The following is a 57,007-nucleotide window of genomic DNA, read 5'->3' on the forward strand; positions in this document are numbered from 1 at the left end:
GCCTGCGTATCATGGTCGAGGCCGGCGGCTGTGCGGGCCTGAAATATTCAATGGGTCTCGTGAATGAAGCGGACCCCAACGACCATATCTTCGAGAACGACGGCGTGAAGGTCTATGTCGAGGAAGGCTCGCTCGCCTATCTCGACGGCACTAAGATCGACTTCGTCATCGGCCTCGAGGGTTCCGGTTTCACTTTCGACAATCCGCAAGCCAAATCGAGCTGCTCCTGCGGCAAGTCTTTCGGCTGAACCCGCCAGATTTCTAGGGTTCAGACTCGGCGCGGGAAGCGGCCAGGAGGCGGCGATGTGGGATTACACTGACAAGGTCAAGGACTACTTCTTCAATCCCAAGAACGCCGGCGTTCTGGGCGAGGCCAACGCCGTCGGCGAAGTCGGCGCCATCTCCTGTGGCGACGCGCTGAAGCTGATGATGAAGGTCGATCCGGAAACCGAGGTCATTCAGGACGCGAAGTTCCAGACCTTCGGATGCGGTTCCGCCATCGCCTCTTCCTCTGCGCTTACCGAGCTCATTATCGGCAAGACTCTGGAAGAGGCTGTGTCCATCACCAACCAGGACATTGCCGATTTTCTGGGCGGCCTGCCGCCGGAGAAGATGCATTGCTCGGTGATGGGCTATGAGGCGCTGCAGGCGGCGATCGCCAATTTCCGCGGCGAGGAATGGCATGACGACCATGACGAAGGCGCGCTCGTCTGCAAATGCTTCGGCGTCGACGAAGGCGTCATCGAGCGCGCCATCCGCATGAACAAGCTGACCTCGATTGAACAGGTCACCGATTACACCAAGGCCGGCGGCGGCTGCCTCACCTGCTTCGACAAGCTCGAAGACCTTCTCGCCAAGGTGAATGGCGAACTCGTCGCAGAAGGCCTCATCGCCGAACATGCGGCCTATCGCATCGGGGGCTCCGACGCCGCGGAACTCAAGGCCAAAGCGAAGGCCAAGAAGGAAACGGAAAAGGCCCCCGTCCGGGAAGTTGCCGCTGCGGCGACGTCTCCGATTGCGCCCTCTTCTCCCTTGCCGCCGCCTTCCGCCGGCATGACCAATCTCAAGAAGATCCGTCTGATCGAAGAGGCGATCGAAGAGCTTCGTCCGTATCTCAAAAAAGATGGCGGCGACTGCGAGCTGATCGACGTCGACGGCAATAATGTGATGGTCAATCTCAAGGGCGCCTGCATGGCTTGCCAGATGGCGAGCGTCACCATCTCCGGCATTCAGGAACGCCTGATCGCCAAGCTCGGCATACCGATCCGCATCATTCCCGTGAAGAACCACGCTCATTGAGGGGAAAGACCATGCGTCCAGTCTATCTCGACAATAATGCGACGACACGGGTCGATCCGGCGGTGGTCGACGCCATGCTCCCCTTCTTCACGGAGCAGTTCGGCAATCCTTCGTCGATCCACTCTTTCGGCGCGAGCGTCGGCGTGTCTGTGAAGAAGGCGCGTCAGCAATTGCAACAATTGCTCGGCGCGGAGCACGACCACGAGATCATCTATACGGCGAGCGGCACCGAGGCGGACAACACCGCTATTCTATCAGCGCTGGAGGCCATGCCCGGACGCGACGAGATCGTCACCAGCGCGGTGGAGCATCCCGCCGTTCTCGCGCTCTGCCAGCATCTGGAGAAGACCGGCCGCGCCAAGGTTCATTATATCGGCGTCGACTCGCTGGGTCGGCTCGACATCGAAGCCTATCGCAACGCGCTCTCCGACAAGGTCGCTCTCGTCACGCTTATGTGGGCGAACAATGAGACCGGCACGCTTTTCCCGGTCGAAGGGCTCGCGGAGCTCGCCAAGGAGCATGGCGCGGTGTTCCATACTGATGCGGTGCAAGCCGTTGGCAAAGTGCCGATCGTCCTGAAAGGCAGTGCGATCGACATGCTGTCGCTTTCCGGCCACAAGCTGCATGCGCCCAAGGGCATTGGCGCGCTGTACGTCAAGCGGGGCACGCGCTTCAAACCGTTGCTGCGCGGCGGCCATCAGGAGCGCGGACGCCGCGCCGGCACCGAGAATGCGCCGGGCATCATCGGCCTCGGCAAGGCGGCGGAGCTGGCCATCGAGCATATGGTCGATGAGCAGACCCGCGTGAAGGAGCTGCGAGACCGGCTCGAAAAGGCGATCCTGCAGCGCATTCCCAATTGCTTCGTCAATGGCGATCCGCGCGAGCGGCTGCCGAACACGAGCAACATCGCCTTCGAATATGTGGAAGGCGAAGCGATCCTGCTGCATCTGACGCGCCAGGGCATCGCCGCTTCGTCTGGTTCGGCCTGCACCTCGGGGTCGCTCGAGCCGTCGCATGTGATGAAGGCGATGAATGTGCCCTTCACGGCGGCGCATGGCTCCATCCGCTTCTCGCTCTCGCGCGACAATGTGCCGGAGGATGTCGACCAGGTGATCGACGCGCTGCCCAAGATCCTCGAGAAACTGCGCGAGCTCTCGCCCTTCTGGGCTGGCGCGAACAAGGATCCGAACGATTTCAAACCCGTTTATGCGTGAGTTGAAGCCGTGAACGTCGACCACCCCCGCGTCTTTATCAATGACACGACGCTCCGCGACGGCGAGCAGGCGCCGCGCGTCGCCTTCACGGCGCGCGACAAGGTTGCGATCGCGACAGCGCTCGCAGCCGCGGGGGTGGATGAAATCGAAGCCGGCACGCCGGCCATGGGACGCGACGAAATCGACGCCATTAGCCGCGTCGTGGCCGAAGGTCTTCCCTGCCGCGTGATGGCCTGGTGCCGGCTCAATACGCAAGACGTCGATGCGGCGCTCGCCGCCGGCGTCTCCCATGTGAATATCTCCGCGCCCATGTCGCGGCTGCAGATCGGCGTGAAGCTCGGCGTCGACGTCCCGGCTGTGGCCGAACGCGTGCGCTCGGTCGTTTCCTACGCACGCGAACGCGGTCTGACAGTGGCGCTCGGCGGCGAGGATTCGTCCCGCGCCGATCCGCGTGACATCGGCGTCATTCTCCGCGCCGCACAGCAAGCCGGCGCCTGGCGCTATCGCTTCGCCGATACGCTCGGCCTGCTCGACCCGTTCTCCGCCTTCGAAGCGATTTCCAATGTGCGCGCCGAGACGGATCTGCCGATCGAATTCCACGGCCATGACGACGTCGGTCTCGCAACCGCCAATACGCTCGCGGCGATACGCGCGGGCGCCACGCATGCCTCCGTCACCGTTCTCGGCCTCGGCGAACGCGCCGGCAACGCCGCTCTGGAAGAAATCGCCGTCGCGCTCGGCCATGTTGCGCGGGGCCGCACCAATATCAGCGCCGATCAGCTCCCCGGACTGGCGAAGCTCGTCGCCCGCGCTGCGCGCAGGCGCATCGGCCGCTCGAAGGCGATCGTCGGCGCCGACGTCTTTACCCATGAGTCCGGCATTCATGTCGCTGCGCTCTTGAAAGACGCGCGCACCTATCAGGGGATCGACCCTGCGCTGCTCGGCCGGCGCAACACTGTCGTGCTGGCCAAGCACTCGGGCGTCGCGGCGCTGAAAAGCAAGGGCGCGGAGCTGGGTTTCGACATCGACCGCGATCTGGCGAATGCGCTCCTTGCGCAAATCCGCCAACGCGCGAACGAGAAGGCGGCGCCAATGACGAAGCGTGAGTTGAAGAACCTCTTCAAGAGCGCATGCGGAGGCGCGCCATGAGCCTCGCCGCCTCAGCTCCGCTGACGAAGCCCGCCATTCCCCCGAGCCTTTTCGTCAAATTGCGCGGCGACGTCTCCTGCGTTCTGAGGCGCGATCCTGCGGCGCGCAATTCGCTTGAAGTCGCGCTCCTCTATCCGGGCGTTCATGCGATCCTGTTTTATCGCATCGCCAACAGCCTTTGGCGGCGCGGCGTCAAATTCCCGGCGCGCTTCCTCTCCTGGTTTGCGCGGCTGATCACCAATATCGACATCCATCCTGGCGCGACGATCGGCGAGCGTCTCTTCATCGATCACGGCGCCGGCGTGGTGATCGGCGAGACGGCGGTCATCGGCGACGACGTGACGCTCTATCACGGCGTCACCCTCGGCGGCACGTCATGGGCGCCGGGCAAGCGTCATCCCACGATCGAAAACGGCGTGCTCGTCGGCGCCGGCGCGAAAATCCTTGGGCCGATCACCGTCGGCGCCCGCTCCCGCATCGGCGCCAATTCGGTCGTCATTGAAGACATTCCGCCGGAGATGACGGTCGTCGGCATTCCCGGCCGCATCGTGAAAGTGGAACGCCGCCGCTCCGGCCCGGACGGTCGCATCGATCTCGAACATCATCTCATTCCCGATCCGGTCGGCGACGCCATTTCGGTGCTGATCGACCGGCTCGACTTCCTTGAAACGCGCCTGGCGCATCTGCAGGCGCGCAAGAACGACACCCTTTCGAAGGCCAGTGAAAAGGAGACGACGCCATGAGCGTGTTCGACGAATTGCGGAAACTTCATTCCGCGGAGGATTTCTTCGAAGCGCTCGGCGTCGAATACGATCCGGCCGTGGTGCGCGTCGCGCGCCTCCATATTCTGCGCCGCATGGCGGAATATCTCTCCAAGAACGACTTCGACGGCGTCCCCGACGAAGAAACGCGCGCCGCCTGCAAAGAGACGCTCACGAAAGCCTATGAGGATTTCGCGGCCTCTTCGCCCATCGCCGAGCGCGTCTTCAAGGTCCACAAGGACGCCGTGAAGCCGAAGGAGGAGCCGGCGAAGCCGTTCGTTCCCTTGACCACGCTGACCGTCGCGCGCAGCTGAGCCAGGAAAAGACAAAATGAAAATCCTCGTCTGCATCAAGCAGGTTCCGGATAGCGCGCAGATCCGCGTTCATCCCGTGACCAATACGATCATGCGGCAGGGCGTGCCGACGATCATCAATCCTTACGATCTCTTCTCGCTGGAAGAGGCGCTGCGCCTACGCGACAAATTCGGCGGCGAAGTCACCGTGCTGACCATGGGCCCGCCCATGGCCTCCGAGTCGCTGCGCAAGGCTTTGGCGATCGGCGCGGATCGCGCCGTGCTGCTCACCGACCGCTTTTTCGCGGGCTCCGACACGCTGGCGACGACCTATGCGCTGGCGCAGGCGATCCGCAAGATCGAGCAGACCTTCGGCAAGCAGGACATTGTCTTCACCGGCAAGCAGACGATCGACGGCGATACGGCACAGGTTGGCCCCGGCATTGCGAAACGCCTGAACCTTCTGCAGCTCACTTATATCTCCAAGATCGTCGAGTGCGATCCGGAGAAGGGCGAAGTTGTCGTCGAGCGGCGCGCCGAGGGCGGCGTGCAGGTTCTCAAGACCGCCATGCCCTGCCTCGTCACCATGATCGAGGGCTCCAATGAAGTGCGCCGCGGCGCCTTCAACGATGCGCTGCGCGCGGCGCGCGCCGAGATCGTCACCTGGAGCGCCAAGGACGCGGAGATCGAGGATCTCACGAAATGCGGCCTCAAGGGTTCGCCCACGATCGTGAAGAAGGTCTTCGCGCCCGCGCCGCGCTCCGAAAAGGCCGCCTTTGTCGAGCCCGGCAAGACGGCCGGCGATTCCGCCGAGGCGCTGATCGCCTCCATCTTCGGGCGTCATCCGGCGCTCGAAGCCGACATGACCAAACTCGCTTCCGGACTCTAGAGCGCGTGGCGAAAAAGTGGAAACCGGTTTTTTGCGCAACGCGCGCTCGGAAATTCGAAACAGGAGCTGACGATGTCCCCCACGCCGCCGCCCGCCACTCGCGCTAGCGCAAAAAAAGAGCTGCCGGAGCATTTCCGCGGTTACAAGCATGTTTGGGTCTGCGTTGAACAGGAGCGCGGTGACGTTCATCCGGTCTCCTGGGAGCTTCTCGGCGAGGGCCGCAAGCTCGCCGACAAGCTCGGCGTCGAGCTCGGCGCCGTCGTGCTCGGCGGCCCCGGAGAGGGAACCAAGGAAGCGGCGGCCGAGGCCTTCCGCTTCGGCGCAGACGTCGCCTATCTCGTCGAGCATCCGGTGCTGACGGACTATCGCAACGAGTCTTACGCCAAGGCGGTGACTCAGCTCGTCAACGCCTATAAGCCGGAAATTCTCCTGCTGGGCGCGACGAATCTGGGCCGCGACCTTGCGGGTTCGGTGGCGACGACGCTACTCACGGGCCTCACCGCCGACTGCACCGAGCTTGCGGTGGACGCCGACGGCTCGCTCGCCGCGACGCGCCCGACCTTCGGCGGCTCGCTACTCTGCACGATCTACACGCTGAATTATCGCCCGCAGATGGCGACCGTGCGTCCGCGCGTGATGCCCATGCCCGAGCGCGTCGCCGATCGCGTCGGCCGCGTCGTGCCCTTCACGCCCGATCTCGACGAAGACTCGATCATCACCAAGCTGCTGCGCTTCATTCCGGATCGCGACTCCAACAAGAGCAATCTCGCCTTTGCGGATGTGGTTGTCGCCGGCGGCATGGGGCTGCAGAGCGCCGAGAACTTCCAGCTCGTGAAGAACCTCGCTTCCGTGCTCGGCGCCGAATATGGCTGCTCGCGTCCGGTCGTTCAGAAAGGCTGGCTCCCCGCCGAGCGCCAGATTGGCCAGACCGGCAAGACGATCCGGCCGAAGCTCTATATCGCCGCCGGCATCTCTGGCGCGATTCAACATCGCGTCGGCGTCGAAGGTGCGGATTGCATCGTTGCGATCAATACCGATAAGAACGCGCCGATCTTCGACTTCGCGCATATCGGCATCGCCACGGACGCCATCCGCCTGCTGCCGGCGCTCACCGAAGCTTTCCGCGCAAGACTGTCGCCCCATCAGCGTGATCGGCTCGCCGGCTAATGAACACTTCGAAATTATCCGGCGTGGCGCCGGTTGCATGTGAATGGAGACTGCCATGATCGAAGAAAGATTCGACGCGATCGTGATCGGAGCCGGAATGGCCGGCAACGCCGCGGCGCACACCATGGCGTCCCGCGGCCTCAAAGTGCTGCAACTGGAGCGCGGCGAATATCCCGGCTCGAAGAACGTCCAAGGCGCGATCCTTTACGCCGATATGGTCGAGAAGATCGTCCCGAACTTCCGCGAGGAGGCGCCGCTCGAGCGCCATCTTGTCGAGCAGCGTTTCTGGATGATGGGCGATCGCTCCCACACTGCCCTGCAATATCGCAACGACGACTTCAACGAGGACAAGCCGAACCGCTACACGATCGTTCGTTCGCAATTCGACCGCTGGTTCTCGAAGGAAGTGCAGGCGCAAGGCGCGATCGTCATCTGTGAAACGACGGTGATGGAGCTCGTGAGCGACGCTTACGGCAAGGTCATCGGCGTGCGCACCGACCGTCGCGGTGGCACCATTTTCGCCGATGTCGTCGTGCTGTGCGAAGGCGTCAACGGCCTGCTTGGCACGCGCGCCGGCCTGCGCGCATCGCCGAAGCCCGAACATGTCGCGCTGGCTGTGAAGGAAATGCACTTCCTGCCGCGTGAAACGATCGAAGCGCGCTTCAATCTGCGTGGCGACGAAGGCGTCGTCGTCGAGGCGGCGGGCGTCATCTCAAAGGGCATGACGGGCATGGGCTTCGTCTACACCAACAAGGAGAGCATTTCGGTCGGCATGGGTTGTCTGGTTTCTGACTTTGCTGAAAATAAAGATACGCCATACGGCCTGTTGGAAGCCTTCAAGAACCATCCCTCGATCAAACCACTGCTCGAAGGCTCGGAAGTGAAGGAATATGCCGCCCATCTCATCCCCGAGGGCGGGTACAACACAATTCCGGAGCTTTTCGGCGATGGTTGGGTGGTTTGTGGCGACGCCGCGCAGCTCAACAACGCCATTCACCGCGAAGGCTCCAACCTCGCGCTGACCTCGGGCCGCCTCGCGGGCGAAGCGATCTTCCAGATCAAGTCGCGCAAGGAGGCTATGACGAAGCAAAATCTGGCGCTTTACAAAAAGCTCCTCGACGACAGCTTCGTCATGAAGGACCTAAAGAAATACAAGGACATGCCGGCGCTTCTGCACGCCAATTCGCAAAATTACTTCCTGGCCTATCCGCAGCTCGTCTCGAAGGCCATGGAGAATTTCCTGCGCGTCGACGGCACGCCGAAGTTAGACAAGGAGAAGGCCACCATTGGCGCCTTTATAAAGGAACGCAAATGGTCGGGCCTCTTTGGCGACGCATGGAAGCTTGCGCGCGCCTGGCGCTGACGCATCGAGTTGGCGTTGTTCTTGCGTAGCAGAGGAAAGAACATTCCGAGAGGAGAAATCCCATGTCCCTCGCCGCCCGAGTTGAGGAAAAACTCTACCAAAATCGTTACCTCGTGGACGCCGGCAAGCCGCATATCGCCATTCGTCCGCACGAAAAACCCTCTGAAAATCTCCTGGCGATGACTCACATCTGCCCGGCGGGCTGCTATTCTGAAACCAGTTCGGGGCAGGTCGAAATCACGCCGGACGGCTGTCTCGAATGCGGCACCTGTCGGGTGTTGTGCGAAGCGTCCGGCGACATCACCTGGAACTACCCGCGCGGCGGTTTCGGCGTGCTGTTCAAATTCGGATAGGAAGCGCCATGCCCAATGTTACTTTCCAGTCGCCCTTGTTGCATAAGAACGTCACTGTTTATGCGATCGCGGGCGACACCTCGACGATCCTCGCCGTCGCCGATGCGAACAAGATTGCGATCCCGCATGATTGTCGCGACGGCGAATGCGGCTCCTGTCTCATCGAGGTGGTCACGCTTTCGGGAAAGACCATGGGCTCGCTTCTGACCGAGAAGGAAAAGACCCAGCTCAAATCGCTCGGCAAAATCACCGCCGAGGAAATCCGCTTGGCCGAAGTGGAAGATGTGGCGCCAAAATATCGCCTTGCCTGTCAGTATATTGTCCGCGACCAAGATATTCTGGTGAAGTTCAGCGGCGAACCGGGCGGCGCCTGACGCCCGAAGCGCCGCGACGCTTTCACGAACCGGCGGTCACACGACCGTCGGTTTTCACCGGCTGAGAGAACGTTATGCCAAACGTCACTTTCTCATCGCCCTTGTTGCAGCGGTCCGTCACTGTCTTCACGGCGGGAGGCGACGCCTCGAGCATTCTTAGTGTCGCGGAAGAGAACAAGATCCCCTTGCCGCGAACATGCCGTGACGGCGAATGCGGCGTCTGTGTCGTGGACGTCTTGGCGCTCTCCGGCAAAACCATGGGCTCCCGGCTGACCGACAAGGAAAAAGCGCGCCTCGCGGCGGTGGGGAAAATCACGCCGGAAGAAATCCGTCGCGCCGAGATCAACGAGATCGCGCCGCGGTATCGGCTCGCCTGTCAATATGTCATCGGCCACGAGGATATATTGGTGAAGTTCACCGGCAGGCCGGGTAGCACGTAAGAAGAGGCATTTATAAAGCCAGCCCCGTCATTGCGAGGAGCGCAGCGACGAAGCAATCCAGGGCCGCTGCAACACCGTTTACATTCAAACGAGTCGCATTTCCAGGCGGCCGAAGGCCCGACCGGGAAACCACAGTCGCAAAAGCGCTGGTTTGCTCTGGAGTCCCGATCGCTCGCTGCGCAAGCATCGGGATACGCCGAGCTAACCAACTGGATCTCCTTTAACTGCTCTTGTTTGCTTCGCTTCGCTCGCTGTGACATCCCGAACTGGATCAAAACGAGGCACGCCCAGCCGATTGTCGATAATATCCGCGTAGTAAGCGATAAGTAACGCAACATGCTCGTCGAATGCCTCGAGCAAGCGAGCGTTCAGCGTGATTTTATATTTTGGCTTATTGTCGACACACAGCAATCCTGCGCGCGCTGCGTCGTTTAAGATCTTTCGCATATGGCTGCGCGATAGCCCCAATCGAAGACTCAAGTTGAATAGTGACACGTCGATCTGCGGACAAAACGCGTGTGGCTCGTCGAAAAAATTGGCCTCTCGCAACAGTTCGAGCAGGAACTGATAGCCGCCGTCGCGATCTGCGAACATCAATATGTCTTGATGCCACTCGAGCAATAGAATTCCATTGAAGTAGTCGTCAGCCGCAATCCTCATGACTTGGAGATCGACTGCGGGATCGGAACCCAATCGCACATAGCCTCCTCTCGGCATGATTTGATCTAGCGCGGCATAAATGGCTCCCATCAGCTCAGCGCGATAGCCTCGCAGCTTTTGCGTTGGCCTGAGGAAACGGTAGCGCTTGTCTGCGGCGGAGCAGCTTTCAAGATAACCGGAAAGCTCGAGCATCTTGACGAAGGCGAACACACGCCCCCTGCTCGCCACGCGCCGTTCAGCACAGATATTCTGCATCTTGCGTATTGTGAGCCCGGACCGGACATCGTCGATGTCGAGGTAAGAATCCAGATAAATGCAAATGTTTGCTATAAGCGATCTTGCTGTCTCATTGACGAGAAAGCGAGCCACATTCGAGCCACTGTGCATTTTGTAGATTATTTCCGAATAAATCGTCCTTGATCGGTAAAAATTTGGATGCAACATCAACGCTCTCGCACGCGAAAGAAGCTCTTCTGAAATACGTTTCATCGACACCACTCAATTGAAGAAATTAACTCGGAAATCATGCAAATCACTTATCGACCGAGTGCCGTCTCGGCGCGAGGATTTCTGGGTCGCGTCGCTATCTTTCGGCCCGCCTCGCTCTCGCTCGCGACGTCGGCTCGCTTCTGGGCTCATCGAGCGCTACGAGCTTTTTAGGATCAAAATCCAGTGGGATCCAAAAAGCCCTTGCGCTGTTTCTTTGTCCCCTCGCCCTGCTCGCTCGGGCGGTCTTCAGACTATCGCTTTTTCAAGCGCAGATCGTTTCAAAAATCGCCATTTACGGCAACTTCATTGATCTTATTTCTTTCCCGCGAGGCCTCAAAAAATATATCCGTTGTTTGCAGAGGGCATGAAATGGCAATCGCGTGGATATCTGAAATCCGTAATAATCATCCGACTGCGTCTTTGAGTGTTTGCATTGATGATGGGCGTCACCCGACCGTCAATGGCGTTACCTATGACAGGGAGCAATGGCTTGATGTCGCTCCTCGACGTGGCCCGGATGACCCCACAATCGTCAGGCCTGAAAATATGGCTGTGCCGTGGAGCTATGGCGGCGCAAACAAAATGCTTCTGCGCCTCAAGTCGATCGGTGGCCAGAACACAGTCTCTGCCGAAATTCGTGGGACGGATGCGTGGGATTACATTGTTTTTCGTAACGTCGAGCTCACTGAGCTGAAATCCCTCGATGCCGGATCACAGGGCGATGCGCCCGGCGTCAACCATTCCTGGTGGTCTGTCTCCTTGCACGAGAACGGTGTCATCGAATGGCATATGATGGATCGACAGGGGGCGCGTCATGACGACATTATTGACGCGCTGAATAAAACGGGCAGTTTTTTCATTCAGATCCTCCCCGATCTCATAAAGATGGAGACCGAAATGGCTAAGCTCGCGACGACGGTCATCGCCGCCTGATTGAGCGAGGAGAGATGCAAAAGCGTAGGACGCGACAGGCGTCCTACGCTCACTGCCCGGAATTTTAGTTGTCGCGATGTCAGCCGAGCATGCGTGTGTCTGCACCCGCGTTCGAGACTAAGTAACGCAGCCTCAAACCAGCTTGTCGCCGACCAGGAACTCCATCGCGCGATCGAGCCTGATATGGGGGAGCGGCAAAGGCTCGCGATCCTTTCCGAGCTTGGCGACCGGCGGACGAAATTTCAGGAAGCGGAATTCGGCTTCCTCCTCGTCGAGCGCCAAAGCGTCTCCGCGAAACACCGCTTTCGGATCGTCGGGCAATTCGCCGGGAAAGATCGCGCCTTCCGCAGTGCCGTCGAAGACGTCGTCGCCGATGCGCTCGCCCTCGATCGGCGTTCCAACAATGGCGGACAGCTTCTCGCCCTCGTGGCGCACGACGGCTTCGCGCGTCGCACGCACCGCGGCCATGGCGATCACATCGATCTCCGCGCCGACCCCTTCCGCCCGCGCAATGGCGCGGCCGGTGAGATGGCGCAGGATCGCCTCCAGCCGGTCGTGGCTCGTATGATGGAGATGATCGGCCTTTGTCGCCGCAAACAGGATGCGGTCGATCTTCGGCCGGAAGATCGTCGAGAGCAGATTGGAGCGGCCGGTGCGGAACGCGTTCAGCACGTCGGTGAGCGCATTTTCGAGGTCGCGCACCGCCGCCGGGCCGGAGTTCAGAGCCGCGAGCGCGTCGACCAGCACGATCTGCCGGTCGAGTCGGGCGAAATGATCGCGGAAGAAGGGCTTTACGACGTGAGTCTTATAGGCTTCGTAGCGGCGCTCCATCTCCCGCCCGAGGCTGCGATAGGGCAGCTCCTCCCCCTCCTCCACCGGCAATGGCGCGAAGGTCAGCGCGGGCGAGCCTTCGAGATCTCCAGGCATCAGAAAACGCCCCGGCGGCAGGGTCGAGAGCGCGAAGCGCTCGGTTTTGGCGAGCCGCAGATATTCGGTAAAGAGCCGCGCCAGCTTCTGGGCGGTCGGCTCCGAGTAACGCCCCTTGGGGTCGACGCCGACGGTCGCGCCGCGCCATTCGGCGGCGATCGGCGCGCGCGCCGCCGCGCTCGCCGCCTCAAGGGTCTCATGCGACCACTGTGCATAGGATTTGCCGAGCAAGGGGAGATCGAGCAGCCATTCTCCCGGATAATCCACGATGTCGATGTCGAGACGCGCATTCTCCTGGCCGATATGGCGCAAAGACCAGGCGTTCGATTTGAACTCGATGGCGACGCGCAGCTCGGAAATACGGCGCGTCGATTGCGGCCAATGTCGCTCGTCTCCGCTCGTCAGCGCCTCGAGATGCTCCTCATAGGCGAAGCGCGGGACGTTGAAGTCCGGCTGAGGATCGAGATGGGCGGAAGTGATGCGGCCTTCCGCGTGCGCGCGAAAGACCGGCAGATGCGCCTTACGACCGGCCGCTAGCGCGCGCGTCAGATGATGAACGAGAGAGGTGATGAAAACCGTCTTGCCTGAGCGCGACAGGCCCGTGACCCCGAGCCGCAGGCGGGCGCCCGAGACGAAATCGGCGAGGCTCTCGGCGGCGACCCGGGTCTCGAACCAAAGATCGGACATTTGCGAGGAAGGCACGGCGGCTCCGGGAAGAGGCGAGACGGAACCTCATCTAATCCAAGAGCCGCCAATTTGGGAGAGCGGATGGCGGAGAGTGAGTTTTTCCAACCAGCGCTGTCATTGCGAGCGCGGCGAAGCAATCCAGCCCAGCTATAGCGGCGCTTTGCTCCTCGCAATGACGGACCTCAGGACAAACAGCCCGCGACGCTGTGTCGCTTACGAAGCGACAAGCGAAAGCAGGGCGAAAAGCAACGCCCTGCCTCCCATCCCTCGCTCAGCAATCACCGCTTCGACATCGGCACATAATCGCGCCGCTTCTCGCCCGTGTAGAGCTGGCGCGGGCGGCCGATCTTGGAGCCAGAATCCTCGATCATTTCCTTCCACTGGGCGATCCAGCCGACCGTGCGCGCCACGGCGAAGAGCACCGTGAACATGGCGACGGGGAAGTTCATCGCCTTCAACGTGATGCCCGAATAGAAGTCGATGTTCGGATAGAGCTGCTTCTCGATGAAATAGTCGTCCGACAGCGCGATGCGCTCGAGCTCGAGCGCGACATCGAGAAGCGCATCCTTGACGCCCAGCTCGTTCAACACCTCGCGGGTCGTGCGCTGCATGATCTTCGCGCGCGGATCGTAGTTCTTATAGACGCGATGGCCGAAGCCCATCAGGCGGAAGGGATCGTTCTTGTCCTTGGCGCGGGCGATGAACTGCGGAATGCGGTCCGGCGTGCCGATCTCGGAGAGCATCTTGAGCACGGCCTCATTGGCGCCGCCATGCGCCGGGCCCCAAAGCGAGGCGATGCCCGCCGCGATGCAGGCAAAAGGATTGGCGCCAGAGGAGCCCGAAAGGCGCACGGTCGAGGTCGAGGCGTTCTGCTCGTGATCGGCGTGCAGGATGAAGATGCGGTCGAGCGCGCGGGAGAGAACCGGATTGACCTTATATTCCTCGCAAGGCACGGCGAAGCACATGCGCAGGAAGTTCGACGTATAGTCGAGGTCGTTCTTGGGATAAACGAAGGGCTGGCCGATCGAATATTTATAGGCCATCGCCGCCAGCGTCGGGATCTTGGCGATCATGCGCGTCGAGGCGACCATGCGCTCGACCGGATCGGCGATATTGGTCGAGTCGTGATAGAAGGCCGAGAGCGCGCCGACCGAGGCCACCATCACCGCCATCGGATGCGCGTCGCGGCGGAAGCCCTGGAAAAAGCGGGCCATCTGCTCGTGCACCATCGTGTGGCGCGTGATGCGATAATCGAAATCGGCCTTTTGCGCGCCCGTCGGCAACTCGCCGTAGAGCAGCAGGTAGCAGGTCTCGAGGAAGTCGCCGTGCTCGGCAAGCTGCTCGATCGGATAGCCGCGATAGAGCAGCACGCCCTCGTCGCCGTCGATGAAGGTGATCTTCGATTCGCAGGAGGCGGTCGAGGTGAAGCCGGGATCGAAGGTGAACATCTCGGTCTCGGAATAGAGACTGCGGATGTCCATGACGGACGGTCCCATCGTGCCTTCCATGACCGGAAGGTCGATGGTTTTGCCGCCCACTGAGAAAGAAGCCTTGTTGTCGGCCATTGCGCACCCTCGTTAGTCGGCCCGGACGCGCGGCGGCGCCGTCCCCCAGCCGCCGCGACGTTCTCTTATAAATACGTCGCGATGCCGGCAGGCCTTTGGTTTTTTGCACATCTAGGGCGGGGACGACCTCTTGTGCAGCGCAAAAAGGTTACCGCTACCGCGAAGACTGTCAAGCTTTGAAGCTTACGAGGGCCTGTGCGCGGACAGGCGCACAAGCCGATCGAGCAAGCAACAGCCTGGCGTCGTTAGCCCCAAATACCTCCCCTTTACTGGGAGGTCGGCGTCCATAGGACGCCGGGTGAGGCTCACGCCGCCACGACAATCGTTGAACGCTGACCCCACCCGACCCCGCTTACGCAGGGCCACCCTCCCCGTAAAGGGGAGGGATGGGCTCACGCCCGGCTTAGTGCTTTCTCACTCGCTTTGGTCGGCGATGCGCGCCAGGCTCTCGTCGCGCCCGAGAATTTCGAGCACGTCGAAAATGCCCGGCGAGGTCGCGCGGCCGGTGAGCGCGGCGCGCAAGGGCTGCGCGAGGTCGCCGAGCTTCACGCCCAGTTCAACCGAAAGATCGCGCACGACGCCTTCGGTCGCCGCGGCGCTCCATTCGGTCAACGCCGCAAGCTTCGGCCCGAGCGCGGCGAGGCGCGATTTCGCTTCCGGCGAGAGGAGCTTTTGCGCCTTCTCGTCCATCGGCAGCGGACGCTGCACAAAGAGGAAGCCGGCGCCGTCGACAAGCTCGTTGAGCGTCTTGGCGCGCGCCTTCAGGCCCGCAAGCGCCGCGCGCAACTGGGCGCGCTTATGATCGTCGAGCGCCGCCAGCACCGCCTCGCCGCCCTGGAGATAAGGCAGCGTGTCGACCAAAATCTGGAACAGCTCGTCGTCGGGCGTGTCGCGCAGATAATGCCCATTCATATTTTCGAGCTTCACGAAATCGAAGCGCGCCGGCGAGCGATGCACCTGGGAGAGATCGAACGCTTCGATCATCTCTGCTTGCGTGAAGAACTCCTTGTCGCCCTGGCTCCAGCCCAGGCGCACGAGATAATTGCGCAGCGCCGCCGGCACATAGCCCATGGCGCGATAGGCGTCGACGCCGAGCGCGCCATGGCGCTTGGAGAGCTTGGCGCCGTCCGGCCCGTGAATGAGCGGAATATGGGCGAAAGCCGGCGTCTGCCAGCCCATCGCCTCATAGATGTGCTTTTGCCGCGCGGCGTTGGTGAGGTGATCGTCGCCGCGGATGATCTGCGTGACGCCCATGTCGTGGTCGTCAACGACGACGGCGAGCATATAGGTCGGCGTGCCGTCGGAACGCAGCAGGATGAAATCGTCGAGGTCCTTGTTGGGGAAGACCACCCTGCTCTGCACGGCGTCCTCGATTACCGTCTCGCCCGCCTCCGGCGCCTTGATGCGCACGACGAAAGGCGCGCCGGCGGGCGCCTCCGAAGGATCGCGATCGCGCCAGCGGCCATCGTAGCGCGGCGGGCGCTTCTCGGCGCGCGCCTTTTCGCGCATTTCCTCGAGCTCCTGCGGCGTAGCATAGCAGCGATAGGCGAGGCCTTTCGCCAGCAGCTCATGCGCCACCTCGGCGTGACGCGCGGCGCGCGAGAACTGGTAGATGACGTCGCCGTCCCAATCGAGGCCGAGCCATTTCATGCCGTCGATGATGGCCTCGATCGCCGCCTCGGTGGAGCGCTCGCGGTCGGTGTCCTCGATGCGCAGCATCATCCGCCCGCCATGGCGCTTGGCGTAGAGCCAGTTGAACAAAGCCGTGCGCGCCCCGCCGATATGCAGGAAGCCGGTGGGCGACGGGGCGAAGCGGGTGACGACCTCGGACATGGGGCGGCGATGATCCAGCGGAGCGACGACGCCCATCATTGCGAGGAGCGAAGCGACGAAGCAATCCAGAGCGGCCATCACTGCCCTGGATTGCTTCGCGTCGCTCGCAATGACGGGGTCGTCGCGAATTTCGAGAGGGCCCCTCTAGCACGCGCATTCTTGCAATGCGAGCCTGAAGGCTCGCGGTCCATAGCGGCCCGGACCGCGGGCCTTCAGGCCCGCATTTACGCCTCTGACGTCGACGCCATTGGCTATGCTGGCAGCATGACCACCTTCGTCTTGATCGGCGTTCGGGAATAAAGGTCGATCATGTCTTGGCTGAGGAGGCCGGTGCAGCCGCTGGTGACGCCGGTGCCGATCGTCTCGGGGTCGCTGGTGCTGTAGATCGTATAGACCGTGTAGACGCCGTTCCTATAGAGATAGAGCACGCGGGCGCCGAGCGGGTTGTCCAGACCTCCCGGCATGCCGCGGGCATATTGGCGCGCCTCCGGCTGGCGCGCGATCATCTCCTTGGGCGGCGTCCAGATGGGCCATTCGGCCTTGCGCCCGACATAAACCTCCCCGCTCCACAGGAACCCAGGCCGGCCGACATTGGCGCCGTAACGGGTGGCCTTTCCGTCGCCTTCGATGCGATAGACGTGGTAATTGCGGGGATCGACGATAATCGTGCCGGGCGCCTCTTTGGTGTCGTAGCGCACTGTCTGGCGAAAATATTTCGGATTGATCTTGCCGATATCGACCGCGGGGATCGGGAATTTCTCGTTTGGCACAGCCGCGTAAAACTTCGCCGCCTCGGCGCGGCCCATGTCGTCGGACACGCAGCCGGCGAGCCCCAGCGCGCCGAGACCGGCGGCGGAGCCGGACAGAAACGACCGGCGGCTGAGACGCCCGGACCGAAGCCCGAGCAGAGCTCCCTCGTTGCTTTCGCCGGCCTCGGCAATTCCTTCGTCAACGATCATTTTGGACTTTCCCATCTCCTGTCGCCCGGCCAGAGAGTACTCGGGCAGAAAACGCTACGCCTTTGCTGAGCTGAGATTGCCGTCTCACGGCTCGATTGGCAAGGTGGAGATGAGGCAGGAGCCGCCCTGCCCTGATGACTGCTATGCGTAAAAAGCGGCCCTCCGCAATACGGCCGCATAGTAGTTTCAGATGGGAAATACACCGACAACGGGAATTGAAACGACATCAATGTCCGCTAACCCAAGCTGGGCAAAAAATGAAAGAAACACAGCACATTTTGAAGAGCATCCATCTTGCGAATGAGCGGGCGGTATGGGTCCGTGAACCGGAGCATAGGGCCACCAACGTGACGGTATTTCTGGATGCGGAGCTTTACCGCGATCGTGTTGGGGCGATATCGATCATCGACGCCCTTGAGTCCAAGGGTGACATTGATAGTTCACTTTTTGTCTTTGTCTCAATGGAAAGCGCCGCATCCCGGTGGGTGGAGTGCCCCTGCTATTCTCCGTTCGCTCAGTTCATCGAAGACGAATTATTTACCTGGTTGGAGAGCGCCTATCCAAGTGCACTCGAAGCCCGGGAGCGTGTGATCGCGGGGCTCAGCTATACCGGTTTGGCCGCGGCTTATGTCTCGATGATGAATCCCTCTCGATTCACGAAGGTGATCGCGCAGTCCGGCTCGTTCTGGTCAAACGATTGTTGGATTATCGACTATTTCGAGAAACTGGATCCCAAGCCAAAAACAGAATTTCACTTGGATGTGGGTCTGCAAGAGACACAGGACAACGTTCTGCACAAAGAGGGCGTTTTGCAGACAGTCTCCCAGATCGAAGCCGTGAAGAGATTTCGAGACGCATTGCTGCGACACGGCTACCAACCTCGTTATGTCGAATTTGATGGAGGGCACGACTTCGCAGCTTGGAGCTCTACGCTGCCAGATGCACTGCGATGGGCCCTGCCTTCTACAAGGAATGAGCCCAACCATGCCGTCAGCAATGCCCTCCGCTGCATCGCTGACGGGCTGCTATCGGCAAACGTCAACGACCGCAATGGGGTCATGAGCGGAAACGCGAAGGGACTTAACTGACCTGTTACACCATTTCCGCTTGAACAGCTCGCTTTGGGGGGTGTCATTCCCGGCGGGCTAGAAGCCCGACCGGGAATCCAGAGCCACAAGTGCGCTGATTCTGCTCTGGATTCCCGATCGCTCGCATTGCGAGCGTCGGGAATGACACCAAACCAATCAAGCGGATCGCGTATTAGGCGTCGACCTTATCGCTCTCCCGCTCCTCCGCCGGCGCCTGGTCCACCGAGGAATCGTCCGGAGAAGAAAGCTGCACGATCCCCGCCTCGATGGCGAGCGCGCTCGCTGCAGCGGCGGCGGCGAGCTTGTCGAGCTCGGGTAGCTGGAGGATCGTCTTCGTCGGCGGCGCCGGCTCGGCCGCGATCTTTATTCCCGCCTCGCTGAGCCGGCGATACAGATCGAAATGCAGATCGCTGCGCACGCGCGAGGATTTCTCGACGTCCTCGACATAGCACCAAAGCTCAAATTTGAACGCGGTCGTCTCCATGCCGAGGAACATCACCTGCGGCGCGGGGATGCGCAGCACGCCCTCCTGCGCGCGGGCGGCGGCGATCATGATGTCGCGCATCTGCTCGGGATCGACGCCGGGATGGGGAGAGAGCGCCACCTTGATGCGCCCCACCCGATCGCCGCGCAGCCAGTTCTTCACGACGCCGGTGACGAGATTGGAGTTCGGCACCACCATCGTCGCGCGGTCGAAGGTCTCGATCTCTGTCGAGCGCACGTTGATGCGACGCACATAGCCCTGCTCGTCTCCGACCACGACCCAGTCGCCGACGCGGATGGCGCGCTCCCAGAGCAGGATCAGCCCGGAGACGAAATTATTGACGATGGATTGCAGGCCGAAGCCGATGCCGACCGACAGCGCGCCCGCGACGATGGCGAGCTTCTCGACGCCGATGCCGATGCTCGACAAGGCCGTCATGGCCGCTGCGATGACGCCGGCATAGCCGAGCGTGGCGCTGATGGAGCTGCGCAGACCGGTGTCGAGCCTGGTCAGGGGCAGAAGGCGCGTATCGAGCCAGCGCCGCAACCCCTGCGCCGCCGCCAGCACCAGCAGGAACAGCGCAACCGCCGTCAGCGCCGCCGAAGGCGAGATGGTGACGTCGCCGATCTTGAAGGAGACGAACGAGCTCCAGAGATTGGCGAGAATGTCATTCGACGAATAGCCGAAAGGCGCGATGGCGAGCAGCGCGGCGGCGCCCCAGGCGACGAGCGTCACAATGCCAGAAAGCAGCACGCCGACCGGCGCGAGCTGCTCCCGCTTGAGGCCCAATCCGTCAATCATGCCGCGGCCGAGCAGCCCCTCGGCGGAGAAAGCGTGCTCCACGCCGCCCGCCGCCAGGACGACGACGACATAGAGAACAAAGGCGACCGCCGCGATCCAGCTCGCGTGCAGAATCATGAAATTGGCGAAGGTCACATAGCCGGCGACACAGGAGCCGAGGATGACAACGAGCATCAAGGCGCCCGACAGGCGCAAGGCGACGAGCCAGTCGCGCCTCTTTCCGGCGCCCTCCGACGCCTCCCCTTCCCGGGGCGCGATCGCCACGAGGGCCCACAGGAGCAGGCCCGCCTGAATCATCACGCTCAGCCCGCGCGTCACGATGACGAGCGGCAGGCTTGCCTGCACGGTCTCCTCGATCTGCTCGAGAACCCGCGCGATGGAAAAGGCCGCCGTTCCCACCACAAAGAGGCGGACAAACAATCCAGCAAGGCGATCGCCGAGATCGATGACACGCCAGTCGGGGTGCGCGGGCGCGAAAACGGCGCGCGCGACGCCGTAGATGAAGGCCACCCGCGCGACCGCCTCGAAAAGCCGCTCGGCCAGGGGCTCCAGAGTGGAGTCGAGTAGATCATAGGCTTCGAGGACCGAGCCCAATGCCGCCACGGCGGCAATCGGCGCGGCGGCGGCGACGAGGGCGGTCCAGCCGGCCGCCGCGGCGCGGCGCATGGGCGTGACTTTCACGCCGTCGTGATTGCGCCTCAACACGCGGCGCGCCAGCAGGAAGGCCGGCGGCAGCGCAAGCAGGATCGCCAGGACGAAGGCGATCAGCTGCAGGCGATGGCCCTCCGTCCGGGCAATGAAATTGGCGCCGCGATCCCGCAGAAAGCTTTCCGCCGCGGCATAGGCGCCCGGGGCGTCCGTTGCGGCGTCGCGCCAGAGATCGACGGAGAAAAGGCTCTTCGTGCGCAGGAAGACCGTCTTTGCGAAAAGCGCGCGTTGCCGCGCGACGATCGCGACCGTCAGCTGACGGGTTTCGAGCAGCAGGGAGCGGGCGCGCTTCAAGGTCGCGTCCGTGGCGTCATAAAGCTTACGCTGCTCGTCGAGCTCGGCGTTCACGCTCGCTTCCGCCGAGGCGGCCCGCTGCTCCGGCGTGGGCGCCGTCGGCTGCGCCTGCGCGGCCTCGGCGGGAGGCGGCTGTGATTTAACCGGATCGGGCTTCGGCTCTTGCTTTGGCGCGCCGGGTCGCGCGGGAGGCGGAGACGCGGACGCCTTTGCTGGCGACGCCGGTGGCGGCGCGGCTTGCGGGGTCGCGGGCTGAGCCTGGGCGGGCTGGACTTGAGGCTGAGGTTTCGTTTGGGCCGACGGCTCTGCCGTGGTCTCGGTCGGCGCCAGCGCCTTCAGCCGCGCGTCGATGGCGGCGAGGCGCGGCGTGAGCGCCTCGATGATATCCTCGAACTCCTGGCGCAGCGGATCGACCCGGTCGCGCAATTGGCGGAGGGTCCGGTCGTTTAGATTGGGATCCTCTAAGCCTTTTTGCGCGCTCTCCAAATTGGCGTGGGCGCGGTCGAGCCTGGCATTGTAATGCTCGATCGTCGTCGTCGCGGTTTCATCCGCGCGCGCCACGACCGAGGCCAGCGCGCCGAAACACAGCAAAAGTATAAGCGTCAGTCTGCGCAACGCATCTCTCCGGAAGGCGAAACTGCGACAAAGCCTCGAATCGCGACAATCTTGAGGCGATTTTAGAGATCGTCGCGATAGAGATGCAGGCGCCCCGCCCGATCCACGACGCGCCAGCCCCCCGTTTCGTCCGGCTCCATCGCGGATACGGGGGTTTTGCCGAAGCCGCCGGGAATATCGAGCACATAAGACGGGAGGCCTATCCCGGTGATGCGGCGCGCCAGCTCGGCGTGAATGGCCTTGCCGGCCGCGATGCTCAAACGGAAATGACCCGTGCCGGGCGCGAGGTCGGGGTGATGCAGGTAATAGGGCTTCACGCCCTGCGCGAGGAGAGCCCGCATCAACTGCTCTAGGATCGCGGCGTCATCGTTGACCCCCGCCAGCAGCACGGTCTGCGAAAGCAGCGTCGCCCCCGCAGCGCGCAAGCGTGCGATGGCCGCGCAGGCGTTGGCCGAAAGCTCCCGCGCATGATTGACATGCAAGGCGACATACAGCGCCTTGCCGCTCGCCCGCAGCGCGGCGAGCCGCTCCGGCGTCACGAGATCGGGCGCGGCGGTCGGCGCGCGCGTATGAACGCGCAACACGGCGACATGCGGGATCGCCGCGAGCCGCCGCGCGACTTGCGCCAGACGCCGGGCGGAGAGCATCAGCGGATCGCCGCCCGTGAGAATGACCTCGAAGATTTGCGGCGTGGCGGCGATGTAATCCAGCGCGGCCTCGACCTCGGGCTCGCCGAGCAGATCGCCCTTGCCGCGCCCGACGCTCTCCCGGCGGAAGCAGAAGCGGCAATAGACCGGGCAGACGGTGAGAAGCTTGAGCAGCACGCGGTCGGGGTAGCGGTGCACGACGCCCGGAACCGGGCTGCGCGCCGCGTCGCCGATGGGGTCGGTCAATTCCTGCGGCAGAGTCACAAGCTCGCGCGCGTCGGGCAGGAATTGCCGCGCGATCGGGTCGGCGGGATCAGCTGGGTCGATCAGCCCCGCGATCTGCGGCGTGACGGCGACGCTGTAGCGGGTCTCGACCTCTGCAAGCGCCGCGGCGCGCCCTGCGGGGATAAGCCCTGCGGAAGCGAGATCGGCGCTCGACGCCAATGTCCTTGCGGGCTGCGCCGGCCGCGGATCGTGTTGTAATGCCATAGCAGCCGGATTAAGCGCCGCCGCGCGGTTGCGCAATAGTATCAGGACAGGCGGGGCGGTTGGACCGCGAGCCTTAGGCTCGCTCGAAAAAGCGGGCGCGGTCCGCGCCGGAACGCCGTCAAAATCGATGGGGACAATCACTCAGCGTGGTTGCGAGCCCTTTCTCCCGGCGTGACATTAGGCCTACGGAGAAAGCCCGATGAGCCGCAAAAAGAAAGCCGCTGGCGCGCCAAAGAGCAATGGCCGCACGCCCGACAAGTCAGCGCAATTGCAGGAACTCCTGAACAGCTTCAACCCGGAGGACCTTGCGGCTTTCATCGAGACGTCCGGCGGCGCGACCTGGGGTCACGAGGAAGCAGCCGATCTTTTCGACGACTTCATCTCCGCCTGCGTCGAAGGGGAGATGGACGACGCCGAAAGGGAGGATTTTTCGCAATCGGCCATCGACGCCCTAATCGACCTGCGTATCCAGGCAAACGGCGGAGACCGGGCAGCCCGCCGCCAACTGGAGGAGATCCGCGAACTTGTCGAGGGCGCCGCGGAGGTGGAGGAGCTGGCGGTCGACGACCTCATGCTCCTCGGGCGAGTCCTGATCGAGGCGGAACTGGAGGCGCCGGACTCTCTGAAGCAGGCGGTCGTCGCGAGATTGCAGGATCAGCCGGCCATCGGCAGCGTCACAGCCTTGGGAGCCGGCCTCGCCGAGGTGGTGGAGAAATCGGGTCTCGATCTTTTCGGCGCGCATGAGCAATTGCGCAAGACTTTCGCGCTTTTCCCGTCGGAAGACGCCCTGCGTTGCCTGACCGAAATTGCGTCTATCGGCCATCCGGCCATGGATGGCGCGATTGCGGGCTTCGCCCTCCACCCGGACGCCGCGCTTGCGCAAGCTGCTCTCAGCAATCTTGCAGCGCGGGCGCAAGACAAAGACCGGGACAGGCTGCTCGCGCGGATGCGACCCTGGCTCCCGCCGCAGCGGCAGGCGTGGGTCGATGCGGCGATGAAGACCGAGCCCGAGATCGGCGGCGCCAGCAAGACCAACGTGAAGCTGCACAAATGCTATGCCTCGGTCTGCGACGCCGCTGGCGCGCGCACGCTGGTCGCTGTGAAGAAGGAGGGCGCCAAGTTTCAGGCCGTGCTCTTCATGTTGAGCGAGAAGGGCGTATTCAACGTCATGGCCTCGGACCCCATGACCAAGCATGAGCTCGATTTGCTTCTTCAGGACATGTCGCTCGCGGCGCATCTGTCGGAAGTAAAATTCCCGCTGCTGCTGCGGATTCTGTCGCTGGCGCTGGCGGAGAATCTCGCGGCGGGTACGCTGCCGCCCTTCGAGCTGGCCCATGCGGCCGAGACTTTCGATTTCCCGCCGCTGACGCCGGACGCGAGCACGCCGGCCCAGATCATCGATCGCTTACTCTCGGAATTTCCAGCGACCGACGACCGGCCGGACGCCCATGTGACGGCGCATGCCGCCGCAGCAGCCTGTGACTACACTCAGGCATGGTTCGAGGACGGACCGAAGATCGATGAACTCTTCGCCAAGGTGAAAGGCAAGAAGCGCCGCGCCGAGGCCGTCCTGAAATCCTATCTGCCGGGGCGGCGCGATTATTGGGCGCGCCAATGCGCGCTCACCGCTCTGTCGCTGCACGCCGAGAATCCACTCCATCCAGTCTGGCGCGCGCTCGCGGTCGTCGGCCGGGACCTCGCCGCCGGCGCGCCGTTCGACAAAATCCCGCTGATGCAGTTCATCGCGGAGCACACCGTCGAAAATTACGTGGCCCCGTGAGAAAAACCGGACCGCGCGCCTTCAGGCGCGCTGAAAAATGCGGGCCTGAAGGCCCGCGGTCCGTAGAGCGTCACACCGTCCCCTGCTCAGACACAGGCGTCCATAGCACCTGCTCGATCCTCCCCGCCCCGGTTGCAAGCATCACGAGCCGGTCGAAGCCAAGCGCCACGCCCGAGGCCGGCGGCATCTGGCCGAGCGCCGCCAGAAAATCCTCGTCGATCGGATAGCGCTCGCCGTAGATCCGCTCTTTCTCCACCATCTGCGCCTGAAAGCGCGCCCGCTGCTCGGCGGGGTCCGTTAGCTCGGCAAAGCCATTCGCGACCTCAACCCCGCACACATACAGCTCGAAACGATCAGCGAAGCGAGGGTCGTCGGCGCGCACGCAAGCCAACGCCGCCTCGCTGGCGGGATAGTCGGTCAGGATCGTCGGCCGCTCGCTCCCGAGCTTCTCCTCGACCTTCTCGGACAAGATCTTGCTGAAGAGGTCCGACCATGTGTCGTCCTCGGCGACACGAATGCCGTCCCGCGCGGCGGCCTTCGCCAGTCCCTCGCGATCGCCCAGGAGCTTTTCCAGATCAATGCTGGCGTGGGTCGCAAAAGCCTCGCAGACCGTGACGATCTCCGGCTCCGCGAAGGGGTCGCAGACCCGCCCGCGCCAGGAGAAATCGCGCGTCCCCGCCGCTCGCGCCGCCGCCGCCATCAGCCCGGCGCAGTCCTCATAGATGCGAAAGGTCGGCTCGCCGGCGCGATACCATTCGAGCATGGTGAATTCGGGATGGTGCAGCGCCGAGCGCTCGCGATTGCGGAAAACCCGCGCCAAAGTGAAAATCCGCTCCTCACCCGCTGCGAGCAGTTTCTTGCAGGCGAATTCGGGAGAGGTGTGGAGATAAAGCCGCGAACGCACGCCGTCCTGTCCGATCATCTCCGTGGAGAAGGCGGTCAGATGGGTCTCATTGCCGCCCGAAACCTGTAGCGCAGCCGTTTCGATCTCCGCAAAGCCCTCCCCTTCAAAAAAACGCCGCGTCGCGGCCGTTATTGCGCCGCGCGCCTTGAGAAAGGGCTTGCGATCGGCGTAAACATCCCGAGCCCACCAGGGCGAAACGCGCGTCATGAGGACTCCTTTAGCGCGCTTTCCGCTCGCACGGGATCGTGCGAGCGACAAGAAATCGCGCCAAGTCAAGAATTTGGAGCGCATTCTTGTCGCAAAAGTCTATTCAACTTTTGCGGAATGCGCTCTTGCGGGACGCCACGCGATCCGGCGGACGGATTTGCCGACGCGCGCGAAATATGGTCTTACCCCGTTCATAGACCAGCCCGGCCGAGGCCGGCAATGAACGCGAGCCGGCGCGCCGGCAATGAAGGAACCGAACCTGTGAAAGTCATCGCCAGCTCGATTCGCAAGGGCAATATCATTGAGCGTGAGGACGGCAATCTCTATGTCGTGCTGACCGCAGAAAGCTTTTTCCCCGGCAAGGGCACGCCCACGACGCAGATCGACATGCGCCGCCTCTCCGATGGCGTGAAGGTTTCCGATCGTTACAAGACCACCGAGCAGGTCGAGCGCGCTTTCGTCGAGGATCAAGACTTCAGCTTCCTCTACAATGACGACGACGGTTATCACTTCATGAATCAGGAGAGCTATGAGCAGATCGCCGTGCCGGGCGACGTCATTGGCGATCAGGCGCAGTGGCTGCAGGAAGGCATGCAGTGCATCCTCTCCATGTTCAACGGCCTGTGCGTCGCGATCCAGTTGCCGCAGCGCGTGACGCTCGAGATCGTCGAGACCGAGCCGGCGATGAAGGGCCAGACGGCGTCCTCCTCCTATAAGCCCGCCAAGCTCGCCAACGGCGCCCGCGTGATGGTGCCGCCGCACATCCAGTCCGGCACGCGCGTCGTCATCCAAACGGAAGACGGCTCCTACGTCGAGCGCGCAAAGGATTGATGATCGACTGTCATTCCCGACGCGCGCGAGCGCGCGATCGGGAATTCAGAGCAAAACTAGCGCTTTCTCGGTTCTAGATTCCAGGTCGGGCCTTTGGCCCGCCTGGAATGACAAGCGCCTGTTGAAGCCGGCCTTACCCGCGTTCGGCGCTCTTCGCCAGCAGCGCCGAGGTCATCGCCGCCACGATTTCCGCCTTGGCCGCATTTGCGCTCTGCTCCTCCGCCGCGACAGGAGCGGCCTGCGCTAAGGCGTCGACAAAGACGCCCCTCCCCTCATTCATGGCTGAGATCGCCTCGCCGGCGCTTGCCGCCGCGACCTCGTAAATCTGAGACCGATCCGCGGGAGCGCCTTTTGCGATTGCCGCGCGCGTGATGGCGGCCGAGAACTGCGCATAGGCCGTCGGGATCTGGCTGATGCCGAACCGCGTCGAGGATACGATGAACATGGCGTTTGCCTGCGCTTAGTTTTCCCAAAGAGCGTGCTGGTAATCCCGCATCTTCAAAGGGGGTCGTGAAGATGCGCGAAATAAAGTCGCTAAAATTCGAGCGCTCGCGGCTCGACGGCGGTCATGTCTCGGCTCCGAAGAGAAAAGCGCGCAGCTTCTGCTCCAACGCCGCTTGGTCCTTGATCTCGCATTCCCACACGATGAGCGCCCGCCAGCCCTGCACCGTCAGACGCGCCCGATGCGCCGCGTCACGCGCGACATTGCGCGCGATTTTCGCCCGCCAGTAATCCGCGTTGGCCTTCGGCATACGGGCGCCGCGCGCGCAATCATGTCCGTGCCAGAAGCAGCCATGAACGAAGATCGCCTGCTTGCGGCCGACATAAGCGATGTCCGGATTGCCGGTGATGTCCTTGCGATGCAGGCGGTAGCCGGGCGCGAAGCCTCGCAGCAAGGCGCGGACTTTCAGCTCGGGAGTCGTGTCGCGCGATTTGACCGCGCGCATGATGGCGGAGCGTTGGGCGGGGGATTCTTTTGCATTCATACGAAGGCCCCCTCCCCAACCCTCCCCCGCTTCGCGGGAGAGGGAGCAGTCTCCCGCCTTCATCAGCGCTGCTGATCGTGAGGGGGGTCACGCCGCTTCCCGCAAAACGCCCGCATTCAGCAGCGGCTCGATGAGATGCGCCGCTATGTGTCGGACCACCGGCGCGACAACGCCGTCGCCCGTCAGATGATAAGCCTCGTTATACTTCTGCGGCAGCACATAATCATCCGGCAGACCCATCAGCCGCGCCGTCTCTCGCGCCGACATCAGCCGCGAGCGCACCAAGCCCTTCTCGACCACCAGCACGAATTGGCGGCTCGAGCCGCCGGCCGGCGTGCGCAGACAGCCGGCGACGTCATCGAAACGCGCTTCGGCCCGCTGGATTTTGGCGCCGTTCTCGTAGCGCGTGCGGCGGTAGAGCGTGCCGACGATTTTGCGGCCGGCAAGTCTCACCTCCTCCACTTTCGCAAGATTGGCCTTGCTCATCATGCCGATCAGACGCCGCGTCTCTTCCGGCGTATGCCACGCCACATCGAGCGGCGCATCCTCTACAATCTGGGACAAGGTGGCGTTGCGCGTCAGCGGTTCAGGCAGCCGCCACCAAAGCCATTTGGCCTGCAGAGCAACCGGCAAGCGCTCGAAGGCGGCGATCAATGTGCGCGTGAAAAAGGGCGGGCTCTCCATCATTGCGAGCGAAGCGAAGCAATCCAGGGCCGCGCCGTGGTTGCTGGATTGCTTCGTCGGCTTTGCCTCCTCGCAATGACGGATTGTGAGGGCGCTGGAAACCGCCATATCCTCCCGCACGGCCACGATGAACAATCTCGGCCGCGACTGCGGCAGAAACAGCGCGGCGTCGATCACGAGCGAGCCGAAGCGATAGCCCTCGCCCGCGAGCGCCTTGCAGATCGACTCGAAATCCTTGCCGCCATGGGAGGTCAGCGCGCCGCAGACATTTTCGAGAACGATCGTCGCCGGCGCCCTGCCCTCGGCGCGCAACGCCTTCATCAGCGACCAGAAGGACCAGAAGGTTCCCGAACGCTTCCCCTCGAGCCCCGCCCCTGCCCCGGCGAGCGACAAATCCTGGCAGGGAAAGGACGCCCAGACGAGATCGGCACGGCCCGGCAATTGCGCGGTCGTCACCTTCACGACGTCGCCGACACAGAGTCCGTCGCCGCCCCAATTGCGCCGGTAGCTTTCAGCTTTCTTGGCGTCAAAGTCATTAGCGAAGACGCATGTCCAGCCCTCGCCCAGCCCCGCGCGCGCCATGCCGCCGCCAGCGAAGAATTCATAGAAGCTCGGCTTGCGGCTCATGCCCGACTCGCGCGTCATATGAGCAGCTTACCTTGTCCGTCCGAGCCTAGCGAGCGCCGAGGCGGCTGATGGCCTGGGCAGCGAGCCGCAGCCCCGCCGCCGCGGCCGATTGCGGATCGGCGCCCGACAGCAGAGCGGCGATGACGCCGGCGTTGAAAGCGTCGCCGCCGCCGGTGCGGTCGATTGCTTCGACGGGCGTCGCATTCACCGTCTCGACCTGTCCGCCGCCGATCACGGTCGCGCCTTCCTCGCCCCTTGTGACGAACCAGATTGCGTGGCCGTCACCATGCCTCTCGGCGAGGAAGTGGATCGGATCGCTCGTATCCACGACCCGGGCCAGCTCGTCGCAATTGGTGAAGAGATAATCCGCTGCAAAAGCAAAAGCCGGATCGTAACGGCCGTCCAGTTCGAGCGAGAGGATCGGCCTTCCGCCCGCGCGTCTAGCTTGCCGCAGAAAGGCGGCGTCGCAGACGGTCGTATGCAGCCAATCGACGTCAGGGCCGAGTTCGCCAATGTCATAAGGCGTCCATGGCGCATCGATGATCGGGCTCGTGATGATCCGCTTGTCCTGTGGCGTCGCGAGGCAAATGGCGAGCGGCGACGGCGCTGCCAGCGCTTTGACGCCTTGCGTATCGACCCCATTGAGTTGGAGTTCGCGCAGCGCGAGTGCGCCGAGCGGATCATCTCCGACCCAGCCGAGCATGCGCACGCTCACGCCCTGGCGCGCAATCCAGACAGCCGTGTTGGCCGCCGAGCCGCCGCCCCCGACAGCGGTCTCTTTGGCCATGATCTTCTCATGCTGATCGGGAAGACGGTCGAGCCGCAGGGTGACGTCGACGTTGATGCTCCCCAGGCAACAAACGCATCCCCGCATCTTCGACCCCGCCTCTCCGAATCTCGTGGTGGCAAATACAGCGCCGAAGCATCCGACGCCACCGATGTCTCGCTGGCGTCGTCTTTACGCCCCATCTTCCGGCCGTTGCCCTCACGTGGAGATTCGGTCGTGGAAGCAAAGGGTAAGGGTTCAGCTTTCGCAAAGGCGGCGCCCGAGATCGGTCACCCTGTAACGAATTTTCCCGACGACCCGCGCTTCCACCCGCTGCCGCCGGCCCCCGAAGCGAATTTCAGCCTGTCATTGGAGACGATTCTTCCCCGCGTGACCGAGGAAGCGGAACAGGCGGGCGCGTTAGCGTTCCACGCGCTTGGCGATACCGGCGGCATCCACGGCGCCGAAACGCAGAACGCCGTCGCGGCCGCGATGCAGGAGCAAATCACCAATGCAGATGCAAACGAGCGGCCGAGATTCCTGTTCCATCTCGGCGACGTCGTCTATCTGAGCGGCCAAAGCAGCCAATATGTCGCCCAGTTCTACGAGCCCTACCAATATTACGACGCTCCCATTTTCGCGATCCCCGGAAATCACGACGGCGAGACCACAGAGGAAACGCGCTGCGGGCTGGAGGGCGAGACGTCGCTTCTCGGCTTCATGCAGAATTTTTGCAGCCCCTCGCCGAGGCGGCTTTTCAAGCACCGCTCGACGATGACGCAGCCCTATTGCTATTGGCGGCTCGAAGCGCCTTTCGTCCATATCATCGGGCTCTATTCGAACATTGACGGTCAATTGGATCGACGCCGCGAAAGCCGGCAGCAAGCGTGGTTCGTCGAGCAACTACGATCGGCGCCGCCCGATAAATGGCTCATCGTCGCGGCGCATCACCCGTGCTTCTCCCTCGACGAGACGCACGGCGGCTATGTGGAAATCATGTCGGCGATGGACGCGGCCTTCCGCGAAAGTGGCCGCACGCCCGACCTCGTCCTTTCCGGGCATGTCCACGCTTATCAGAGATTCTCCCGCAATCTTTCTGGAAAGTCGCTGCCTTATGTCGTAGCCGGCAATGGCGGCTTCGCGAATTCCTCCCGTTCGCTCCACAAGCTGCAGAGAGGCCTCGTTATCGACCGCCTTCCCTTTCAGACGGCGCTGCCGAGAGTTCGGCTCGAAAGCTATGATGTGATGAACGCCGGTTTCCTGCGCGTGACGGCGGGTTCGGACCGCCTCACGGTGGATTACTTCCCGGTGTCTTTCGACGATCCGCCGGCGATTGCTCGCGAGCCGTGGGATTCAGTGACGATTCGAAGCGCCGAAATGCCGAAGACGCCCCGATGACGCCGTGTCACGCTGTCAATCCCAAGGCCTAGCGCCAGCGAAGTGATTTCCGAAATCCAGACGTCATTGCGAGCGAAGCGAAGCAATCCAGGGCCATGGCGTGGCTCTGCATTGCTTCGTCGCTTTGTCCTCGCAATGACGGAGGCGATCACAATGGATTTCACGGTCGGCCCTTCGGCCGGACGGGAATGACCAAAGTTACTTATTAGCCTACGCCGCCACGACCATCACATGCACGATGGGCTTCTTTCCCCAGACCGAATAAATGGCCCCCCGCACCGAGCGCTCGATGGCGTTCGACACTGTGTCGGGATCGCGCCGGCGCGCGCGCGGCAGGCCGTCAAAGGTCGCAAACAGCGCCTCGTCGATCACCTCGCCCATATCCTCGCCGAACTTGCCCTTCTTCGGCACTCCAGCAAAAACGACGTCGGGATCGCCGGAGAGGTCGCCCTTCTTGTCCACCGCCAGCGCAATGGAAACGACGCCGGCGAAGGCAAGCTTGCCGCGCTCGCGCACGGTGCCGTCATCCTCGCTGAGCACGACGTCGCCATCCTTCAGCAGCCGGCCATGCGGCAAGCGATCGATAATGGCGGGCGGGCCGGGAAGCAGCCGCACCATGTCGCCATCGCGTGCAGAAAGCGCATGTTCGACGCCGCGCGACTTCGCGAAAGCCACATGCTGCGTGAGATGATGCGCCTCACCATGCACGGGAACGGCGCTTTTCGGCCGCACCCAATCATACATTTGCGCAACTTCGCCGCGCCGCGGATGGCCGGAGCAATGCACGAGATGGTCGTGGTCGGTAATCACCTCGACGCCGAGATTGCAGAGGTTGTTGATGACGCGATGCACCTCGCGGGCGTTGCCCGGAATGGCGCGGGAGGAGAAGATCACCCGATCGCCCGCCACGAGCTTGATTGCTGGATGGTCGTTCTGCGAGGCGCGCATCATGGCCGCACGCGGCTCGCCCTGGCTGCCCGTTGCGATAACAACGGTTTTGTCGCGAGGCAGATTGGGCAGCATCTCCGGGGAATGGAAGCCCGGAAGCCCCTCGAGATAACCGCAGTCGCGCGCGACCTGAACCACGCGATCCATCGCGCGCCCGGCGACGACCACCGTGCGGCCGCAGGCCAGGGCTGCTTCGGCAATTGCGCGAAGCCGCGCCACATTGGACGCGAAGGTCGTTACCAGAACACGTCCGGTCGCCTCGGCGATAAGCGGCTGCAATACGCGCGCAACGTCGCTTTCGGAAAAGCTGTCGCCCTCGCGCAGAATGTTTGTCGAGTCGCAGATCAGAACGTCCAGGCCCTCGTCGCCGAGCGCACGCAGCCGCGCCTCATCGATACGATTGCCGACGCCCGGCTCAGGATCGATTTTCCAGTCGCCGGTGTGCAGCGCCGCGCCGAGCGGCGTCTTGATGGCAAGCGCATTGGCCTCGGGTATCGAATGCGCCACGGCGATATATTCGACGGTAAAGGGGTCGAGGTCGAGGACTGTGCCCGCCCGGACGGTCTTGATGTCGATATTGGGCGCGCCCGGCTCGTTGAGGCGCTTGACCTCCAGGAGCCCCGCAGCAAAAGGCGTCGCAAAGACCTTGCACTTGAGCTTCGGCCAAAGGGTCGCCAGCGCGCCGATATGATCCTCATGCGCATGGGTGATGCAGATCGCGACGACATCCTTGGCTATCTTCTCGACGAAGGCGATATCCGGAAAGACGACGTCGATGCCCGGAAGATCGGAGCCTGGAAAGCCGAGACCGCAATCGACCATCAGCCATTTGCGCGCGCGCGGCGGACCATAGCCGTAGAGCGCGAGATTCATCCCGATCTCGCCGAGCCCGCCGAAAGGCGCGAAGACAAAGTCGACGTCCGGCCGCGCCCCCGTCATGGCTGCGTCCTCGCGGCGGCGCGCGGGCCGATGAGAACGTCGCCGGCTTCGATGCTGCGTCTCGTCGTATCCGTTTGCAACACCAGCCGCCCGACGGAATCGATCGTCTCGAAGCGACCCTCGACCGTTTCCCCGCTCAAGACCACGCGAATTTCCTGACCAAGCCCCGCCGCCGAGCCGAGCCACTCCTCACGAATACGGGGAAAACCCTCCCCGCCGCGCCAAAGATCGAGCGCCTCGGCCATTTCGTCTGAAAACCTTTCGAAGAAGCTCTCGCGCGAGGGAGACCTGCCGGTCTCGGCCAGCGCGCGCGCCGGATAGGGTAAGTCCGTCGGTGCCGCGACAATGTTCACCCCGACGCCGATAATTGCAACCGGCGTCGAGGCCGAATTAACGCATTCGAGGAGGATGCCGCCGAGCTTCGCGCCGTCGAGCAAAAGATCATTCGGCCATTTGAGCTGGAACGCGCTCTCGCCGCCCGTCGCGCGCAAGGCGCGCATCGCTGCGACGCCTGCCACAAAGCCGAGCTCCGGCGCGACGCGGACCTCTGCAAAGTCGCCGAAGACGAAGCTCGCGTAGAAATTGCCAGTGGGAGAAACCCACTCCCGCCCGAGGCGCCCGCGCCCTTTCGTCTGGCGGGCCGCGATGATCCAGAGCGGGCCGCGTTCGCCCGTCTCGATCAGCCGCCGCGCCTCGTCATTGGTCGAGTCGATGTCTTCCAGCGATAAAAGGCGGACGCCCCGTGCGCGCGCAATCGATCCTAACTGCACGCGCACGACCTTTTAGAAGAGAGACTTTGCGGCGGCGGTGGCCGCATCCATGATCGGCGCCGGATAGACCCAGAAGCCGAGCACCGCGATGCTCGACAGCGCGAGCACCGCGCGGACTGCGAGCGGCGAGCGGTCGAAACCGGGGGCCGGCTCGTCGAAATAGATGACCTTCACGATCCGCAGATAGTAGAAGGCCGCAACCGCGGAGGTCAGCACGCCGACGACGGCGAGCGGGTAGAGACCCGCGTCGACTGCCGCAAGGAACACATAATATTTCGCGAAGAAGCCGGCGAGCGGCGGGATGCCGGCAAGCGAAAACATCAGCATCGCGAAGAAGAAGGCCATCAGGCCGTTGGTGCGCGACAGACCCGCGAGATCGGAGATGTTCTCGACGTTCCGGCCGTTGATCCGCATCGCGAGGATCGCGGCGAAGGAGCCTAGCGTCATCACGAGATAGACCGAGAGATACACGATCACGCCCTTGACGCCCGCTTCACTGCCGGCCGCAAGACCGATCAGCGCGAAGCCCATGTGGCCAATCGACGAATAGGCCATCAGACGCTTGATGTTGCTCTGGCCGATCGCGGCGAAGGAGCCGAGCAGCGTCGAGGCGATGGCGAGGAAGATGATGATCTGGCGCCACTGCGTCGTGATCGCCGGGAAGGCCGTTATCACGAAGCGGGCGGTGATGGCGAAGGCCGCCATTTTGGCCGAAGACGCGAAGAAGGTCGTGACCGGGGTCGGGGCCCCCTCATAGACGTCCGGCGTCCACATATGGAAAGGCGCGGCCGAAATCTTGAACGCGAGGCCGGCCAGGACGAAGACGAGGCCGAAGATCACGCCGACCGGCGGCTGCTCGGTGACGGCCTGAGCGATGCCGGCGAAAGACACCGTGCCGGAGAAGCCATAGAGCAGCGACGAGCCGTAGAGCATCATGCCGGACGACAAAGCGCCGAGCACGAAATATTTGAGGCCCGCTTCCGACGCCCGTCCGTCGTCGCGCGCGAAGGCGGCCATGACGTAAAGGGCCAGCGACATCAGCTCGAGCCCGAGATAGAGCGCGATCAGATTGTCGGCGGAGATCAGCAGCATCATACCCAGCGTCGAGAGCATGACGAGCACGGGATATTCGAACTTCTCGAGCCCGTTGCGCTGCAGCCAATCGACCGAGAGCAGGATCGACGCCATGGCGCCGACGAGCGTGAGGACCTTCAGGAAGCGCGAGAAGGCGTCGTCGATGAAGGCGCCGTCGAAGACGGTCACGTCCACCTGCTTGCTCGACAAGAGGATGACAACAACGGCGAGGCCGAGGATGCCGACGGCCATCTCGTCGACGAGGCTGAAACCCTTCTCGCCGCGAAAGGCGCCGATCAGGATCAACAGCATCACGCCGACGGCCAGGATGACCTCGGGAAGGAAGTGATGCGTGAGTTCTGCGAAGAAGGGCATATGAACAGTCCGTCAGTGGCCGGCGGCGGCGAGCTTCACCGCGTCGAGCAGCGCCGTATGGGATTGAATGAGATGATCGACCGAGGCCTGCGTCGAGGCGAGAATCTGCCCCGGCAGCACGCCGTAATAGATCGTCAGCGCGATCAGCGGCGCAAAGATCAGCATCTCGCGCGGCGACAGATCGACGAGATCTTTCAGGCTCGCCTTCTCCAGCGCCCCGAAGACCACGCGGCGATAAAGATAGAGCGCATAGGCCGCCGAGAAGATCACGCCGGTCGCCGCGAAGAGCGCCACCCAGCTATTGGCCTTGAAGGCTCCGGCGAGCGTCAGGAATTCGCCGATGAAGCCCGTCGTGCCCGGCAGGCCGACATTGGCCATGGTGAACAGCATGAACACGAAGGCATAGACCGGCATGCGGTTCACGATGCCACCATAAGCCGCAATCTCGCGCGTATGCATGCGATCGTAGATGACGCCGACGCAGAGGAAGAGCGCGCCCGCGACCAGGCCGTGCGAGATCATCTGGAACATTGCGCCCTGCACGCCCTGCGGGTTCAGCGTGAAGAGGCCCATCGTCACATAGCCCATGTGCGCGACGGAGGAATAAGCGATGAGCTTCTTGATGTCCTCCTGCACCAGCGCGACGAGCGAGGTGTAGATAATGGCGATGATCGACATCGCGTAGATGAGCGGCGCGAAATAGACCGAAGCGTCCGGGAACATCGGCAGCGAGAAGCGGATGAAGCCGTAGCCGCCCATTTTCAGGAGGATCGCCGCCAGAATGACCGACCCCGCCGTCGGCGCCTCGACGTGGGCGTCAGGCAGCCAAGTATGCACCGGCCACATCGGCATCTTCACCGCGAAGGAGGCGAAGAAGGCCAGCCACAGCCAGGTCTGCATATTCTTCGGGAAATCGGTCTTCAGCAGAACCGTGATGTCGGTCGTATGCGCGTGATTATACATCGCGAGGATCGCGACCAGCATCAGCAGCGAACCGGCGAGCGTGTAGAGGAAGAATTTGAAGCTCGCGTAGACGCGCCGCTTGCCGCCCCAAATGCCGATGATGAGGAACATCGGAATGAGGCCGCCCTCGAAGAAGAGATAGAAGAGCACGAGGTCCAGCGCGCTGAAGACGCCGATCATCAGCGTCTCGAGCACGAGGAAGGCGATCATATATTCCCGCACCCGCTTCGTGACCGACTCGAAGGAAGCCAGGATCGAGAAGGGCATGATGAAGGTGGTCAGCAGGACGAGCGGCATCGAAATGCCGTCGACGCCGAGCTTGTAGATCAGGCCCGAGCCGAACCAGTTCTTCTCCTCGACGAACTGAAAGCCCGGGTTCGAGGTGTCGAAGCCCGCCCAAATGTAGAGCGACAGGGCAAAGGTGACGAGCGTCGTCAGCAGCGTCGCCCAGCGGATGTTGCGCAGGCTCGCCTCGTCGTCGCCCTTCTGCGTCAGCAGAAAGGCTGCGCCCACCAGCGGTAGAAACGTAAGGCCGGTAAGAATGCCGAACCCGAACATCAGCGCAGCCCTCCGGCGACGAAATAAGTGACGATAGCGGCGACGCCGATGAGCATGGCGAAGGCGTAGTTGTAGATGTAGCCGGTCTGCAGGCGGACGGCGATCTTGGCGCCGTCGGCGACGCGGGCGGCCACGCCGTCGGGCCCGAGCCCGTCGATGATGGCGCCGTCGCCGCCCTTCCAGAACAGGCGACCGATCACAAAGGCCGGCTTCACGAAGATGGCGTCATAGAGCTCGTCGAAATACCACTTGTTGAGCAGGAACTGGTAGAGGCGCGGGAAGGCGCCCGCCAGTTGCTGCGCGGTGCCGGGCTTCAGCACATAGACGTAGAGAGACACGACGAAGCCCAGAACCATCATTGCCGTGGGCGCATAGCCGGCCCAAGCAGGGATGTTGTGCATCTCGTGCAGCACCTCATTGTGCTCGCCCGTGAACAGCGCGCCCTTCCAGAACTCGTCATAGGCGTGGCCGGCGAAGTAAGGCTCGAAGATGAAGCCCGCGCCAATGGCCCCGACCGCGAGAACGGCGAGCGGGATCAGCATGACGATCGGCGACTCATGCGGCGCATGATGACCATGCGCGTGATCGTCGTGACCATGCGCATGACCGTGGTCGTCGAGTGCGGCGGCGTGTGCCAGTTCGTCGGCGGTCGGCTCGTCATGCGTGTGATTATGCGGAACCTCATGCCCCGGGCGATGACCGAAGAAGGTCATGAACACCAGGCGCCAGGAATAGAAGGACGTCAGACCGGCGGCGACCACCGTCGAGACAAAACCGAGCAGCGCCGCCGTGCTGTGCCCGCTCGCCGCGAAGGCCGCCTCGATGATCCCGTCCTTGGAGAAGTAGCCCGCGGTCATGGGGAAGCCCGTCAGCGCCAGCGTGCCGATGGTCATCATGGCGAAGGTGAAGGGAATGTCCTTCCGCAGCCCGCCCATGTTGCGCATGTCCTGCTCGTGATGCATCGCATGGATGACCGAGCCGGCGCCCAAGAAGAGCAGCGCCTTGAAGAAGGCGTGCGTGAAGAGGTGAAACACGCCGAGCGAATAGGCGCCGACGCCCTCGGCGACGAACATATAGCCGAGCTGCGAACAGGTCGAATAAGCGATGACGCGCTTGATGTCGTTCTGGACCAGGCCAACCGTCGCGGCGAAGAAGGCGGTGACGGCGCCGATGACCGTGACGAACTCAAGTGCGGCCGGCGCATGCTCGAAGATCGGCGACAGGCGCGCGACCATGAACACGCCGGCAGTGACCATGGTGGCGGCGTGGATGAGCGCGGAAACCGGCGTGGGGCCTTCCATGGCGTCTGGCAGCCAGGTGTGCAGGAAGAACTGCGCCGACTTGCCCATCGCGCCGATGAAGAGAAGGAAAGCGGCGATCGTCAGCGCATCGACATCGAGACCGAACACATGGATCGGCTTGCCAGCGAGCCCTGGAACGGCGGCGAAGACCTCGTTGAAGGTCAGCGACTGGGTCAGCTGGAAGATAAGGAAGATGCCGAGCGCGAAGCCGAAGTCGCCCACGCGGTTGACCACAAAGGCCTTGATGGCGGCCGCGCAAGCGGAGGGCTTCTCGTACCAGAAACCGATCAGCAGATAGGACGCGAGACCGACGCCCTCCCAGCCGAAGAACATCTGCACGAGATTGTCGGCCGTCACCAGCGTCAGCATGGCAAAGGTGAAGAGCGACAGATAGGCGAAGAAGCGCGGACGCGACGGGTCCTCGTGCATATAGCCGATCGAGTAGAGATGCACGAGGCTCGACACGGTCGTCACGACGACCAGCATCACCGCCGTCAGCGTATCGACGCGCAACGCCCAATCGACCTTCAGCGCCCCGACCGTCATCCAATTAGCGAGCACCGGCGTGAAGCCGTGATTATGGCCAAGCGCAACGTCGAAGAAGGTGATCCACGACATCGCCGCGGAGGCGAGCAGCAAGCCCGTGGTGACGAGCTCCGAAGGGCGCGGCCCGATCTTGCGCCCGAAGGCGCCGGCGATCAGGAAGCCGAGCAGCGGCAGGAAGACGATTGCTTGGATCATCGCTCTAGATCAGCCCTTCAAGGAATTGATGTCTTCGACCGCGATGGTGCCGCGGTTGCGATAGAAGGCGACGAGGATCGCGAGGCCGATCGCGGCCTCCGCCGCCGCCACGGTGAGCACGAAGAGCGCGAACACCTGGCCGACGAGGTCGCCGAGCGACTGCGAAAAAGCCACGAAATTCAGATTCACCGACAAGAGGATCAGCTCCACCGACATCAGAATGACGATGATGTTCTTGCGGTTGAGAATGATGCCCGCGACGCCGAGCGTGAACAGGATCGCGGCGACGACCAGGTAATGGGTAAGGCCGATGGTCATGCTCTTTCCTCGTTAGACGCCCGTCCGGAACGGAACCTTCTTGACTTCGATGACATTCTTGGCGTTGCGCGCGTTTTGCGTGGCGATGTTCTGCCGCTTGACGTTCGGCTTGTGATGCAGCGTCAGCACGATCGCGCCGATCATTGCGGTGAGCAGCACCAGCGCCGACGCCTGGAAGAAGATCACATATTTGGTGTAGAGCACCTGCCCCAGCGCGGCGGTGTTCGAGACATTGGCGGCGATCGGCGTCTCGAGGAGAGTTTTCGAGGCGCTCGAGGGCTGCCAGCCCACGGCGACCATGCCGAGCTCGGCGAGCACGACCACGCCGACGGCGGCGCCGACCGGGAGATATTTCGAGAAGCCCTGCTTCAACTCGGCGAAGTCGACGTCGAGCATCATGACGACGAAGAGGAAGAGCACCGCCACGGCGCCGACATAGACCACGATCAGCAGCATCGCGAGGAATTCGGCGCCCGACAGCAGGAAGAGCCCCGCGCCGTTGCAGAAGGCGAGGATCAGGAACAGCACCGAAATCACCGGATTGCGGGCGAAGATCACCACGCAGGCCGACGCGATCATGATCGTCGCGAAGAGGTAGAAAAATACAGCCGCCACGGCCTCATCCTCTCATCATGAGCCGCGCGCGGCGGCTCGTATCGTTCCTTACCGGTAGGGCGCGTCCAGCGCGATGTTGCGCGCGAGCTCGCGTTCCCACCTTGCGCCGTTCTCGAGCAGGCGCTCCTTGGTGTAGTAGAGCTCCTCGCGCGTTTCGGTCGCGAATTCCTGGTTCGGCCCCTCGACGATGGCGTCGACCGGGCAGGCTTCCTGGCAGAAGCCGCAATAGATGCACTTCACCATGTCGATGTCGTAGCGCGTCGTGCGGCGGGTGCCGTCGTTGCGGCGCGGGCCGGCTTCGATGGTGATGGCCTGCGCGGGGCAGATCGCCTCGCAGAGCTTGCAGGCGATGCAGCGCTCTTCGCCATTGGGGTAACGGCGCAGCGCGTGCTCGCCGCGGAAGCGCGGCGAAATCGGGTTGCGCTCGTGCGGATAGTTGATGGTCGCCTTCGGCTTGAAGAAGTAGCGCATCGACAGCAGGAAGGCGCCGACGAACTCGGAGAGGAAGAGCGACTTTGCGGCTGTGTCCAATCTCATGACTTAGCTCGCGATCAGGCCGGGGCCGAATTGAAGGGCCGCAGCGACGACGATGACCATGACGAGCGAGATCGGCAGGAATACTTTCCAGCCGAGACGCATCAGCTGATCGTACCGGTAACGCGGCACGAAAGCCTTCACCATGGCGAAGAAGAAGAAGAAGAAGCTGACCTTCAGGATGAACCAGATCACGCCCGGCACGAGGGTGAAAGGCGCGATGTTCACCGGCGGCAGCCAGCCTCCGAAGAAGAGGATCGTCAGCAGCGCGCACATGGTCACGATCGCCACATATTCGGCGAGCATGAACAGCACGTAAGGCGTCGCCGAATATTCGATCATGAAGCCCGCGACGAGCTCCGACTCGGCTTCGACGAGATCGAAAGGCGGGCGGTTCGTTTCAGCAAGCGCCGAGACGAAGAAGATGATGAACATCGGGAAGAGGCGCAGCCAATACCAGCCGGCCATTCCGTAGGACGTATCCTGCGAGCGGACGATGTCGGTCAGGTTCAGCGAACCGGCGCAGAGCAGCACGGTGATGATGACGAAGCCGATCGAGACTTCGTAGGACACCATTTGCGCGGCGGAGCGCAGCGCCGAAAGGAAGGGATACTTCGAGTTCGACGCCCAGCCGCCCATGATCACGCCATAGACGCCGAGCGACGACAGCGCGAAAATGTAAAGGATGCCGACATTGATGTCGCCGACGACCCAGCCGCCGTCCGACACGGGGATAACCGCCCAGGCGGCGATGGACAGCGTCGCCATGATGAAGGGCGCGAACAGGAACACGCCCTTATTCGCCGTGTCCGGGATCACCGGCTCCTTGAGCGCGAATTTGATGAAATCCGCGAAGCTCTGCAGCAAGCCCCAGGGACCGACGACGTTCGGGCCGCGACGCAACTGCACCGCCGCCCAGATCTTGCGGTCGGCGAGAATGACATAGGCGACATAGATCAAGAGCACGACCGCGATGAGCACGCTCTTGATGAGCGCGAGCAGAATCGGGCTCTCGGCGAGATAGGCAGTGATGGCGTTCATCCAATCGCTCACGTCTTCGCTCCTATTCCGCCGCTTGGGCCTGCCGGCCCTGCGCGAGAGCCGAACAATCCGCCATGACCGCCGAGGCGCGCGCGATCGGATTGGTGAGGTAGAAATCGCCGATCGCGGGGACGAAGGCGTCCTTCATCGCGACGGCCGCATGGCCGGCGAGCTTGGCGACATCGCCCGGATTGCCGGTCTCGATCTGGTCCACGCGCGCGAAATGCGGATGCGCTTCGATGAGCTTCTTGCGCAACTGCGCGAGCGAGTCGAAGGGCAGCGCATGCCCGACCACCGCAGAGAGAGCGCGCAGGATCGCCCAATCCTCGCGGGCCTCGCCCGGCGGGAAGACGACGCGCGAGGCAAGCTGCACGCGGCCCTCGGTGTTCACATAGAGACCGGATTTTTCCGTGTAGGCGGCGCCTGGCAGAATGACGTCGGCGCGATGCGCGCCACGGTCGCCATGCGTGCCGATATAGACGACGAAGGCGCCCGGATCGACCGCGATTTCATCCGCGCCGAGCAGGAACAGCAGGTCCATCGCGCCGGCCTTGGCCATCGCCTGCGCATCGAGGCCGCCCTGAGCCGGCGTGAAGCCGAGGTCGAGCGCGCCGACGCGCGAGGCCGCCGTATGCAGCACCGAGAAACCGTTCCAGCCTTCCGCGCCGCTGAGCTTCTGAGCCGCCTGGGCCGAGAGCGCAAGGACGGCGTCGCCATCGGGACGCGACAGAGCGCCCTGCCCCACGATCACCAGCAGCTTGCCGACCGGCTTCGCCTCATGGATGAAGCGCAGCAGCGAATCCGGACCAGCGCCCAGATAGTCGTAGTCGTAGGTGAGATCAGCCTTCTCACCGACGAGCGAAATCTTCAGATCGCCCTTGAGCCAGCGCTTGCGGATGCGGGCGTTGAGAACCGGAGATTCCTTGCGCGGATTGGAGCCGACGATGAGCAGGGCGTCGGCCTGATCGATGCCGGCGATCGTCGAATTAAAAACGTAGGACCCGCGGCCGAATTTCGGATCGAGCTTGGCGCCGTCCTGGCGGCAGTCGAAATTCGGCGAGCCAAGCTGCTGGATGAGCAGCTTCAGCGCGAAGATCTCTTCCGCCGCGGCGAGGTCGCCCACGATCGCGCCCGTGCGGCCCGGCGCGCTCGCCTTGCGCTTGGCGGAGATCAGCTCGAAGGCTTCCTTCCAGCTCGCAGGACGCAGTCGGCCGTTCTCGCGCACATAGGGGCGATCGAGGCGCTGCGTCTTGAGGCCGTCGACGATCTGGCGGGCCTTGTCGGAGATCCACTCCTCATTCACCGCATCATTGACGCGCGGGAGGATGCGGATGACCTCGCGACCGCGCGAGTCGACGCGGATCGCCGAACCGAGCGCGTCCATGACGTCGATCGTCTCAGTCTTCTGATATTCCCACGGACGGGCGCGGAAGCTCTGGGGCTTGGGCAGCAGCGCGCCGACCGGGCAAAGGTCGGCGACGTTACCCTGCAGCTCCGAGCTCATCGCGCTTTCGAGATAGGTGGTGATCTCCATATCCTCGCCGCGGCCGATGGCGCCCATGTCGCCCGTGCCCGCGACTTCCGCCGTGAAGCGGACGCAGCGCGTGCAGTGGATGCAGCGATTCATCTCGGTCTTGACGAGGACGCCGATATATTTGTCCTCAACCGCGCGCTTGTTCTCGTGATAACGCGAACTGTCGCCGCCGAAGGCCAGCGCCTGATCCTGCAGATCGCATTCGCCGCCCTGATCGCAGATCGGGCAATCGAGCGGATGGTTGACGAGCAGGAACTCCATCACGCCTTCGCGCGCCTTCTTCACCATCGGAGATTTGGTGAAGACTTCCGGCGGAGCGCCGTTCGGGCCCGGACGCAGGTCCTTCACCGACATGGCGCAGGACGCCTGCGGCTTGGGCGGACCGCCCTTCACCTCGACGAGGCACATGCGGCAATTGCCGGCGATCGACAGGCGCTCGTGATAACAGAAGCGCGGCACCTCGGCGCCCGCCTCCTCGCACGCCTGGAGAAGCGTGAACTCTCCCGGAACGTCCACCTCGACGCCATCGACGAGAATCTTTGTCACTTCGCTCTCTCCGAAGTCGTAACGCGCTTGTTCATGATCACTCCGCCGCCTCGCGAATGGGCTCGGGGTGCGGATTGGCCGAGTATTGGTCGATGCGCTCTTCGATTGTCTCGCGGAAATGGGTGATGAGGCCCTGGATCGGCCAGGCCGCCGCATCGCCGAGCGCGCAAATGGTGTGACCCTCGATCTGCTTCGACACGTCGAAGAGCATATCGATCTCGCGCTTATGCGCGCGGCCTTCGACCATGCGCTGCACCACGCGATACATCCAGCCCGTGCCCTCGCGGCAGGGCGTGCATTGGCCGCAGCTCTCGTGCTTGTAGAAATAAGCGAGGCGGGCGATGGCGCGGATGATGTCGGTGGACTTGTCCATCACGATCACCGCCGCCGTGCCGAGGCCGGAGCCGAGCTTGACGAGGCTGTCGAAGTCCATCGGACAGTCGATGATCTGATGCGCCGGAACGCAACGCACCGACGAGCCGCCCGGAATGACCGCAAGCAGATTGTCCCAGCCGCCGCGAATGCCACCGCAATGCGCATCAATCAGCTCGCGGAAGGAGATGGACATCGCCTCTTCGACATTGCACGGCCGGTTGACGTGGCCGGAGATCGAAAAGAGCTTGGTGCCCGTGTTGTTGGGCTTGCCGATGCCGGCGAACCACGCGGGGCCGCGCCGCAGAATGGTCGGAACGACGGCGATGGATTCGACGTTATTGACCGTGGTCGGACAGCCATAGAGGCCGACATTCGCAGGGAACGGCGGCTTCAGGCGCGGCATGCCCTTCTTGCCTTCGAGGCTCTCGATCAGCGCCGTCTCTTCGCCGCAAATATAGGCGCCCGCGCCGTGATGGACGTAGAGGTCGAAGGGATAGCCATGGACATTGTTCTTGCCTATGAGGTTCGCCTCATAGGCTTCGTCGACCGCCTTCTGCAGCGCAATGCGCTCGGCGATGAATTCGCCGCGCACATAGATGTAGCAGGCATGCGCGCCCATCGCGAAAGACGCGACCAAAGCGCCTTCGACCAGCGTATGCGGGTCGTTGCGCATGATCTCGCGGTCTTTACAGGTGCCGGGCTCGGATTCGTCGGCGTTGATGACGAGGTAATGCGGCCGCTTGGGATCGATTTCCTTCGGCATGAAGGACCATTTGAGGCCCGTCGAGAAGCCTGCGCCGCCGCGTCCGCGGAGACCAGAGGCTTTCACTTCCTCGATGATCTTGTCGCGGCCCCTGGCGAGCAAAGCCTTGGTGCCGTCCCACTGGCCCCGCGCGCGAGCGCCGGCGAGCGAACGATCGCCGAGGCCGTAAAGATTTGTGAAAATGCGGTCTGAATCGGAGAGCATGTTTCTATTCCCCTCCGCTTACTTCTGGCCGTAGAGCGAGGCGAGGCTCGTGAGCCCTCCCTCGGGCTCGGAGGATTCGCGGCCCTTCTGCGAGCCGGTTTTCACCGGACGGCCGGCGGCGAGATCGTCGAGCAGCTTCTCGAAATTCTCGGCCGTGAGGTCTTCGTAGTAATCGTCGTTGATCTGCACCATGGGCGCGTTGCAGCAGGCGCCGAGGCACTCGACTTCGAGCCAGGAGAACAGGCCATCGGCCGTCACCTTGCGCTGCGGACCCACCCGGCGCTCCAGCACCTTGATGAGATCGTCCGAGCCGCAGAGCATGCAGGGCGTCGTGCCGCAGAGCTGGATGTAGAATTTCCCAACCGGCTCCAGGTTGAACATCGTGTAGAAGGTCGCGACCTCGAGGACCCGGATCTTCGGCATGCCGAGCATCTCGGCGACCTTCTCGATCGCCTTCTGCGGCAACCAGTAGTTATTCTGCTTCTGCGCCTGCCACAAAGCGGGCACGACCGCCGAGGCCTGACGGCCGTCGGGATATTTGGCGATCTGCTTTTCGAGCCACGCCAGATTCTCTTGCGTGAACTCGAAGCTCTCGGGCTGCTGCTCGGCGAGACGACGGACGGACATTAGCGATCGACCTCCCCGAAGACGATATCGAGCGAGCCAAGGATCGCCGAGACGTCGGCGAGCATATGGCCCTTACACATGAAATCCATGGACGAGAGATGGGCGAAGCCCGGCGCGCGGATCTTGCAGCGATAGGGTTTGTCGCCGCCGTCCGACACCAGATAGACGCCGAATTCGCCCTTGGGCGCCTCGACCGCCGCGTAAACTTCACCGGCCGGGACATGGAAGCCCTCAGTGAAGAGCTTGAAGTGATGGATGAGCGCTTCCATCGAGCGCTTCATGTCGCCGCGCGACGGCTGGGTGATCTTGTGATTCGGCGTCAGAACCGGGCCGCGGCCGTCGGCGCGCAGCAGCTTCTCGACGCACTGCTTCATGATGTAGGTCGACTGCCGCATCTCCTCCATGCGGATCACCGCGCGGTCGTAGCAGTCGCCGTTCTTGCCGACGGGGATGTCGAACTCCATCTCCTCGTAGCACTCATAGGGCTGCGCCTTGCGCAAATCCCAGGCCGCGCCGGAGCCGCGCACCATCACGCCCGAATAGCCCCACTTCCAGGCGTCCTCGAGCGAGATCACGCCGATGTCGACGTTGCGCTGCTTGAAGATGCGGTTCTCGATGAAGAGAGCCGCGAGATCGTCGCAGAGCTTCAGGAAGGGATCACAGAAGGCGCCGATGTCCTCGACGAGCTGGTCCGGGAGGTCGCGCGCGACGCCGCCCGGACGGAAATAATTGGCGTGCATGCGCGCGCCGGAAGCGCGCTCATAGAACACCATGAGCTTCTCGCGCTCCTCATAGCCCCACAGAGGCGGCGTGAGCGCGCCGACGTCCATCGCCTGCGAGGTGACGTTCAAGAGATGCGACAGCAGACGGCCGATCTCGGCGTAGAGAACGCGGATGAGCTGGCCGCGGCGCGGCACTTCCACGCCGAGCAGGCGCTCGATCGCCAGACAGAAAGCGTGCTCCTGATTCATCGGCGCGCAATAATCGAGCCGATCGAAGTAAGGCACGTTCTGCAGATAGGTGCGTGACTCCATCAGCTTCTCGGTGCCGCGATGGAGGAAGCCGACATGCGGATCGACGCGCTCTACCACTTCGCCGTCGAGCTCCAGGATCAGGCGGAGCACGCCATGCGCCGCCGGATGCTGCGGGCCGAAGTTGATGTTGAAGTTACGCAGGCCCTGGGATTCGGGCTTCGCGGGGGCGATAGCTTGATCGTTCATCTGCGCCGCGCTCACTTGCTCGCTTTCTCATCGCCAGGAAGGTCGTATTTCACGGCCTCCCACGGCGAGAGGAAATCGAAATTGCGGTATTCCTGCTGGAGCCGCACGGGCTCGTAGACGACGCGCTTGCGCTCGTCGTCGTAACGCACCTCGACGAAGCCGGACATGGGGAAGTCCTTGCGCAGCGGATGACCGTCGAAGCCATAGTCGGTCATGATGCGGCGCAGGTCCGGATGGCCCGCGAAGATCACGCCGAAGAGATCATAGGTCTCGCGCTCGAACCAATCGGCGCCGGGAAACAGCGGGACGATCGAGGCGATGGGCGTGTCTTCAGCCACCAGCGCCTTGATGCGGATGCGGCGATTGTGCTTGGGCGACTGGAAATGCGCCACGACCTCGAAACGCTCCTCGCGCTCCGGATAGTCGGCGGCGGTCACATCGATGAAATTGACGAAGAGGCACTCGGGATCGTCACGCAGATAGGTCGCCACGTCGATCCAGCGATCACGCGCGATGGTGAGCGTAAGCTCGCCATAAGCGAGCTTCACCTCGGTCACCGCGCCGGGAAGAGCGCCGCTGACCCGCGCGCCGAGAGCTTCCAATTCAGCCGACATCCGTCAACCCCATTCAAGGACGCGAGCGCGTCCGTCACATTCCGTCATTGCGAGCGGAGCGAAGCAATCCAGTCCGCTGGATTGCTTCGTCGCTTCGCTCCTCGCAATGACGGCAGGCGCCATTGCCAGTTTGCTTACCGCTCGATCGTGCCCGTGCGGCGAATCTTTTTCTGCAGCAGCAGCATGCCGTAGACGAGCGCTTCCGCCGACGGCGGGCAGCCCGGCACATAGACGTCGACCGGAATGATGCGGTCGCAGCCGCGCACCACCGAGTAGGAGTAGTGGTAGTAGCCGCCGCCATTGGCGCAGGAGCCCATGGAGATGACGTAGCGCGGCTCCGGCATCTGGTCATAGACCTTGCGCAGCGCCGGCGCCATCTTGTTCGTCAGCGTGCCGGCGATGATGATGCAGTCCGACTGGCGCGGCGAGGCGCGCGGCGCGAAGCCGAAGCGCTCGAGATCGTAGCGCGGCATGGCCGCCTGAATCATCTCCACCGCGCAGCAGGCGAGACCGAAGGTCATCCACATGAGCGAGCCAGTGCGCGCCCAATTGATGACGTCGTCGGTCGCCGTGACGAAGAAGCCCTTGTCGGCCAGCTCTTCGTTGATCTGCAGGAAGAAGGGATCGTCCGAGCCCACCGGCTTGCCGGTGCGCGGATCGATGAGTCCCTTGGCCTGCGGCGCCACCAGCGTCTGATGGCCCTGGTTCGTGATCAATCCCATTCCAGCGCTCCCTTGCGCCACTCATAGACGAAGCCGACGGTCAGCACGCCGAGGAAAACCATCATCGACCAGAAACCGAAGACCCCGGCGTCCTTGAAGGCGACCGCCCAGGGGAAGAGAAACGCCACTTCGAGATCGAACACGATGAAGAGCAGCGACACGAGATAGAAGCGCACGTCGAATTTCATGCGCGAGTCGTTGAACGGATTGAAGCCGCACTCGTAAGCGGAGAGCTTCTCCGGATCCGGCGCCTTGAAGGCGAAGAGGAAGGGCGCGACGAGCAGCGCGCCGGCGATGATCGCGGAGAGCGCGATGAAGATTGCCAGCGGCATATATTGTTCGAGCAGCATCGGCATGAGTCGTGTCCGGTCGGTCCGACATTGCGGCGGGGCGAAGGCCGCTTTCTCGGGAGCTCTAAGTTGGAAAAGCTCCAGGCCGCGGGTTCCGTAACGCAGCGCCTTGTGCAAAGCAAGAGACAAGGACGGCCGCGGCGAAGTTATGAGGGGAAAGCTTTTGAGAAGACGCCTTTTCAGGCGTCCTGCCCATTCGCCGCTCCTTCCGTCGCGCAGTCGGACAGAAAGGCGGCCGCCGCCATTTCCTTGAATCGCGCCTCGCGGCGCGCCAGCGCCTCGGCGTCCGCGCCCCAGGCCCGCATCTGGAAGTCCTCGTCGATATGGGCGGCGGCCCAGGCCTCTGCAAGGTCGATATGATTCAGAGACTTGGCAAGCGCGAGAATCAGTGATCCGGTCAGCGTCGTCATGACATGCAGGGCCGCGAGCCGCAGCGGCGCGCCCACCCCTTCGCCCACATGGCTGCGCACGGCCTCGGCGAGCGCTGCGATGGACTCCTCCGGCTGGGGGGCAAACATCACGCCCTCGGCAAGCGTCAGCCGCGCGCCGAACCGCTCGCGGGCGAAGGCGAGCAGAGGGTCCCATGCCGCCCTTTGCGCTGCAGCGAGACCCGCGGGCTCGCCAGCGCGGTAGCAGATCATGTCGGAGCCGGCGTATTTGACCAGCTCCGCCTCGACGTCCGCCATTTGCGCAGCGACGCCGTCGAGGGCTGTATTCACGAGCTTGGTCAGCGGCATTGTCGCGGGGTCGATATATTCGCCCTGCCCCGCCCATTCCGCCGCGAGCGCCTCGGCGAGTTTGCGTGACGGGACGATGACACGCCGCCTGGCGGGGGTGTTGACCGAGCGGCCGTCGAGCAGGATCGAAAAGCCGCCTTCCGCCTCTCCAACGGCGGCCTCCTTGTAGAAACGCTTAGGCAGCGGACGCGCCGGGTCACGCGCGGCTTTCACGGGGTCACGCTCGGTGGCGGGCACGAAGAAGTCGGCGTCGAAGCCGGTGGGAGTGTCGGGCATAGGGTCTTTCCAGTTTGTCGGAGCTGCTTACCCCCTCCCCAACCCTCCCACGCTAACGCGGGAGAGGGAGCAGATTGCGGCCTGGATCACCAGCGCCGATCGCGAGCGTCCCCTCTCCCGCGATAGCGGGGGAGGGACAGGGAGGGGGCCTCACGCGTCCGGCGCGTCCTCGATCGGGTCATATTGCTTCGCGTCGAAGCCGAAGAGTTCCCAGCTCTTCTTCATATGGTCTGGCAAAGGCGCGGTGACATCGAGCACGCCGCCTTTGGGATGCGGCAGCACGAGGCGCCGAGCCAAGAGATGCAGCTTGCGCTCCAGCCCGTCCGGCATGGCCCGCAGCGGATCGCGGCGGCGCACCTCGTCCTCCGGGCGATGGCCATATTTGGGGTCGCCGAAGATCGGATGGCCGATCGCCTCGGCGTGAGCGCGCAACTGGTGGGTGCGGCCGGTCAGCGGCTTCATCGACAGCCAGGCGCAGCGCGGCGCCACCTTGTCGACAATGGCGTAATAGGTGAGCGAATGCTGCGCGTCGGCCTCGCCATGTTTGGCGACCCGCATTTTTTCGAGATCGCGCCCGGCGCCGCGCGTCTTCTCCATCCCTGCGCCCTTCGCAAGATAGAGCGAGACCCGCCCCTGCGATGGCTTGGGCACGCCCTCGACCAGCGCCCAGTAGATCTTCTTGGCCTGTCTGGAGCGGAAGATTTCACCGAGGTCGGCCGCCATGCGCCGGTTCTTGGCGACGAGCAGCACGCCGGAGGTGTCGCGGTCGAGGCGATGCACCAGCACGGGCCGCGTGTCGCCCTTTGCGAGCGATTCGAGCATGCCGTCGATATGGCGCTTCTGGCCCGAGCCGCCCTGGGTCGCGAGACCGAAGGGCTTGTTGAGGACCATCAGATCCTTGTCCTCGAAGAGGGTCATCTCGCCGAGCGCCCGCGCGTCCTCAGGATTGGCGCGCTTCACCGCGGGGCTCGCGGGCTCCTCGATCTTGAGCGGCGGCACGCGGACCGTCTGGCCCTCCTCCAGCCGCGTCGAGGTCTCGACGCGCTTGCCGTCGACGCGCACTTCTCCCTTGCGGCAGATCTTTGCGAGATGGGAGAGCGCGAGCGACGGGTAGCGCCGCTTGAACCAGCGGTCCACGCGCATCCCGGCTTCATCCTCCGTGACCATGGTCGTGGTCACGCCGGCGCCTTTCACTTCCGGCGCGCTCATGCGGCGGCTCCCGGTCTCATATGTTTAGAAATTGCAAGCATCGCCGCCTTATCGGACAAAGCGCGCCGCATGTCGATGGCGCCTCGCGTCGCGGGCTTTGCCGCGTGAGCAAGCTGTGCCGCGCCCAACCCTGACCGCAGCCGGAAACTCGCCTTTTTGGCTTTGCCTTAGCTCGGAATTAATCTTCCGGTTGCATGCAAGGGAGCGCGACCATCGCCTTTTCTCAAAAGGCTCGTCCAAGGTCGCGCCTTTGAAGCGGCGGCCGATGAAGACCGAAAGCCTGATCGAAGCGAGATGGGCCGAGCTGATGCAAGATGCTTCGCCGGCGGCGAAGCAATTGCTGGCGAGGCTTTCCGAACGTCATGCGCGCGAATTCGCGGCGACCTTCTATGAGGAAATGCTGCAGGACCCCGATGCGCGCGGCTTTCTGTCCAGCGAAGGGATCGTCGAGCGCCTGACCGAAAGCCTGCGGCGCTGGATCGACGATATTCTCGTGAGCTGGGAGCCGTCGGCGGTCCCGCGGCTGATCGCCTCCCAGCGCCGCCTCGGCGCGGTTCACGCGCGCATTGGCGTCCCCCTTGAGCTCGTCATGCGCGGGACGCGGCTGCTCAAGCAGACGATCATCGGCGCGCTGCTCGGGAACACCGCCAACACCGACCATCTCGAAGCTGCTAAAATCGCCATCGAAATGGTCGACATGGCCGTCGAGATCGCCGCCCATCAATATACGGCGTCGTGCGAGGTCGAGGCACGCACGGAAGAAGCCTATCGCAATTACGCCTCGAGCGTAAACATGGCCGTTGAACGGGAGCGTCAGCGCGCCGCCCTTTTCAGCTGGGAAAACGAACTTCTGCACGCCTTGATGGCCGGCGCGCCCGGCGCCGCTCTCCCGCTGATCTCGCAATCGGGTTTCGGGCTCTGGCTGAGGCACAAGGCCGGCTCGATTTTTCCCTTGGACGGGGAGTTTTGCGAGGTCGCCCAGGCGACAGAACGGATCGACGCCAATCTTGAGCTCTTGCGATCGGGGGAAGCCCCTTACGTCGGTTCGGAAGGAGCCAGGCGTCTCGTCGATCCGGTCCTGAGCGAGACCCGGCGAATCCATGAGGTCATCGAAACGCTTTTCGAGCGCCAGGTCAGCCTGGAATCCGGCCGCGACGCGCTGACGCATTTGCTGAGCCGGCGGTTCGAGTCGACGGTTCTGTGCCGCGAGATCGAAATCAGCCGAAACACCGGCAAGCCCTTCGCCGTGCTCCTGCTCGACGTCGACCACTTCAAAAGCGTGAACGACACTTACGGCCACGAGGCGGGCGACCATGTTCTGCAGCGTGTCGCGGGCGTGTTCAGCGACAATGTGAGAAGCGGCGATTTCGTTTTCCGCCATGGCGGCGAGGAGTTCCTGATCCTCTGCGTGGAGCTGACAGCCGAAGACGCCGTCGCCGTCGCCGATAAGATCCGCGCAGCCGTCGAGGCGGAGCCCATAGCGATTTCGCAGACGGTTTCGCTCTCGGTCACCGTCAGCATCGGCGTCGCCGCCTATGACGGGCATCCCGATTATCAGCGCCTTATCTCGCGGGCCGACAGAGCCCTCTACGAGGCGAAGCACGGTGGCCGCAATAAATGCGCGCTCGCCGCCTGAGCAATCCCCGCCCGGCTGTTTGACGATCGCGCGCGCGCCGTTACTCTCTTCGAAGGCTTTGAAGAGAGAGAGCATATGTCCAATTTCTACGGCCCCGCCCATCGGGAATTGCAAGACTCCTTCGACTCGCGGCGTCTGGCCGACCTCATGGAAGGCGGCGTGATGCACGGCGAATTCGCCCCGCATGAGATCGGCTTCATTGAATCGCGCGACATGTTCTTTCTGGCGAGCATCGACCCCGCCGGCCGGCCGACCGTCTCCTACAAAGGCGGCGCGCCGGGCTTCGTTCGCGTCACGGGGCCGAAGTCGGTGATGTTTCCCTGGTTCGACGGCAACGGCATGTATTATTCCGCCGGCAACATCGCCCAAAACAGCAAGGTCGGCCTGCTCTTCATCGACTTCGTGACCCCCAACCGCCTGCGCGTGCAAGGCGAGGCCAAATTGCTGCGCGATACGGAGGCAGCCGCCGCTTTCCCGGGCGCGCAATTCGCCGTCGACGTCGCGGTCGAGTCGATCTGGGTCAATTGCCCCCGCTATATCCACCCGCATCAAAAACTCGCCGACTCGAAATATCTCCCCGACGCGGGGGGCGAGTCGCCGCTTCCCGGCTGGAAGCGGCTGGATGTGGCGCAAGAAGCCCTGCGCCCCGAGGACCGGGAGAAAGTCGCCGCCGCGGGTGGGGTCATCGATTTCGAGGCCTATGGGGCGTTGGTTCAGCGTGGCGAGGGCTGAGGGATTCCAGGCAGCCGAAACGCCGGGCGTGAGCCCATCCCTCCCCTTTACGGGGAGGGTGGCCCCGCGCAAGCGGGGTCGGGTGGGGTAAAGCCCCATCGCTACCGTTGCGGCGCGAACCCCACCCGGCGGCCTTCGGCCGCCGACCTCCCCGTAAAGGGGAGGTATTTGAGGCTAATGACGGCACGTCGCTATTTTTCGGAGGACGCTTAAGCCGAACACGCGGCAAGGCATTCCTCCTTCCCCCCTCACCCGGCCTCCGCTACTCTCCCCTCCCCTTGAGCGAGAGACCAAAAATGCGAGAGCGTCCCGGCGAAGCTGTTTTATTCGACCGCGCCACCCTGGATTCGCGAATCGCCTTCGTCTCCGCGAGCTTCCTGCTCGCCTACGGCTTTACGGCCCTGCTCGACCGCGTCGGCGCGCCGGAGCGTTTCGTGGCGGCGGCGCCGCCCTGGTTCACGGTCCTGGCGCTCGCCGCGCTCGGATTCCTGCTCCACTCGATGCGGGTCTCCTTTTATTACGCTGGCGGCCGCGCCGTTCCGGCGAATTACGCGGGCTTCGCCAACGCCGCCATCGCCGTCGCGCTGCTGCTGCCCTTTGCGACGCGGCTCGCCGGCCGTTCCTGGAGCGTGGGCGTCGTCGCGGGCGCTTTTCTCGGCCTCGCCGGTGCGGCGCTCTTTCTGGGGCCGCTGCTGCGCAAGACCGGCGTGTTCTCGATATCCGGGCTTCTCGCCGCGCGGTTTCCATCCGCCGCTCCGCGTTTCGGGCTGGTCGCGGCGGTTGCGCTGTCCTCTGGCTTGCTCGCCGTCGCCGGCGGGCAGATGGCGGTCGACGCCCTCGTCGATCTGAGCGGCGCCGGCCGCGCCTTCGCCGCCTTCACAATTGCGGGCGCCGGGCTCTTCATCGCCGGCCCGGGGGGATTAGGCGGCGCCGTCTGGGCGGCGGCGGCGGCGGCGGGCGTCGCCTTGCTCGGCCTCGGCTGGCCCATCGCCGCTCTGGGCTTTCGCGGCGAATTGCCGGTGGGCCTTCTGGGCGGTTTCGGCTGGCCGGAAGCGGCGACCCTGCTCTCCGAATGGCGGATCATGCCGGCGCCCGCCGGCCTCGGCGTCGAGATCGGCGCCACTCTCGCGACAGCCATGGGCGTTCTGGCGCTCGCGCCGATTCTTGCCCCCGCGGTGACGACCGAAGACAATGAGTCGGCGCGCGCCTCGGGCGTGGCGACCTTCGCCTGGAGCCTGATCTTTGCGCTGCTCCTTGCCGCGGCCGTCGCCACATCGGCTCTGAGCCTCGCCAGCCAGGTGTCGGGCCAGACGGTCGAACGCTTGCCTGAGTCCATCTATTCCGCGAGCGGGCGCGGCCTCGTCGAGATATGCGGGACCAAGGTCCGCACGCCCTCGCAAGCCCAGCGCGCCTGCGCGGCGGAGAAGATTCCGCCCGGAACGCCGCTCCGGCCTGTCGATGTGCGCCCGGTCGACGGCGACTATCTCCTCGGCGCGCTTCCCGGCGCGGCCGATCTCGGCGCGGCCGCCTCGGGCCTTCTCACCTCGGCGATCGTCGGCTTGGGGCTGGCGCTGGCGGCCGTCGGGCTTCAGGCCTGCGGCGCCGCCGTCGGCCATGACGCGCTCTACCGGCTGCGCGGCGAGATCGATCTCACCAGCCGCCGCCTCGCCATCACGCGGCTCGCGCTCATCGCCGTCGCCACCGCAAGCTATGTCGCGAGCGCAACGCAAATCGTGACGCCCGGCGGGTTGATTGGCCTGGCGCTCGGGATTTCCGCCGCTTGCGTCGCCCCTTCCCTCGCGCTCGCCTTTTGGAATCGCGCCGGCGATCGCGAGGCTTTGGCGGCGCTGCTCGGCGGCGCCGCCGGATTGGCGGCCGCTTTGCTGCTCGAGGGACCAGCCAGAAAGATCGAGGCCTATGCGCTCGCAGCGCTGGCCGGCGCGACGCTGGGGCTTGCGGCGGGCGTCATGTCCGGCCTCGCCTCGCGCGACGAAAAACCGGCGGCGATCGCCTTCGTGCGGCGCGTGCTGCGCGGCGACGGGCAGATCGTCACGCCGGACAAGGGGGCTTGATGGCTTTTTAGCCAGGCGCTGTCGTTCCGAGCGCTTAACGGAGCCTGGATTCCAGATCCTCGCTCGCGCGAGCGTCTGGAATGACACGGGCCCGCGCTCCGGCGCGTTGAGCGTCGCTGGCCCGCTTCTTGCCGCCCTCTATCATTCCCATTCGTTTCTGTTATAACGCCCACGCACGCCCGGCCTCGCCGGGCGGCGCCGTTTGGATCGACCTCGCTGGACGACATCCCGGCCAAGGCCTCTCCCTGCGGGATACTTCCAACAAAAAGGAAAGACGGATGTCGATCACGGCCGAGCGCAAGCAGGCGCTCATCAAAGAATACGCCACCAAGGTGGACGACACGGGCTCGCCCGAGGTTCAGGTCGCGATCCTCACGGAGCGCATCGTCAACCTCACCGAGCACTTCAAGACGCATGTGAAGGACAATCACTCGCGTCGCGGCCTGCTGAAGCTCGTTTCCCAGCGCCGCCAGCTCCTCGATTACGTCAAGAAGCGGGACGAACCCCGCTACAAGAGCCTCATCGAGCGGCTCGGCATTCGCCGCTGATTTAAGCCTCGCGAAAGCGGCGCATCCGCGCCGCTTTCGCTTTTTGGGACCGCGAGCCTTCAGGCTCGCTGACATTTGCGAGCCTGAAGGCTCGCCGCCCATCGGGCGCCGGCATGGGGCCGTCGCCAGCAAACCGGCGCAAACCCGTCATGGCAGGATCGCCGGACGCTGCGTGGGTTTCAACCCGCAGCCTCTCGCCGTCTTGCTCATGACGAAGCGCCGGCTTCATCAGAGAAAGACCACGCATGTTCCAAGTCCACCGCGAAGAACTCGACTGGGCCGGCCGCAAGCTCGTCCTCGAGACCGGCAAGATCGCCCGCCAGGCCGACGGCGCCGTTCTGGCGAGCTGGGGCGAGACCACTGTGCTCGCGACCATCGTCGCCGCCAAGGCCCCGAAGCCGGGCCAGGACTTCTTCCCGCTGACCGTCAATTACCAGGAGAAGGCCTTCGCCGCCGGCCGCATTCCGGGCGGCTATTTCAAGCGCGAGGGTCGTCCCTCGGAGCGTGAGACGCTGATCTCCCGCCTCATCGACCGCCCGATCCGTCCGCTCTTCCCGGACGCTTTCCGCTGCGACACCCAGGTCATCGTGACCGTGCTGTCGCATGACCTCGAAAACGATCCCGACATCCTCGCCATGGTCGCGGCCTCCGCCGCGCTGACGCTCTCGGGCGTGCCCTTCATGGGGCCCGTCGGCGGCGCGCGCGTCGGCTATATCAACGGCCAGCTCAAGCTCAATCCGACGATCGAGGAGATGAAGCTCTCCGATCTCGATCTCGTCGTCGCTGGCACGCAGGACGCCGTGCTGATGGTCGAATCGGAAGCCAAGGAGCTTTCCGAAGAGCTGATGCTCGAGGCCGTGATGACCGGCCACCGCGGCTTCCAGCCGGTGATCGACGCGATTATCCGGCTCGCCGAGCGCGCTGCGAAGGACCCGCGCGACTTGGTCGTCCCCGACCGTTCGGAAGTCGCCGCTTTCGTCTCACGGATCGCCGAGGCCGAGCTGCGCGAGGCCTACAAGCTCACCGTGAAGCAGCACCGCTACGCCGCGGTCGACTCGGTGAAGGCGAAGGTCATGGCGGAGCTCTTCCCCGAGGGCGAGGCGACGAACTTCACCAAGGAAGAAGTCGCCGAGGTCTTCAAGGAGCTGCAGGCCAAGGTCGTCCGCTGGAATATCCTCGACACCGGCATCCGCATCGACGGCCGCGACGTGAAGACCGTGCGCCCGATCGTCGCCGAGGTCGGCGTTCTGCCGCGCGCCCATGGCTCGGCGCTCTTCACCCGCGGCGAGACGCAGGCGCTGGTCGTCTCCACGCTCGGCACGGCGGAAGACGAGCAATTCGTCGATTCGCTCGAGGGCACCTATAAGGAGCGCTTCCTGCTCCATTACAACTTCCCCCCCTATTCCGTCGGCGAAACGGGCCGCATGGGTTCGCCCGGCCGCCGCGAAATCGGCCATGGCAAGCTCGCCTGGCGCGCGATCCATCCGATGCTGCCGGCCGCGGCCGAATTCCCCTATACGCTTCGCGTCGTCTCGGAGATCACCGAGTCCAACGGCTCGTCGTCGATGGCGACGGTCTGCGGCACCTCGCTCGCGCTGATGGACGCCGGCGTGCCGATCAAGGCGCCGACGGCCGGCATCGCCATGGGCCTGATTCTGGAAGGCGAGCGCTTCGCCGTGCTCTCCGACATTCTCGGCGACGAGGATCACCTCGGCGATATGGACTTCAAAGTGGCGGGCACGTCCAATGGCGTGACCTCGCTGCAGATGGACATCAAGATCGCCGGCATCACCGAAGAGATCATGCGCGTCGCCCTCGGCCAGGCCAAGGAAGGCCGCATGCACATCCTCGGCGAGATGGCGAAAGCCATCACCTCCTCCCGCGCCGAGCTCGGCGAATTCGCGCCGCGCATCGAGACGTTGAAGATTCCGACCGACAAGATCCGCGACGTGATCGGCTCGGGCGGCAAGGTCATCCGCGAGATCGTCGAGAAGACCGGCG

General features: G+C 63.5%; 52 protein-coding genes (2 of these 52 only partly in view). 22 read left to right on the forward strand and 30 right to left on the reverse strand.

The window, feature by feature from the left end:
* The 12 genes from OGR47_RS10985 to OGR47_RS11040 form a co-directional block, all read left to right on the forward strand.
* A protein-coding gene (locus OGR47_RS10985; protein ID WP_165049052.1) for a HesB/IscA family protein crosses the window boundary here: on the forward strand, positions 1-248 show its 3' portion. Its footprint begins 73 nt before the window's first position; only the last 248 of its 321 coding nucleotides appear in the window; its start codon lies off the left edge, out of view; its stop codon occupies positions 246-248.
* Positions 249-303: 55 nt separating this feature from the next.
* The gene (nifU, locus tag OGR47_RS10990; protein ID WP_165049054.1) at positions 304-1,299 is read left to right on the forward strand and encodes a Fe-S cluster assembly protein NifU; all 996 of its coding nucleotides are present in this window, start codon (positions 304-306) and stop codon (positions 1,297-1,299) included.
* A gap of 11 nt (positions 1,300-1,310) precedes the next feature.
* The gene (nifS, locus tag OGR47_RS10995; protein ID WP_165049056.1) at positions 1,311-2,513 is read left to right on the forward strand and encodes a cysteine desulfurase NifS; all 1,203 of its coding nucleotides are present in this window, start codon (positions 1,311-1,313) and stop codon (positions 2,511-2,513) included.
* Between the two features lie 9 nt (positions 2,514-2,522).
* Positions 2,523-3,662 (forward strand): homocitrate synthase, encoded by a 1,140-nt coding sequence (gene nifV, locus OGR47_RS11000; RefSeq protein WP_165049058.1) that lies wholly within the window; start codon positions 2,523-2,525, stop codon positions 3,660-3,662.
* The gene (gene cysE, locus OGR47_RS11005) at positions 3,659-4,405 is read left to right on the forward strand and encodes a serine O-acetyltransferase (RefSeq protein ID WP_165049060.1); all 747 of its coding nucleotides are present in this window, start codon (positions 3,659-3,661) and stop codon (positions 4,403-4,405) included. The genes nifV and cysE overlap by 4 nt, the downstream gene beginning before the upstream one ends.
* Positions 4,402-4,737 (forward strand): nitrogenase stabilizing/protective protein NifW, encoded by a 336-nt coding sequence (gene nifW, locus OGR47_RS11010; RefSeq protein ID WP_165049062.1) that lies wholly within the window; start codon positions 4,402-4,404, stop codon positions 4,735-4,737. Before cysE ends, nifW begins: the two co-directional genes overlap by 4 nt.
* Before the next feature lie 16 nt (positions 4,738-4,753).
* Positions 4,754-5,605 carry an electron transfer flavoprotein subunit beta/FixA family protein gene (locus OGR47_RS11015; protein WP_165049065.1) on the forward strand — a complete coding sequence of 284 codons (852 nt, stop codon included), beginning with the start codon at positions 4,754-4,756 and terminating at the stop codon, positions 5,603-5,605.
* Positions 5,606-5,677: 72 nt separating this feature from the next.
* Positions 5,678-6,772, forward strand: coding sequence for an electron transfer flavoprotein subunit alpha/FixB family protein (locus OGR47_RS11020; protein ID WP_165049067.1), 1,095 nt, complete (start codon positions 5,678-5,680; stop codon positions 6,770-6,772).
* Positions 6,773-6,827: 55 nt separating this feature from the next.
* On the forward strand, positions 6,828-8,135 hold the full coding sequence (locus tag OGR47_RS11025; protein ID WP_165049069.1) for an FAD-dependent oxidoreductase: 1,308 nt from the start codon (positions 6,828-6,830) through the stop codon (positions 8,133-8,135).
* Positions 8,136-8,197: 62 nt separating this feature from the next.
* Positions 8,198-8,488: a ferredoxin family protein gene (locus OGR47_RS11030; RefSeq protein WP_165049071.1), complete on the forward strand. Its 291-nt coding sequence runs from the start codon at positions 8,198-8,200 to the stop codon at positions 8,486-8,488.
* An 8-nt stretch (positions 8,489-8,496) separates the two neighbouring features.
* On the forward strand, positions 8,497-8,862 hold the full coding sequence (locus tag OGR47_RS11035; RefSeq protein WP_165049073.1) for a 2Fe-2S iron-sulfur cluster-binding protein: 366 nt from the start codon (positions 8,497-8,499) through the stop codon (positions 8,860-8,862).
* Positions 8,863-8,936: 74 nt separating this feature from the next.
* A complete protein-coding gene (locus tag OGR47_RS11040; protein ID WP_165049075.1) occupies positions 8,937-9,302 on the forward strand; it encodes a 2Fe-2S iron-sulfur cluster-binding protein in 366 nt (121 codons plus the stop codon).
* A gap of 201 nt (positions 9,303-9,503) precedes the next feature.
* Here OGR47_RS11040 and OGR47_RS11045 read toward each other — a convergent pair whose 3' ends face one another.
* The gene (locus OGR47_RS11045) at positions 9,504-10,451 is read right to left on the reverse strand and encodes a hypothetical protein (RefSeq protein WP_165049077.1); all 948 of its coding nucleotides are present in this window, start codon (positions 10,449-10,451) and stop codon (positions 9,504-9,506) included.
* A 183-nt stretch (positions 10,452-10,634) separates the two neighbouring features.
* Here OGR47_RS11045 and OGR47_RS11050 point away from each other — a divergent pair, with 183 nt between their 5' ends.
* The gene (locus tag OGR47_RS11050; RefSeq protein ID WP_165049080.1) at positions 10,635-11,384 is read left to right on the forward strand and encodes a hypothetical protein; all 750 of its coding nucleotides are present in this window, start codon (positions 10,635-10,637) and stop codon (positions 11,382-11,384) included.
* A gap of 132 nt (positions 11,385-11,516) precedes the next feature.
* On the opposite strand, the gene OGR47_RS11055 is transcribed toward OGR47_RS11050, so the two are convergent.
* The 4 genes from OGR47_RS11055 to OGR47_RS11070 form a co-directional block, all read right to left on the reverse strand.
* Positions 11,517-12,998, reverse strand: a complete 1,482-nt coding sequence (locus OGR47_RS11055) for a YcjX family protein (RefSeq protein ID WP_165049196.1) — start codon at positions 12,996-12,998, stop codon at positions 11,517-11,519.
* Positions 12,999-13,276: 278 nt separating this feature from the next.
* Entirely contained in the window at positions 13,277-14,563 is a 1,287-nt protein-coding gene (locus OGR47_RS11060; RefSeq protein ID WP_165049082.1) for a citrate synthase, read from the reverse strand.
* A 414-nt stretch (positions 14,564-14,977) separates the two neighbouring features.
* Positions 14,978-16,396 carry a glutamate--tRNA ligase gene (gene gltX, locus OGR47_RS11065; RefSeq protein WP_165049198.1) on the reverse strand — a complete coding sequence of 473 codons (1,419 nt, stop codon included), beginning with the start codon at positions 16,394-16,396 and terminating at the stop codon, positions 14,978-14,980.
* A 251-nt stretch (positions 16,397-16,647) separates the two neighbouring features.
* Positions 16,648-17,355, reverse strand: coding sequence for a L,D-transpeptidase (locus tag OGR47_RS11070; RefSeq protein ID WP_165049084.1), 708 nt, complete (start codon positions 17,353-17,355; stop codon positions 16,648-16,650).
* A gap of 257 nt (positions 17,356-17,612) precedes the next feature.
* Between OGR47_RS11070 and OGR47_RS11075 the strand changes: the two genes are divergently transcribed.
* On the forward strand, positions 17,613-18,443 hold the full coding sequence (locus OGR47_RS11075; protein WP_165049086.1) for an alpha/beta hydrolase: 831 nt from the start codon (positions 17,613-17,615) through the stop codon (positions 18,441-18,443).
* A 172-nt stretch (positions 18,444-18,615) separates the two neighbouring features.
* Here the strand turns inward: OGR47_RS11075 and OGR47_RS11080 are convergent, their stop codons facing one another.
* Positions 18,616-21,345 carry a DUF3772 domain-containing protein gene (locus OGR47_RS11080; protein WP_165049089.1) on the reverse strand — a complete coding sequence of 910 codons (2,730 nt, stop codon included), beginning with the start codon at positions 21,343-21,345 and terminating at the stop codon, positions 18,616-18,618.
* A gap of 62 nt (positions 21,346-21,407) precedes the next feature.
* Entirely contained in the window at positions 21,408-22,481 is a 1,074-nt protein-coding gene (locus tag OGR47_RS11085; protein ID WP_165049091.1) for a lysine-2,3-aminomutase-like protein, read from the reverse strand.
* A gap of 199 nt (positions 22,482-22,680) precedes the next feature.
* Here OGR47_RS11085 and OGR47_RS11090 point away from each other — a divergent pair, with 199 nt between their 5' ends.
* Positions 22,681-24,261, forward strand: a complete 1,581-nt coding sequence (locus tag OGR47_RS11090) for a hypothetical protein (RefSeq protein WP_165049093.1) — start codon at positions 22,681-22,683, stop codon at positions 24,259-24,261.
* 70 nt (positions 24,262-24,331) lie between these two features.
* Here OGR47_RS11090 and epmA read toward each other — a convergent pair whose 3' ends face one another.
* Complete coding sequence (epmA, locus tag OGR47_RS11095) at positions 24,332-25,372, reverse strand: EF-P lysine aminoacylase EpmA (RefSeq protein ID WP_165049095.1); 1,041 nt, start codon at positions 25,370-25,372, stop codon at positions 24,332-24,334.
* A 261-nt stretch (positions 25,373-25,633) separates the two neighbouring features.
* On the opposite strand from epmA, the gene efp reads away from it, so the two are divergent.
* Positions 25,634-26,203 (forward strand): elongation factor P, encoded by a 570-nt coding sequence (gene efp / locus OGR47_RS11100; protein WP_165049201.1) that lies wholly within the window; start codon positions 25,634-25,636, stop codon positions 26,201-26,203.
* Between the two features lie 133 nt (positions 26,204-26,336).
* Here the strand turns inward: efp and OGR47_RS11105 are convergent, their stop codons facing one another.
* The 4 genes from OGR47_RS11105 to OGR47_RS11120 all read right to left on the reverse strand — a co-directional run bounded on the left by OGR47_RS11105 (position 26,337) and on the right by OGR47_RS11120 (position 29,374).
* Positions 26,337-26,648, reverse strand: coding sequence for a hypothetical protein (locus OGR47_RS11105; protein ID WP_165049097.1), 312 nt, complete (start codon positions 26,646-26,648; stop codon positions 26,337-26,339).
* 121 nt (positions 26,649-26,769) lie between these two features.
* Positions 26,770-27,150 carry a very short patch repair endonuclease gene (locus OGR47_RS11110; RefSeq protein WP_253948109.1) on the reverse strand — a complete coding sequence of 127 codons (381 nt, stop codon included), beginning with the start codon at positions 27,148-27,150 and terminating at the stop codon, positions 26,770-26,772.
* Positions 27,151-27,276: 126 nt separating this feature from the next.
* Positions 27,277-28,518, reverse strand: coding sequence for a DNA cytosine methyltransferase (locus OGR47_RS11115; RefSeq protein ID WP_416374412.1), 1,242 nt, complete (start codon positions 28,516-28,518; stop codon positions 27,277-27,279).
* 28 nt (positions 28,519-28,546) lie between these two features.
* Complete coding sequence (locus OGR47_RS11120; protein ID WP_165049101.1) at positions 28,547-29,374, reverse strand: carbohydrate kinase family protein; 828 nt, start codon at positions 29,372-29,374, stop codon at positions 28,547-28,549.
* 129 nt (positions 29,375-29,503) lie between these two features.
* Here OGR47_RS11120 and OGR47_RS11125 point away from each other — a divergent pair, with 129 nt between their 5' ends.
* The gene (locus OGR47_RS11125; RefSeq protein ID WP_165049103.1) at positions 29,504-30,664 is read left to right on the forward strand and encodes a metallophosphoesterase family protein; all 1,161 of its coding nucleotides are present in this window, start codon (positions 29,504-29,506) and stop codon (positions 30,662-30,664) included.
* Between the two features lie 210 nt (positions 30,665-30,874).
* Here OGR47_RS11125 and OGR47_RS11130 read toward each other — a convergent pair whose 3' ends face one another.
* The 18 genes from OGR47_RS11130 to OGR47_RS11215 all read right to left on the reverse strand — a co-directional run bounded on the left by OGR47_RS11130 (position 30,875) and on the right by OGR47_RS11215 (position 50,018).
* Positions 30,875-32,551, reverse strand: coding sequence for a ribonuclease J (locus OGR47_RS11130; protein WP_165049105.1), 1,677 nt, complete (start codon positions 32,549-32,551; stop codon positions 30,875-30,877).
* Entirely contained in the window at positions 32,548-33,321 is a 774-nt protein-coding gene (locus OGR47_RS11135) for a biotin--[acetyl-CoA-carboxylase] ligase (protein WP_246729559.1), read from the reverse strand. Before OGR47_RS11135 ends, OGR47_RS11130 begins: the two co-directional genes overlap by 4 nt.
* A gap of 12 nt (positions 33,322-33,333) precedes the next feature.
* A complete protein-coding gene (nuoN, locus tag OGR47_RS11140; protein ID WP_165049107.1) occupies positions 33,334-34,770 on the reverse strand; it encodes an NADH-quinone oxidoreductase subunit NuoN in 1,437 nt (478 codons plus the stop codon).
* Positions 34,771-34,782: 12 nt separating this feature from the next.
* Complete coding sequence (locus OGR47_RS11145; protein WP_165049109.1) at positions 34,783-36,291, reverse strand: NADH-quinone oxidoreductase subunit M; 1,509 nt, start codon at positions 36,289-36,291, stop codon at positions 34,783-34,785.
* Positions 36,291-38,333, reverse strand: a complete 2,043-nt coding sequence (gene nuoL / locus OGR47_RS11150; RefSeq protein WP_165049111.1) for an NADH-quinone oxidoreductase subunit L — start codon at positions 38,331-38,333, stop codon at positions 36,291-36,293. The genes OGR47_RS11145 and nuoL overlap by 1 nt, the downstream gene beginning before the upstream one ends.
* Before the next feature lie 9 nt (positions 38,334-38,342).
* A complete protein-coding gene (nuoK, locus tag OGR47_RS11155) occupies positions 38,343-38,651 on the reverse strand; it encodes an NADH-quinone oxidoreductase subunit NuoK (RefSeq protein WP_036287502.1) in 309 nt (102 codons plus the stop codon).
* Between the two features lie 12 nt (positions 38,652-38,663).
* A complete protein-coding gene (locus OGR47_RS11160) occupies positions 38,664-39,266 on the reverse strand; it encodes an NADH-quinone oxidoreductase subunit J (protein ID WP_165049114.1) in 603 nt (200 codons plus the stop codon).
* Positions 39,267-39,314: 48 nt separating this feature from the next.
* Complete coding sequence (gene nuoI, locus OGR47_RS11165) at positions 39,315-39,803, reverse strand: NADH-quinone oxidoreductase subunit NuoI (protein ID WP_165049116.1); 489 nt, start codon at positions 39,801-39,803, stop codon at positions 39,315-39,317.
* Between the two features lie 3 nt (positions 39,804-39,806).
* Positions 39,807-40,841 carry an NADH-quinone oxidoreductase subunit NuoH gene (gene nuoH / locus OGR47_RS11170; protein WP_165049209.1) on the reverse strand — a complete coding sequence of 345 codons (1,035 nt, stop codon included), beginning with the start codon at positions 40,839-40,841 and terminating at the stop codon, positions 39,807-39,809.
* A 22-nt stretch (positions 40,842-40,863) separates the two neighbouring features.
* The gene (gene nuoG / locus OGR47_RS11175; RefSeq protein WP_165049118.1) at positions 40,864-42,921 is read right to left on the reverse strand and encodes an NADH-quinone oxidoreductase subunit NuoG; all 2,058 of its coding nucleotides are present in this window, start codon (positions 42,919-42,921) and stop codon (positions 40,864-40,866) included.
* A 37-nt stretch (positions 42,922-42,958) separates the two neighbouring features.
* Positions 42,959-44,263: an NADH-quinone oxidoreductase subunit NuoF gene (nuoF, locus tag OGR47_RS11180; RefSeq protein ID WP_165049120.1), complete on the reverse strand. Its 1,305-nt coding sequence runs from the start codon at positions 44,261-44,263 to the stop codon at positions 42,959-42,961.
* Positions 44,264-44,281: 18 nt separating this feature from the next.
* Positions 44,282-44,890, reverse strand: coding sequence for an NADH-quinone oxidoreductase subunit NuoE (gene nuoE / locus OGR47_RS11185; RefSeq protein ID WP_165049122.1), 609 nt, complete (start codon positions 44,888-44,890; stop codon positions 44,282-44,284).
* Positions 44,890-46,110 carry an NADH-quinone oxidoreductase subunit D gene (locus OGR47_RS11190; protein WP_165049124.1) on the reverse strand — a complete coding sequence of 407 codons (1,221 nt, stop codon included), beginning with the start codon at positions 46,108-46,110 and terminating at the stop codon, positions 44,890-44,892. The genes nuoE and OGR47_RS11190 overlap by 1 nt, the downstream gene beginning before the upstream one ends.
* An 11-nt stretch (positions 46,111-46,121) precedes the next feature.
* A complete protein-coding gene (locus OGR47_RS11195; RefSeq protein WP_165049126.1) occupies positions 46,122-46,724 on the reverse strand; it encodes an NADH-quinone oxidoreductase subunit C in 603 nt (200 codons plus the stop codon).
* A gap of 134 nt (positions 46,725-46,858) precedes the next feature.
* Positions 46,859-47,446, reverse strand: a complete 588-nt coding sequence (locus OGR47_RS11200) for a NuoB/complex I 20 kDa subunit family protein (protein ID WP_165049128.1) — start codon at positions 47,444-47,446, stop codon at positions 46,859-46,861.
* Positions 47,437-47,802 (reverse strand): NADH-quinone oxidoreductase subunit A, encoded by a 366-nt coding sequence (locus OGR47_RS11205; protein ID WP_165049130.1) that lies wholly within the window; start codon positions 47,800-47,802, stop codon positions 47,437-47,439. Before OGR47_RS11205 ends, OGR47_RS11200 begins: the two co-directional genes overlap by 10 nt.
* A gap of 173 nt (positions 47,803-47,975) precedes the next feature.
* The gene (locus OGR47_RS11210) at positions 47,976-48,809 is read right to left on the reverse strand and encodes an ATP12 family chaperone protein (protein ID WP_165049132.1); all 834 of its coding nucleotides are present in this window, start codon (positions 48,807-48,809) and stop codon (positions 47,976-47,978) included.
* A 150-nt stretch (positions 48,810-48,959) separates the two neighbouring features.
* A complete protein-coding gene (locus OGR47_RS11215; protein ID WP_165049134.1) occupies positions 48,960-50,018 on the reverse strand; it encodes an RluA family pseudouridine synthase in 1,059 nt (352 codons plus the stop codon).
* Between the two features lie 265 nt (positions 50,019-50,283).
* Here OGR47_RS11215 and OGR47_RS11220 point away from each other — a divergent pair, with 265 nt between their 5' ends.
* The 5 genes from OGR47_RS11220 to pnp all read left to right on the forward strand — a co-directional run.
* The gene (locus OGR47_RS11220) at positions 50,284-51,654 is read left to right on the forward strand and encodes a sensor domain-containing diguanylate cyclase (RefSeq protein WP_165049136.1); all 1,371 of its coding nucleotides are present in this window, start codon (positions 50,284-50,286) and stop codon (positions 51,652-51,654) included.
* A 75-nt stretch (positions 51,655-51,729) separates the two neighbouring features.
* The gene (locus tag OGR47_RS11225; RefSeq protein WP_165049139.1) at positions 51,730-52,386 is read left to right on the forward strand and encodes a pyridoxamine 5'-phosphate oxidase family protein; all 657 of its coding nucleotides are present in this window, start codon (positions 51,730-51,732) and stop codon (positions 52,384-52,386) included.
* A 296-nt stretch (positions 52,387-52,682) separates the two neighbouring features.
* Entirely contained in the window at positions 52,683-54,458 is a 1,776-nt protein-coding gene (locus OGR47_RS11230; protein WP_165049141.1) for a sodium:solute symporter, read from the forward strand.
* A 278-nt stretch (positions 54,459-54,736) separates the two neighbouring features.
* Positions 54,737-55,006, forward strand: coding sequence for a 30S ribosomal protein S15 (rpsO, locus tag OGR47_RS11235; protein WP_165049143.1), 270 nt, complete (start codon positions 54,737-54,739; stop codon positions 55,004-55,006).
* Between the two features lie 245 nt (positions 55,007-55,251).
* A protein-coding gene (gene pnp, locus OGR47_RS11240; protein ID WP_165049145.1) for a polyribonucleotide nucleotidyltransferase crosses the window boundary here: on the forward strand, positions 55,252-57,007 show its 5' portion. 398 nt of this gene lie beyond the right edge of the window; 1,756 of the gene's 2,154 nt are visible here — the first part of the coding sequence; its start codon is at positions 55,252-55,254; the stop codon falls past the right edge of the window.

It is taken from the genome of Methylocystis sp. MJC1 (assembly GCF_026427715.1).
In the GTDB taxonomy this organism is placed as follows: domain Bacteria; phylum Pseudomonadota; class Alphaproteobacteria; order Rhizobiales; family Beijerinckiaceae; genus Methylocystis.

Bases quoted from the DNA above. Each gene is read 5' to 3' on its own strand.
- nuoF (WP_165049120.1), bottom strand. From the start codon at position 44,263: ATGCTCTCCGATTCAGACCGCATTTTCACAAATCTTTACGGCCTCGGC.
- OGR47_RS11200 (WP_165049128.1), bottom strand. From the start codon at position 47,446: ATGGGATTGATCACGAACCAGGGCCATCAGACGCTGGTGGCGCCGCAG.
- OGR47_RS11015 (WP_165049065.1), top strand. From the start codon at position 4,754: ATGAAAATCCTCGTCTGCATCAAGCAGGTTCCGGATAGCGCGCAGATC.
- OGR47_RS11195 (WP_165049126.1), bottom strand. From the start codon at position 46,724: ATGTCGGCTGAATTGGAAGCTCTCGGCGCGCGGGTCAGCGGCGCTCTT.
- OGR47_RS11060 (WP_165049082.1), bottom strand. From the start codon at position 14,563: ATGGCCGACAACAAGGCTTCTTTCTCAGTGGGCGGCAAAACCATCGAC.
- OGR47_RS11040 (WP_165049075.1), top strand. From the start codon at position 8,937: ATGCCAAACGTCACTTTCTCATCGCCCTTGTTGCAGCGGTCCGTCACT.
- OGR47_RS11025 (WP_165049069.1), top strand. From the start codon at position 6,828: ATGATCGAAGAAAGATTCGACGCGATCGTGATCGGAGCCGGAATGGCC.
- OGR47_RS11020 (WP_165049067.1), top strand. From the start codon at position 5,678: ATGTCCCCCACGCCGCCGCCCGCCACTCGCGCTAGCGCAAAAAAAGAG.
- OGR47_RS11130 (WP_165049105.1), bottom strand. From the start codon at position 32,551: ATGACGGGGGCGCGGCCGGACGTCGACTTTGTCTTCGCGCCTTTCGGC.
- nifU (WP_165049054.1), top strand. From the start codon at position 304: ATGTGGGATTACACTGACAAGGTCAAGGACTACTTCTTCAATCCCAAG.
- nuoE (WP_165049122.1), bottom strand. From the start codon at position 44,890: ATGTCCGTCCGTCGTCTCGCCGAGCAGCAGCCCGAGAGCTTCGAGTTC.
- OGR47_RS11145 (WP_165049109.1), bottom strand. From the start codon at position 36,291: ATGTTCGGGTTCGGCATTCTTACCGGCCTTACGTTTCTACCGCTGGTG.
- OGR47_RS11110 (WP_253948109.1), bottom strand. From the start codon at position 27,150: ATGCGCGCGGTCAAATCGCGCGACACGACTCCCGAGCTGAAAGTCCGC.
- epmA (WP_165049095.1), bottom strand. From the start codon at position 25,372: ATGACGCGCGTTTCGCCCTGGTGGGCTCGGGATGTTTACGCCGATCGC.
- cysE (WP_165049060.1), top strand. From the start codon at position 3,659: ATGAGCCTCGCCGCCTCAGCTCCGCTGACGAAGCCCGCCATTCCCCCG.
- OGR47_RS11105 (WP_165049097.1), bottom strand. From the start codon at position 26,648: ATGTTCATCGTATCCTCGACGCGGTTCGGCATCAGCCAGATCCCGACG.
- OGR47_RS11085 (WP_165049091.1), bottom strand. From the start codon at position 22,481: ATGGCATTACAACACGATCCGCGGCCGGCGCAGCCCGCAAGGACATTG.
- nuoL (WP_165049111.1), bottom strand. From the start codon at position 38,333: ATGATCCAAGCAATCGTCTTCCTGCCGCTGCTCGGCTTCCTGATCGCC.
- gltX (WP_165049198.1), bottom strand. From the start codon at position 16,396: ATGTCCGAGGTCGTCACCCGCTTCGCCCCGTCGCCCACCGGCTTCCTG.
- nuoI (WP_165049116.1), bottom strand. From the start codon at position 39,803: ATGAGATTGGACACAGCCGCAAAGTCGCTCTTCCTCTCCGAGTTCGTC.
- OGR47_RS11205 (WP_165049130.1), bottom strand. From the start codon at position 47,802: ATGCCGATGCTGCTCGAACAATATATGCCGCTGGCAATCTTCATCGCG.
- OGR47_RS11090 (WP_165049093.1), top strand. From the start codon at position 22,681: ATGAGCCGCAAAAAGAAAGCCGCTGGCGCGCCAAAGAGCAATGGCCGC.
- OGR47_RS11030 (WP_165049071.1), top strand. From the start codon at position 8,198: ATGTCCCTCGCCGCCCGAGTTGAGGAAAAACTCTACCAAAATCGTTAC.
- nifW (WP_165049062.1), top strand. From the start codon at position 4,402: ATGAGCGTGTTCGACGAATTGCGGAAACTTCATTCCGCGGAGGATTTC.
- OGR47_RS11055 (WP_165049196.1), bottom strand. From the start codon at position 12,998: ATGTCCGATCTTTGGTTCGAGACCCGGGTCGCCGCCGAGAGCCTCGCC.
- OGR47_RS11120 (WP_165049101.1), bottom strand. From the start codon at position 29,374: ATGCGGGGATGCGTTTGTTGCCTGGGGAGCATCAACGTCGACGTCACC.
- OGR47_RS11035 (WP_165049073.1), top strand. From the start codon at position 8,497: ATGCCCAATGTTACTTTCCAGTCGCCCTTGTTGCATAAGAACGTCACT.
- OGR47_RS11215 (WP_165049134.1), bottom strand. From the start codon at position 50,018: ATGAGCGCGCCGGAAGTGAAAGGCGCCGGCGTGACCACGACCATGGTC.
- OGR47_RS11210 (WP_165049132.1), bottom strand. From the start codon at position 48,809: ATGCCCGACACTCCCACCGGCTTCGACGCCGACTTCTTCGTGCCCGCC.
- OGR47_RS11115 (WP_416374412.1), bottom strand. From the start codon at position 28,518: ATGACGCGCGAGTCGGGCATGAGCCGCAAGCCGAGCTTCTATGAATTC.
- OGR47_RS11045 (WP_165049077.1), bottom strand. From the start codon at position 10,451: ATGAAACGTATTTCAGAAGAGCTTCTTTCGCGTGCGAGAGCGTTGATG.
- OGR47_RS11230 (WP_165049141.1), top strand. From the start codon at position 52,683: ATGCGAGAGCGTCCCGGCGAAGCTGTTTTATTCGACCGCGCCACCCTG.
- rpsO (WP_165049143.1), top strand. From the start codon at position 54,737: ATGTCGATCACGGCCGAGCGCAAGCAGGCGCTCATCAAAGAATACGCC.
- OGR47_RS11225 (WP_165049139.1), top strand. From the start codon at position 51,730: ATGTCCAATTTCTACGGCCCCGCCCATCGGGAATTGCAAGACTCCTTC.
- nifS (WP_165049056.1), top strand. From the start codon at position 1,311: ATGCGTCCAGTCTATCTCGACAATAATGCGACGACACGGGTCGATCCG.
- nuoH (WP_165049209.1), bottom strand. From the start codon at position 40,841: ATGAACGCCATCACTGCCTATCTCGCCGAGAGCCCGATTCTGCTCGCG.
- nuoN (WP_165049107.1), bottom strand. From the start codon at position 34,770: ATGCCCTTCTTCGCAGAACTCACGCATCACTTCCTTCCCGAGGTCATC.
- OGR47_RS11070 (WP_165049084.1), bottom strand. From the start codon at position 17,355: ATGATCGTTGACGAAGGAATTGCCGAGGCCGGCGAAAGCAACGAGGGA.
- nuoK (WP_036287502.1), bottom strand. From the start codon at position 38,651: ATGACCATCGGCCTTACCCATTACCTGGTCGTCGCCGCGATCCTGTTC.
- OGR47_RS11220 (WP_165049136.1), top strand. From the start codon at position 50,284: ATGAAGACCGAAAGCCTGATCGAAGCGAGATGGGCCGAGCTGATGCAA.
- OGR47_RS11075 (WP_165049086.1), top strand. From the start codon at position 17,613: ATGAAAGAAACACAGCACATTTTGAAGAGCATCCATCTTGCGAATGAG.
- OGR47_RS11190 (WP_165049124.1), bottom strand. From the start codon at position 46,110: ATGAACGATCAAGCTATCGCCCCCGCGAAGCCCGAATCCCAGGGCCTG.